The sequence below is a fragment of the Kosakonia sp. HypNH10 genome (assembly GCF_029850615.1).
Classification (GTDB): Bacteria; Pseudomonadota; Gammaproteobacteria; order Enterobacterales; family Enterobacteriaceae; genus Kosakonia; species Kosakonia cowanii.
This window is the reverse complement of sequence record NZ_JAOTIU010000002.1, coordinates 575,534-632,765: the sequence shown is the minus strand read 5'-3', so window position 1 is coordinate 632,765 and position 57,232 is coordinate 575,534. Positions and strand designations below refer to the sequence as shown.

Here is a 57,232-nt window from a genome sequence, read left to right as displayed (position 1 = left end):
GATACGGGTATCAGCAGGCACTTCTTCGTTGAAGACAACATAAGATTTGATCGAGGTGAGCTTCAGGCGCTCGCCAGCGATAAAAATATATTTGCTGTCCGGCACCACTTTTACCGCATAGGCCGAGAGGCCTTTATTGTTGGTGGTGGGTTCAAACGTCACCGCCGCATCTTTTTTAATCAGCTCTGGGTTGGCGACCTTGATCACATGGAAATAGCGGTTTTCACCGTTCTCATCTTTGATAAATCCAAAACCTTTCTCTTTAAACCAGGTTGTGATTTTTCCGTTCATCGCCTTACCGCCTGTTGACTCGTTGTTCTGTGCTAATTTTGCCGCGCGCAGTGTAAAGCACATTGCCCGCGCAGACCACGCTTTTGGCCCGATATTCTTCTGCGCGCCTTACCACATCAGATCGTCAGGCACTTTGAAGTCGGCATACGGATCGTCTTCATCCTGCGCTTCCTGGCTCAGTGCGCTGTTGAGCACAATGCTGTCAGCATCGCGCTGGGCGATTTTATCAGCAACACTTGCGGGAATAATCGCGTACTCCGGCTCGCTGCGGTTTTCCGTCATCAGACGGGCAATCGCCAGACGGCCGCTAATCAGCTGAGCCTGCGTTACCTTATCGACGACGATTTTTTTGATCAGGTTGTTATCGGTAAAGTTGAAGTTGATATCGCCCCGGCTGATGGTGATGCGGTTCATCTCAATCAGCTGCTTCACCTGCGCTTTATACTCTTTGGCGAGCGTCGCCTGCTTCTGCTGCTCGTTAAGCTGCTTATCGCGCTCAAGCTGCGCCTTTTTGTTCTCTTCTACCGCTTCTCTCGCCTCGCGCGCCTGCACGCGGGACTTCTTCGCCGTGCGCTGCACTTTGGCCATCTTTTTGCTGTTGACCAGCCCTGCCTGCAGCAGCTGCTCTTGTAAGGTTAGTTTTGCCATTTTCGCTTCTGAATCCGTTAACAAATTTCCCGGATTATAGCGGGAATTGTTAAGGATATACCAGGCGCAGGATCAGACCGCTTTACGCTGTCAGGTACGACATCTGTGTAAAAGGGTTTTCTCGCGCGGGCTGTCGCTGTAGTCTCAAGGGCGGCCTTAATTTTGCCGCATACGATGTGAGTAATCCTTTCCCTGGTTTTAATAATAAAAAATTGCAAGATGTAAGGAACAGACAGGACAGCTATGGACTCCACACTCATTCCCCCCCGGCCCGATGAGCAGACCCCATCCTCCCACCGCGCCCGCCGCGCTGCATGGGGCAGCTTTGCGGGTGCCGTGGTCGACTGGTTCGATTTTCTCCTCTATGGCATTACCGCCGCGCTGGTATTTAACAGCGAATTTTTCCCGCAGATCGACCCGGCAATGGGCACGCTTGCCGCTTTTGCTACCTTTGGCGTCGGCTTTCTGTTTCGCCCGCTCGGCGGCATCGTCTTTGGTCATTTCGGCGATCGCTTAGGGCGTAAACGGATGTTGATGATGACCGTCTGGATGATGGGCATCGCCACCGCCTGCATCGGTATTCTTCCCTCTTTCGCCACCATTGGCTGGTGGGCGCCGGTATTGCTGGTAACTCTGCGCGCCATTCAGGGCTTCGCCGTCGGCGGCGAATGGGGCGGGGCGGCGCTGCTGGCGGTCGAAAGCGCCCCGGCCGGTAAGAAAGCCTTTTACAGTAGCGGCATTCAGGTGGGCTACGGCGTCGGCCTGCTGCTCTCCACCGGGCTGGTGTCGCTGATCAGCACGCTGACTACCGATGAGCAGTTCCTGAGCTGGGGCTGGCGTCTGCCGTTCCTGTTCAGCATTGTGCTGGTGCTTGGCGCGCTGTGGGTGCGCAACGGCATGGAAGAGTCGGTCGAGTTCGAACGCGCGCAGGCACAAAAGCCCGCTGAAGCGAAAACCCGCCCGCCGGTGTTTGAAGCGCTGGTTCGGCATCCGGGCGCGTTTCTCAAGATTATCGCCCTGCGGCTGTGCGAACTGCTGACCATGTATATCGTCACCGCCTTTGCGCTTAACTACTCAACGCAAAACCTGGGCATGCCGCGCGAACTGTTCCTCAATATCGGGCTGCTGGTGGGCGGCGTCAGCTGCTTTACTATCCCGCTCTTCGCCTGGATGGCAGATCGCTTCGGGCGTCGGCGTATCTATATTACCGGTGCGCTGCTCGGAGCCATCAGCGCCTTCCCCTTCTTTATGGCGCTGGAAGCACGCTCTATTCTTGGCGTAGTTATCTTCTCCATTTTGCTGGCGAATATCGCCCACGATATGGTGGTCTGCGTTCAGCAACCGATGTTTACTGAGATGTTTGGCGCAGGTTACCGCTACAGCGGCGCGGGCGTCGGGTATCAGGTTGCAAGCGTGGTCGGCGGTGGCTTTACGCCGTTTATCGCCGCCGCACTGTTAACCTTCTCCGGCGGCGAGTGGCACAGCGTGGCGATCTACCTGATGGTGGGTTGCTTGCTCTCGGCGGTGACGGCGATATTTATCAGGCCGCAGCCGCATTAAGCCGATAAAAAAGCCTGCGTCTGCGCAGGCTTTTTTTGGCATTAAATCTGGTAATCAATCGCCGCTTCATCCGGCTCCATCACCTGGCGTTTGATCTCATCCACCGACAACCCGGCATTACAGAGTTCAATAAAGCGCCAGACATAGTTGCGCTGCAACTGCCCGCGCTTTAATCCCAGCCAGACGGTATTGGCATCGAAAAGGTGCCGGGTATCGAGGCGCACCAGTTTCCCCGCTTCATGCTCGCCGCTGGACTGCTCCGCCACCAGCCCGACGCCGAGACCCAGCTCGACATAGGTCATGATCACATCAGAGTCCTGCGCGCTCAGCACCACGTCGGGAATTAACCCTTTGCGTGCAAACGCTTCATCAATACGCGAGCGCCCGGTGATGCCCTGACGATAGGTGATAAGCGGCCAGCGGCAGATCTCCTCCAGCGTCAGCGGTGAAGCCTGCGCCAGCGGATGATCCTGCGGCACCAGCAGGCTGTGATGCCAGCGGAACCACGGGAAAGCGACCAGCGCGCTGTCATTGCTTAAACGCTCGCTGGCGATACCGATATCTGCGCCGCCGTTATGCAGCAGGGTTTCAATCTCCTGCGGCGTCCCCTGAATAAGCTCAAGGCGAACTTCAGGAAAGAGCGCGCGGAAGGATTTGATCACCGAAGGCAGGCTATAGCGCGCCTGCGTATGGGTGGTCGCGATGGTCAGAACGCCGGAGGTGTCATTGGTGAAGAGGTCGGCGAGCCTGCGGACGTTGCTCGCCTCGTTGAGAATACGCTCGGCAATCACCAGCAGCGCTTTGCCCGGCTCGGTCATGCCCAGCAATCGCTTACCGCGGCGAATGAAAATCTCAATCCCCAGCTCCTCTTCAAGCTCGCGGATATGTCGACTCACGCCGGACTGCGACGTATAGAGCATGTTGGCGACTTCCGTCAGGTTATAATCCCGCCGCGCCGCCTCACGGATAATTTTAAGTTGCTGGAAGTTCACCCTTCGCTCCTGGCCCATCAATCATGACGTTATTGTTAAAGTCTGCGGCCAGGCAGAACAAATAATAAAAACCAGCAACTTATACTTTTAAGGAATAAAGACTAGCTTGCCAGTTGCAGCTCGCGATTCTCCATCGTCGGGCGGCTGACCAGCGACAGCAGAATGTCTTTCACCGCCTGCGCCTGTGGCGACATGCTGCCGCGTGCTGAGACATTGAGCGACAACGGCAGGCTCATGGATGGCGTGGTGATGCGCGCCATCCAGCCGTTTGTGGCGCTACAGAGCGAGCGCGCGGCGGATTCCGGCAGCACCGTCACGCCCATTCCGCTGGCAATTGCCGCCGTCAGGGTGGCAATCGATTCAATCTCGCCGATGATTTTCGCCGTCAGGCGGCGCAGGGAGAAGGCTTCATCCACCCGTAAACGCACGGCGCTGTAGTCGCGCGGCAGGAAGAGGTTGAGTTCGGCAACCGCTGCCAGATCGACGCTCTGCCCCGGGCAATCCCGCGTGCCGACGAGGTAGAGATCCTCTTTCAGCAGCGGCAGGCTATTAATTCCGGCCCCCGGCGCGCGCTCGTAGAGCACCGCCATATCGAGCTGGCCGTTCAACAATTTGTCGTTCAGCACCGTGCCGCTGTTTTCATGCAGGTAGACGGTCACTTCCGGCAACTCAGCGCGCACCGCTTGCAGCAGCGGCATAGTCACGGAAGATGCGGCAGTGCCGGGCGCGAGGCCAATCGATACCTGGCCGCGCAGCGTCTGGCCAACGTTGTGCACCGCCAGCTGCGCTTGTTCACACTGGCGCAGAATGGTGCGCGCATGGGTATAGAGGATTTTGCCCGCTTCCGTCGGCGTAACCCCGCGCTTGGTGCGGATCAGCAACTGTTGATCCATCTCGCCTTCCAGCGTTGCGACCTGCTGGCTCAGCGCAGGCTGCGCAATATGTAACACTTCAGCGGCCTGCGTCAGGCTGCCAATATCGACGATTTTTACGAAGTACTTCAGGCGTCTTAAGTTCATTTTGCCTCCTGTAAGGATTACCCATGCCAACGCTAAGAGTGATGATGTTGGGAGAGTTGCAATATGCTTGCCACATTTCCTGGGATGAATAAAAGAAGGGTTAAGCGGCTGGATAATAAGCCTTTCTAATCGCTACGGGATAAATAGAGGATGAAACAGCAGTTTGCTTATGCCCCATAAGGGGTAATTTGCACCACCGCGGTGCAAAACGGCGTATAAAGCAGCACAAATGGGCGCGGGATGCGCAGATTGCCCAATTTGTCAGCAAACGGTCATCTCATTGCAATCCACCCTTTGACAAGGCCGATGGTCATCGATAATATGCGCCCCGTTCACACGATTCCTCTGTAGTTCAGTCGGTAGAACGGCGGACTGTTAATCCGTATGTCACTGGTTCGAGTCCAGTCAGAGGAGCCAGATTTAGAAAAGCCCGCTTTTAAGCGGGCTTTTTGCTTTTCTGCATTTCCCTCATTTGCTCAAGTGGCTTCAGGCCTGGCAGGCTCTTCATTTGCAGCATCATCCGGATGAGTTCAGTTGTTTGGACACAAAATCCTCTCGGTCAAACAATGAAATTCATTCGCTGCGGTAATTAATATTATATATCCACAAAATCCACCCCCATTGGCAGGGTTATAATATTTACCTCTGTGTTATCCTCTGCCCATTAAATTCAGGGAGATAATCAGGTTAAGGCTCGTATAGCATGATGCAAAAGTCGTCTAAAGATATCCTTTCAGCGTGGCATGATTATGTGAAATTCAGTGGCGCAGAAAAAAGTAAAATACCGGCCAGTAAGGTGCATGAGCACCAACAACTGATGCTCGGTATAAATAACTGTAAAGAAAACCAGAGCGGAGTAGTACTCCATGTTACGCCTGAAATGCGCGATAACTGGCGCAGGCGTTTCGTCAAATATGGCGAAAAGGGTGAAATTGTCCATATTGAGCCTGTTAACCTGCTATTTCCGGTACTGCGCTGTATCGAAAATGAGCGAGGAAAGGCCAATGTAAAATATCTCCCGCTGTTCTCTTTTCCCCTCCCGAAATCATTTTTCGAACCGAACGAAAACACTCTGCTAGTTCCCGTCAAAGATGGACAACTTGTTAGCGCATTCCCCTTCGCTTTTCGCGAAATGTTTGGTATTCAGCTGAATGAACTCGGTGAAAACCGCCATATGATGAGTATCGTCAGCGCCCTCACTGGATGTAAATATGAGACGTTCCTTGATGCATTCAAGGCGCTTCAGGAATGGGTCGATCAGCAATCAAATAGTAAATATCAGGGACTTGAAACCGCGTTTAACGCCCTGGTGGCCCCACTGCATAATGAGGATTACAACCTCAAGCGTGATGCGGAAGATTTCACCTGGCTTTGTGATAAGGCGGTGGGTGACTTCCCTTTGCTGGAGCAGTATCTCAGCCATGTTCATAGTGACGAGAATGCCCCAGATATTTACGAGGTGGTGACTGGCGGTTTGTTTGAAACGCAATATCCTCTGGGCCATGGACAGATGGCGGCAATACAGGCCATTAATCAGGATGAGCGCCTGATTGCCGTACAAGGTGCGCCGGGTACGGGTAAAACTACGCTGTTCAAGTCACTCATCGCACAACAACTGGTTGCCAGAGCACTGGCGATTGCTGATGGAAAGGACCAGAATTTCGGCATGCTGGTCACGTCTACCGCAATAAAAGCGGTGGAGAATATCATTGACGATCTGCGCAGTGATCCTGCCACCCAGGATCTAGACTGGTTATGGTTTCATAGTGGCTCGAACGAACAGGTTCAGCATGAGCTTAACCGACTTGAGAAACTGATCGGTCGTTGGCGACAGGAAAGTTATGACCAACAGAAGCAGGACGATTTTTTAGCCGTTTTACTCAAGCATCGCGACGAGATGAACTCTTGTTACCGGGCGTATCTGAATGAAAAGGCAGGCGCGATACAATCCGTGATGGATTGTGGTCTGGACACCCACCAGGCAAAAGAGCTACCGGCTCGTTTCATGGAAAAAATCCCCGCGCTCGCCGCTAATGCACAGGCGCTCGGCATTAATGTTTCGCTTCATCACCCCGATGACCTGAACACTTTAGCCTGTCAGTCAGAACAGCGCCTGCGAGAATTTAGCGAGCTAAAAGCGCAGCGTCTACAGGCCAGCAGAATTTACCAGACGTTGCAGGCGACGTGGCCGCAGCAGCATAGTCTGGAGCAGATACTTAGCTGGATGGATTCGCCGTTACGCCCGGCCCTGGAGCTGCATTACCGCGACTATCCGCGTGAAGGAATCAAGCGTTATCTGGCCCGTTTTTTCGAGAAAAAATATCCAGCAAGGTTGCAGCAAATGAGACTTGCTGCACCGGACGACTTTCACAATTTCGCTCTTTCCTCCCTTTCCCATCGCCAGCTGGCTGCACTGGCTGATGCGGGAGAAAAGCTTTCACAGCAGCAAGAGAACTTAGCGCTACTGGGGCTGCTCCTGCATGCGGAACCCGAAGCTCAAGAGGAAGTTGATCTGCTGGCCCTGAATACTGAAGTAGCAGAGTTGCAGGCACAATGGTGTCGGGTCATTCTGGCGCAACAGTTAACGGCACAGTATCAACAGCATTATCCGGAAGGTAACTGGTGCGACATTTTGCGTAAACGCTTTATCAGGCAACACCGGGAAATGTTCGAAGCCGCTATCGGCTACCTCTGGCAAGAGCAACTGAAGCGGAAAATTGAGCTGGAAGAGGTTCTGACTCACTGGCGGGCGTTAATGAGTAAGCGCCGCAGTGCGGGCTACTATATCTGGCTGGATAAGCTTGATGATTTCTATCGCGCACTGTCTCTTGTCTATCCGGTAATGGCGACCACTCTGGTTTCCGCGTGGAAAGTTGCTGGTTATCGTAAGCTCGATGAACTTAAGGGGCATAAACCGTGGCATCTGGCACTGTGCGACGAAGCGGGCATGATGTCGCTTGAATCCCTGGTGCCACTGTTGAGTCGCAGCGAAAAAGCGATGATTGTTGGCGATCCTCTGCAAATCGAACCCATCAGAAACCTGTCAGAAAACCTACAAACACGGTTGCGTGAGCGTCATTTCGCCAGCAACAATACGTTGTATGAACGTGTCTCGCCTGCAAGCGTCACCGCCTGGCACCGTGCCGCTGGTACGCTTTCCGGCAAGGTAGACGATACGGGTAATGGCATCATCCTCGATGAGCATCGCCGGTGCCAGCAACCTATTGCCGACCTTTTCATCCGGCTGGCGGGCTATCATGGCGTCAGCGTCGAAACGGCTCCTCCTTCCAGTCGTATTGCCAGCGCGTTTGAGAAATCAGGTGGACATCATTTGATGTTCTACAGCGTCGAAGGCCAGAAAGGCGGGATGGTTAACACTAATCTGGATGAAGTTGATGCTATTGAGCTGTTGCTGAACAAGCTGGAAGAAGCCGGTTACGATTTGACTGCTGATGTTGGCATCGTCACTCCCTACAGCAATCAGAAGTCATTGCTGATTAAACGTCTTGCGCAACGAATGAATCACTGGCAGAAAAACTGCATTGGTACCGTGCATCAGTTTCAGGGCGTAGGCTTTGAGGTCATCATTTATAGTCCGGTAATTTTTCATCCTCTTGATAATCCGAGTTTTCAAAACGACGCGCCAAACATGCTGAATGTTGTGGTTTCACGAGCAAAGCAGCAATTTATCGTCGTGGGTAACCATCATCGGTTAGGACAGGCAGGTGGATACCTGAAAATTCTTGCAGATAGCGTTGCCGAAAGCTTCCTTCTTGAACAAGGCAGCCAGCATCCGAATTTTGCCAGCCTAAGCCAGACACCCCGCTTACAGCGTTATTATCGCGATTGTGAACATATTGCTGCATTTAGCGCGCTGGCCAGCCAGTGTGAAAAGGAGTTGGTTATCATTGCTCCGTGGATCCGCCGGTCAGGTAAACAGTATCAAAGGCCGGAGCTGGCGCAGCTGGTAGCAACACAGCAGCGGGGCATCAAAGTTAAAGTTTATTACGGCTACTATCATCAGGGCCTGGATCGTGCGGATGATAATGACGAGACTCTGGTTGCCGAGTACCGTGAACAACTAGGAAAAGAGAATATTATCCGGTTGACGGAGGGGACACATGAAAAGGTAATGATGATCGATGGCCGTTACATCGTTCTCGGGAGCTGGAACTGGCTGTCTCATGGTTATCATCATAGTTGCGAGCGCAGTGAACAGTTCACTAATGCGATTCGTCATGAGATTAGTGCACAGCTGGATGATGCGTCACTGGTGAAGGAACTCAGGGATAGGCTGAGGCTGGAATAAGATCAGAATTCCTCGTTTAACATGCTTATTAGCCAGTTACTGGCAGAGGCGATCCTGGTCAGAGGAGCCAAATTTAGAAAAGCCCGCTTTTAAGCGGGCTTTTTGCTTTTCTGCATCAGCCGCCCTGCTCAATCGGCAGGTTCTGTCGGCTTCGGCTCCACGCTTTATAGCGCGCCGGGGACATACCGGTCACCGAGCTGAACGACCGTCTGAAGACCGTCTCATCCTGATATCCGCAGGCAAAGGCCACCTGGCTGACGCTGTTACCGGGCATCTCAAGCAGCGTAATCGCGCTCTCAATCCGCACCCGGGTGATAAACGCTTTTGGGCTCTCTTGTAATAGGTCGCGCATTTTCCGGTGCAGCGTGCGCGGCGTCATATTGAGCGCGGCGGCAAGTTGCTCAACGGTGATGGCTGGGTTCTGGTAGCGCACCAGATGCTCGGCTTTGGTTAATAGCGGATCGACGGAGTTGAGAAAGCCTTTAGGCGCATAGAGCTGTTGGGAGAGCGGCTGGCTGTCGGCAACGGCCATATCTGCCATCAGGCGGGCGATCTCTTTTCCTGCGTGGTTAGCGACAATATGCAGCGTTAAATCCACCCACGACAGCGGCCCACCGGTGGTGATGACATTGCGATCCTCGGCCAGCGCTTTTCCCCACACCGGTTTTGCACGCGGGTAGCGTTCGCGAAACGTATGAAACAGCCACCAGGTGGTGGTGCAGATCCTGTCGGTCAATAACCCCGCCTCGCCAAGCACAAAGCCGCCCGCACAGGCACCCGCCACCATGCTTCCCTTTGCATGGCAGGCTTTAACCCATTGCGCGGCTTGCTTAACTGCCTCTGCATCAATGGGGTGTTTATCCTCATTCAGCTTCATGCCGCTGGCGATAATCAGATCCGGGCGCTCATCAAACGCGCCGTCGCTCTCGATCATTCGCCCCTGCGCATCGGGCACGGCTTTGCCCCCGGCCGTCACGATCTGCGTTTCAAAACGCGCCGTGGCGTGATGATTTTGCCCGATAACCTGGTTTGCCAGCCAGAACATATCCGTTAACCCCGCCAGCGCTGAACGCATACTGCCGGGTAATGCCAGAAGCGCAACGCGCATACGTCACCTCATCACTCTGTCCGATTTTGCATTATAGATGTCAAATAAGACACTACTCGCCAGCCGCTGATTCTTTCACACTCTTCCCAACTTCTCCTCCACTGATTAAGGGCTGGCAATGTGGCGCAACTTCATGCTGTTAACCATGCGGGTTTTTACCCTGCTGCTGATGACCATTTTTTCCGCACAGGCAAAGGAACAGACCATGCCTGATATCGTTCTGGTACACGGCGCTTTTACGGATGGCTCCAGCTGGTCAGCGGTGATGGCACGGCTGCAGGCGATGGGCTACCACGTGACGGCGGTGCAAAACCCTCTTACCTCGCTAAAGGATGATGTCAACGCTACGCACGCAGTTATTGCCCGCCAGCATGGTGATGTTTTGCTGGTCGGCCACTCGTGGGCGGGCGCGGTGATTAGCGAAGCGGGTAACGATCCGCGTGTCAAAGGGCTGGTCTACCTCTCGGCGCTGGTGCCGGACAGCCACGAGTCTGTCGCCAACTTGCTGACGCGTTTACATGCGCCTATGACGGGCTTATCTGCCGACGAACAGGGGCTGATCTGGCTCGACGACCCGGCACTGTTTCATAAGGTGATGGCAAACGACCTCTCCCGCCAGCGGGCGCAGCTGCTTGCCGCCGCGCAGCAGCCAATTGCCGCACGTGCCTTTACCGACACCCTCACCCATGCTGCCTGGCACGATAAACCGTCGTGGTATCTGGTGACCGAAAATGACGCCGCCCTCAACCCAACCGTGCAGAACGCACTGGCAAAAGCGATCGGCGCGACGCGCGTTGCACTCTACTCCAGCCATCTGTCGATGATCTCCCATGCCGATCGCGTGGCTGACTTTATCGATCGGGCTGCCCGCACTCTTCCCTGAACCAGAGGCTATTGGTATGAACATCCTGCATATTGATTCAAGCTTTAATCACGCGCACTCCGTCTCGCGCCTGCTCTCCCGGGAGATTGTCGACCGGTTGATGCAAAGCGGGCGCTATGACGAGGTAGTTTATCGTGATGTTGTTGACGACGAGATAAGCCATCTGACCGCGCCCATCGCCGCTGGCTTCCGGCCGGTGGCAGAGAGCGATCTCTCGGCCGATGTCGCCGTTGAACACCGTCTCACCGAGGCGTTGGTCGCAGAGTTTCTGGCAAGCGATCTGATTGTTATCGGCGCGCCGATGTACAACTTTTCCATTCCGAGCCAGCTGAAAGCGTGGCTGGATCGCCTTGCCCAGCCGGGCAAAACCTTCAGTTACACCGCGCAGGGTCCGGTCGGGCTCGCCGGTGATAAGCGGGTGATTATCGCCTCTTCGCGCGGCGGCTTTTACCACGATACGCCACTGGCGGAGATGGATTTCCAGGAGCGCTACCTCAACGCCTTCTTTGGGTTCCTCGGCATTACCAACGTCGCGTTTGTGCGCGCCGAGGGGATCTCGAAAGGAGATGCAGTGAAAGAGCGTGAAATTCAGCGCGCCATCGCCTCGGTGGCCGATGTCATTAACCTGTAAGGAGTCGCAAATGTTATACGCAGTGACATTACGCTGGATAACCTCGCCTGAGCGGCTGGAGCCGTGGCGCGAGGGGCATAAAACATGGCTGGTGGAAGGCCTGAAGCAAGGCATTGTGATTTTCGCAGGCCCACTCAGCGACCATTCCGGCGGCTTTATCCTTATGCAGGCGCAGGATGAGAAGCAGATTGAGGTTTATCTTCAGCGCGATCCCTTTATTATCAACGCCCTCGTCTCGGTAGAGTGGGTCGCAGTTGAGCCGGGGCTGCGCTCAGTGGATTTCCCCGCGCAGTGGGCAGCCGCAGCGAAGGCGTTATAGCGGTCAGGCTTAGCATAAAGTTTTGCGCCTTTTTGCCGATAACAGAGTGCGGCGTTTATTTCGCCGTGCTGAGCGATGTTGCTCGACAACAAAAGGATGATCGACATGGATCCAATTCAGATCGCATCATTAGCCAGCAGCCTTGATTCTTATCAGCTCGATAACCAGGTGAACACCCTGGTGCTGAAAAAGGCGCTGGATTCGCAACAAGCTATTGCAACGGATCTGATCAAACAGATTCCGCAGTTGCCTTCTAATCCGGCTATCGGTCGTACCATTAATACGACTGCCTGACGGAGTTGCCCGCCTTGTGCGGGCATTTTTCTCTCCCCTTCTCCCTTGCCTCTTCTCCCCGTCCGGCGTAGCCTTAGGCTGATTAAAACCAATCGGTCTAAATTATGGATGGCGATAATACATTGACGCAAAAGCCGCGTCGTGGCCGCCCGCCGCAAAAGGCTCGCGACTTTACCGACACTCGTCAGGCGCTGATCCGCTCGGGTCTGGAGGTGCTGACAGAAACCGGCTATCTCTCCGCCGGGATCGATGCGGTAATCAAAAATATCGCCGTGCCTAAGGGTTCCTTTTACCACTGCTTTAAGAGCAAAGAGGCGTTTGGTATGGCGGTGCTTGAGGCCTACGGTACCTTCTTCGCCCATAAACTCGACACTTTTCTGCTCGATACGTCACGTACGCCTCTTCAACGGCTGGACGCCTTTGTCCATCACGCTGGTGAAGGAATGGCGAAGTATGATTTCCGCCGCGGATGCCTTGTCGGCAACCTGTTGCAGGAGACGCCGCTGCTACCCGATGCCTTTCCGAAGCAGCTTAAAACCATTCTGAGCGACTGGGAGCGCCGCGTGGCAGCATGCCTGCGCGAGGCGCAAGCCTGCGGCGAACTGCCGCAACAGGCGTCGCCCGAGGCGCTGGCCAGCCTCTTCTGGTCCGGCTGGGAGGGCGCGGTAATGCGCGCCAAACTCTTTCGCAGCGCAGAGCCGCTCGACCACTTCTGGGCCTTCTTCCGCCAACATATTCAAATAACACCTGCAGAGCCGGCATTACGCCGAAATCCACCCCTCATGACGAGGAAAACGCAGCTATGAAAGCATTAGTTCTGGAACAACATGAGAAACAGACCCTCGCCGCGGTGCAAGAGATCGCCCTGCCGGATCTTGCCGAGGGCGAGGTAAAAGTCGATATCGACTGGTCCTGCCTCAACTACAAAGATGCGCTGGCGATCACCGGCAAAGGTAAAATCGTGCGTCAGTTCCCGATGGTGCCGGGCATCGATTTCGCCGGTCGCGTCAGTGAAAGCCGCGATGCGCGCTACACGCCAGGCCAGGCGGTGATCCTTACCGGCTGGGGCGTGGGGGAAAACCACTGGGGCGGCCTGGCAACCCAGGCTTGCGTGAAAGGCGACTGGCTGGTGCCGCTGCCGCAGAGCCTGAGCGCGCGCAATGCGATGATCATCGGTACCGCCGGTTTTACCGCCATGCTCTGCGTTAACGCCCTGCAAGAGGCGGGCGTAAAACCGCAGGATGGCACGGTGCTGGTTACCGGTGCCAGCGGTGGCGTCGGCAGCACGGCGGTTGTCCTGCTGAAAACGCTCGGCTACAGCGTGGCGGCGGTGACGGGTCGCGAATCGACCCACGCGTTTCTGCGCCAGCTTGGCGCGGATCAGATCCTGCCAAGAAGTGAGTTTGATGAGACGCGCCCGCTGGAGAAGCAGCTCTGGGCAGGCGCGATCGATACGGTTGGCAGCAAGGTGCTGGCAAAAGTACTGGCGCAGACCAACTATGGCGGCTGCGTGGCTGCCTGCGGTCTGGCGGGCGGTTTCGATCTGCCGACCAGCGTGATGCCGTTTATTCTGCGCAATGTGCGTCTGCAAGGGGTTGACTCGGTGATGGTGCCTGCTGAAAAGCGCAGCGCCGTCTGGGAGAAGCTGGCGAGCACGCTGCCGGAGAGCTATTACCAGCAGGCGGCGACCGAGATCGCGCTCGAACAGGTCCCTGCCACCGCCGCCGAATTCCTCAACAACAATATTCATGGCCGTACGCTGGTCAACATCCACGCGTAACCCGTTTCCGGCGTGCGCTGGCGCGCCGGATCTTTTCTCCCCCCGTTTCTTCCGAATCACTGGCCGGCAACTTTCGTTTCACAAAGTCGTGACATATTATCGGTAGAGCCGTAACGCAGATAAGGAGATAAAAATGACCAACGAGGGTGCAAATCTGACCCCGGAACAGGCGCTGGATCAACTGGAAGCGCTGTATGACCGCTCCGTCAATGCCCTTCGCGAGGCGATTGGTGTCTATATTGAGAAAGGTGAGCTTCCGGACGTTGAAGCGCGTGAAAAAGGGCTGTTCGTCTACCCGCAGTTATCAGTGAGCTGGAACGGCAGTGCCAGCAAACCGTCGAAAACCCGCGCCTATGCGCGCTTTACCCATGCGGGCCGCTACTCCACCACGATTACCAGGCCGTCGCTGTTTCGCGCCTATCTTATCGAGCAGCTCACGCTGCTGTGCCAGGATTATGGCGCGCAGATCGAGGTTGGCCTCTCGGCCCACGAGATCCCTTATCCTTATGTGATAGATGGTTCAGAGCTGACGCTGGATCGCTCAATGAGCGCTGGCCTGACGCGCTTTTTCCCGACCACTGAACTGGCGCAGATTGGCGATGAGACGGCAGATGGCCTGTTCCATCCAACCGAGCTCTACCCGCTGTCGCACTTCGACGCCCGCCGTGTCGACTTCTCACTGGCGCGCCTTCGCCACTACACCGGTACGCAGGTCGAGCACTTCCAGCCGTTTGTGCTGTTTACCAACTACACCCGCTATGTCGATGAGTTTGTGCGCTGGGGTTGTAGCCAGATCCTCGATCCCGACAGCCCCTATATCGCCCTCTCCTGCGCGGGCGGACACTGGATCACCGCAGACACCGAAGCGCCAGAGCAGGCGATTTCCGATCTGGCGTGGAAGAAGCATCAAATGCCCGCCTGGCACTTAGTCACGGCGGACGGTCAGGGCATTACGCTTATCAATATTGGCGTTGGCCCGTCGAATGCGAAAACAATCTGCGATCACCTGGCGGTGTTGCGCCCGGATGTCTGGCTGATGATTGGTCACTGCGGCGGCCTGCGCGAGAGCCAGCAGATTGGTGATTATGTGCTGGCGCACGCCTACCTGCGTGATGATCATGTCCTTGATGCGGTTCTGCCGCCGGATATTCCAATCCCGAGCATCGCTGAAGTGCAGCGCGCGCTCTATGACGCCACCAAAGAGGTGAGCGAGATGCCCGGCGAAGAGGTGAAACAACGCCTGCGCACCGGCACGGTGGTTACCACCGACGATCGCAACTGGGAGCTACGCTACTCAGCTTCGGCGCTGCGCTTTAACCTGAGCCGCGCGGTGGCGATTGATATGGAGAGCGCGACCATTGCCGCGCAGGGTTATCGCTTCCGCGTGCCCTACGGCACTCTGCTCTGCGTCTCGGACAAGCCGCTGCACGGCGAGATCAAGCTCCCTGGCCAGGCGAACCGCTTCTACGAAGGAGCGATTTCCGAACACCTGCAAATCGGTATTCGTGCCATCGACCTGCTGCGCGCCGAAGGCGATCGTCTCCATTCGCGTAAGCTGCGCACCTTTAACGAACCCCCTTTCCGTTAAGCCTGCCTCTCACCGCCGGTTTCGGCTGGCGGTGAACGGCTCGTTTGTGAGAGTACGCAAGCCATTCGCCCGCGCGGAGCGCGACAAAAGGTTATATCGACAGTGAGCCTATAAAGCGGGTTGTGATTGGTGAAGGGCAAAAACTGAGACGGCGAGATGACCGAAATATGAAAAGCAAAAAGCCTGCTCGTAAGCAGGCTTCTTAAATTTGGCTCCTCTGACTGGACTCGAACCAGTGACATACGGATTAACAGTCCGCCGTTCTACCGACTGAACTACAGAGGAATCGTGTGAACGGGGCGAATATTAGCGGTGCCCCTGCGCCATGTCAAAGCCTGATTTCACATTTTGGCGCGTTTGCCGAATTATTCTCCATTCTGTGCGGAAATGGCCCGTTCCGCCGGGGTTTTCTGCGGCTTCGGATACTTCCACAGCCAGCGGCCACTGACCATTCGCCAGTAGAAGAGCGCGCCGCGCACCGCCCAGTCAAGGAACATCCCCAGCCAGACGCCGACCACGCCCATGCCTAACACGATACCAAGCGTATAACCTGCCACGACGCGACACCCCCACATGCCGAGCATTGACACCCACATCGCGAAACGCGCATCACGTGCGCCTTTCAGCCCGGCGGGCAGCACCCATGACGCCGCCCAGATTGGCATAAACGCGGCGTTAAGCCATAAAAGCACCTTAACGACCTCTTTTACATCCTCTTCATGGGTATAAAACGCGGCGAACCAACCGGCAAACGGCGCGGTTCCCCAGGCAATCGCTGTCAGTAACAGCGTCGAGAGCCAGAACACATGGCGCAGCTGCCGTTCAGCCTGGGCAATCTGCCCTTTACCGAGGCGTTTGCCGGTAATAATCGTCGAGGCTGAGCCCAGCGCGTTACCGGGCAGGTTAATCAATGCCGCCACGGAGAAGGCGATAAAGTTCCCGGCAATCACGTTGGTGCCCATTCCTGCGACGAACATCTGCGTCAACAGTTTACCGCCGTTAAACAGTACCGATTCGATACTGGCCGGAATGCCGATACCCATCACTTCCCAGATAATGTTGAAGTTCAGCTTCTCAACATAACTTTTAAGCGGGATGCGCAGCGACGGGTTAAAGCCAATCATCAGCACCCAGATAATCGCCACTGCGCCGATATAGCGCGAAATGGTCAACCCGAGCCCCGCACCAGCAAAGCCCATTCCCGGCCAGCCAAAAGCACCGTAGATCAGCGCGCTACTGATGATGATATTAAGAATGTTCATGCCGCCATTAATCAGCAGCGGGATTTTCGTGTTCCCTGCGCCACGCAACGCGCCGCTGCCAATCAGCGCAATCGCCGCCGCCGGGTAGCTCAGCACCGTTAACTCAAGATAGGTGAGCGCCAGATCTTTCACCGGCTGGGTTGCCGCCCCGGCAATAACATCGATAATTTCACGGCCGAAGTAGTGGATCACCGCCGCCAGCACAATGGCGAACAGCGTCATAATCATCAGCGATTGCCGCGTTGCCGACCTCGCCCGCTCGGCGTCGAGTTTGCCGAGGCTGAAGGCCACCACCACTGTGGTGCCGAGATCGATAGCGGCAAAAAAGGCCATTACCACCATGTTAAAGCTATCGGCAAGGCCCACGCCCGCCATCGCCTCTTTGCCCAGCCAGCTCACGAGGAAGGTACTGAGCACGCCCATCATCAGCACACAGGTGTTTTCGAGGAAGATCGGCACCGCAAGCGGGGTGATTTCCCGCCAGAAAAGTACACGATAGCTTTTACGCTTTCTATACCAGGGGGTACGCATGACGGCCTGGCGAAGGGGGGTGACGACGTTCAAAATAGTCCTTGCCGTAAAAGATGAAATTACATTTCAAATGATGGGGGAGAAATGGTGATCCTGCAAAGCAATTCAGCATAAATTGGTGTCAATACATGCAAATCGCTGATGGAATCAGCAGTTGACTCCCCTCCCCTGAAATGGGGTTTGACAAAAGATTTTTCGCCGCTAAGATAAGCCTCCACACGATTCCTCTGTAGTTCAGTCGGTAGAACGGCGGACTGTTAATCCGTATGTCACTGGTTCGAGTCCAGTCAGAGGAGCCACATTTAAGAAGCCCGCTCAGGGAAACCCGAGCGGGCTTTTTGCATTCTGCCTGCCTCAGTTAACGCAGTTGCCCATCCATATCGCCCAGTGCCGCAATCTGATCTTCACGGTAGCCCGCTGCGCGCAGCGGTTGCAGCACATCAGCCATCAGATCCGGCACATAGCCGATCAGCACTTCACCCGCATCACGCAGAGTGACCTCATCCAGCGCGGCGGGCAGCAGTAGCGATGCAGCCCTGCCAACCGGGACGCTGACGCCGTTTGCCTCAACGGTTAGCGGCGCACCGAGGTTAGTGAGAATACGCGCGCTGTTGAAATGAAAACGTTGCGTCTGGCTGAACGACCAGCGCTCCAGCGCAAAGTAGGGCCCGGCGCAGCAGAAGAGCCGCTTCAGGTCTGGCGTTTCGAGCACAAGGCCTGGCTGCGGCTCACAGCGCAGTTCCGGGCGCAGCTCCTGTAACAGTGCATCAATATTGCGCTCCCACTCCTGCTGGCTGAGGCGCGAGCCATCCTCCATCCGCCACGGCATAGCGTGCTGCTGGATATCCGAGGTCTGCTCGATTTCATAAATCAGCGTATCGGGACCGAAACTGTGCAGCATGCCGCCGGGTACGTAAAAAGTATCACCCGCTTTGACAGGCACCCGGTGCATCACCGCATCGTAATCCTCGGCGAGTAGCGCCGCTTTCAGCCGGGCATTATCGACGCCCTCACGCACGCCAAGCAGACAGGTCGCGTTTTCCGCCGCCCACAAAATGTACCAGGCTTCGGTTTTACCGTTCGGCTGCTGCTCAAGCGCCTGCGCGACTTTATCATTGGCATGCAGGTGCACCGGCAGCATTCCGCTGCCGTCGATAAACTTACTCAGCAGCGGGAAGTACGGGCCGCGCCATCCGGGCGCCACCATCTCATCGGGATAGCGCTCCACCAGTTCACGCAGGCTGCAACCTGCATATTCACCGTTGACTACCGAGGCGATCATGCCGTCAACGTCACTGATCTCCCAGGTTTCAGCGATGCGTGAATCGGGCAGATCCGCTTTGCCCAACTGCTGCTTAATGCGTTGCCCGCCGAAGATATGCGTGGCAACAGGCACACTGAGTGCCAGTGGATAAGCCTTCATCACGCCTCCTTGAGTGTCAGATAACCGCGACGCCACCAGTGACGGCAATGGTCGCACCAGAGATATAGCTCGCTTCATCGCTGGCTAACATCACATAGGACGAGGCGAGTTCTGCGGGTTGACCCATGCGCGCAAGCGGGACTTCACTGCCGAAGCTCTCAACTTGTTCAGGCGGCATGGTCGCCGGGATAAGCGGCGTCCAGATGGGGCCAGGCGCAACGGCGTTTGAACGAATGCCTTTTTCAGCCAGCAGCGCAGCGAGGCTACCGGAGAAATTGATAATCGCCGCTTTAGTCGCGGAGTAAGCAATCAGTTTCGGCTTCGGCTGATCGGCATTTACCGAGGCCGTGTTAATGATCGACCCGCCCGCCGGCATATGCGGCACCGCCGCCTTGCAGATATAGAACATGGCGTAGAGATTGGTTTTCATGGTGCGGTCGAATTCGTCATCGCTGATCTCATCAAGCGACTCGCGCGTCATCTGGTAGGCAGCGTTATTTACCACGATGTCGATCTTGCCGAATTGCTCCACCGTCTGCGCCACAATATTGCGGCAATGTTCAGCATTCGTGATGTCGCCCGCAATCAAGACGGCTTTCTGCCCTGCCTTTTCAACCCATTGTGCGGTGTCTTTCGCATCATCATGCTCATCGAGATAGGAGATCACCACGTCTGCGCCTTCGCGGGCATAGGCGATGGCAACAGCCCGGCCGATGCCGGAGTCGCCGCCAGTGATAATGGCAGTTTTGCCTTTCAGGCGACCCGAACCCTGATAATCCGCTTCACCGTGATCGGGTTTCGGTTCCATCTGTAAAAAACTGCCGGGCCACTGTTGTTGTTGCGCGTGCTGAGGATTTTGTGGACGGTCTGTCATACCTTATCTCCTTGTGTGGGGGCGAAACCGCCTGCAAAAACGAAGCGTTTCACCGCGCGGAAATGACGTTATGTCGTTACCGATAACGCCAATAAGTGTAGCAGCCGTCACAAAATCGCAAGGGAGATAACTCTGAGTAACAGTTTGAGTGGAAAGGATTTCAAGCGAAGCGGGGAGGAATATGGCGTCTTATACGAGACAAAACGCGTAATGCGCTACTTTTTAACTGACAGAAAAAGAGAAGAGCAAAAAGTAGTTATATTTATTTTTAAATCAATAACATGAAAAAGCGTTTACCGCTACTTTATCTTTCTGTCATGCGGTAAAAAAACGCCCTGCCGGCACGCGTGCGGCAAGGCGCGTTTACTTAGCTGCGCCAGCCCATCGCAGGCGCAACATGTTTCAAAATTGATTCAATAACGTGGGCGTTATAGTCAACGCCAAGCTGGTTCGGCACCGTCAGTAACAGGGTGTCCGCCTCGGCGATCGCTTCGTCTTGCTTAAGTTGTTCAACCAACTTGTCCGGCTCTGCGGCATAGCTACGACCGAAAATCGCACGTGTCTTCTCATCAAGAAAACCGATTTTATCATCATCGTCACGGCTGCCGCCAAAGTAGGCGCGGTCGCGATCGTTCATCAGGGCAAAGATGCTGCGGCTGACGGAGACGCGCGGTGTCCGCGTATGACCGGCGGCTTTCCACGCCTCCCGGTAGGCGCGGATCTGCTGCGCCTGCTGAATGTGGAACGGCTCGCCCGTTTCGTCATCTTTCAGCGTCGAACTTTGCAGATTCATCCCCAGTTTCGCCGCCCACACCGCGGTGGCATTGGAGCCTGCGCCCCACCAGATGCGCTCGCGCAAGCCTTCTGCGTAAGGCTCCAGGCGCAGTAAACCCGGCGGATTGGGGAACATCGGTTGCGGGTTGGGCTTAGCAAACCCTTCGCCGCGCAGCGCATCGAGCAGCACTTCGGTGTGACGTCGCGCCATATCGGACTCATTTTCGCCCTCGGCGGGCTGGTAGCCGAAATAGCGCCAGCCATCAATCACCTGCTCCGGCGAGCCGCGGCTGATGCCAAGCTGCAAACGACCACCGGCAATCAAATCCGCCGCGCTGGCGCTCTCCGCCATATAGAGCGGGTTTTCATAACGCATATCGATCACGCCAGTACCAATTTCAATGCGGCTGGTTTTCGCGCCTACGGCGGCGAGCAGCGGAAACGGCGAGGCGAGCTGGCGGGCGAAATGGTGCACCCGGAAGTAAGCACCGTCTGCGCCCAGCTCTTCTGCGGCGACCGCCAGATCGATTGATTGCAGCAGCGCGTCAGCCGCAGAGCGGGTGCCGGACTGCGGCGAGGGGGTCCAGTGACCAAATGATAAAAAACCGATCTTTTTCATGGCGTCGTCGTCCTTCGTTCAGAAAATCGTAAGTGCCCCTACTCTACGCTTAACGCCATAAGATGAAATAACATTGATTTAACAATAACATTCAAATTAATTGAGCAAGTGCCTGCCCGCTTTTACATCCGCTCAATGCCTCGCATTTCACTATTGTTCACAGCTGGCGCGCCGACTTTTACCGGCATGCCTGAACGTCTCTCCAGCGCCATCGTCACCTGGCTTGCATCCGCGCCCGCCTCTTTGACGATTCTGTTAAGTACCGGCGTGGCGGGCAGCGGCACTTTTGCCGTCGATTCAAACTCTGCGCGGTTGCGCGACAGCGGCTCGTGCACTTCGACCCAGCTGCTGCCGTCCGGCTCGCGGCTCACTTTCACCGGCTCATCGATAATCTGCACGCGGGTGCCGACCGGCACGTTATCAAACAGGTATTTAATGTCCTGATTGCGCAGGCGGATACAGCCCTGGCTGACGCGCAGGCCGATGCCAAAATCTGCATTGGTACCATGAATGGCATACAGCTTACCGATATAGATGGCGTACAGCCCCATCGGGTTATCCGGCCCGGCTGGCACAAAGGCCGGCAGGGTTTTGCCCTCATCGGCGTACGCTTTGCGGGTGTTGGCCGTTGGTGTCCAGGTAGGACCCGCCTGTTTACGCTCAACGGCCGTCACCCAGTTACGCGGCGTTTCACGTCCGGCCTGGCCAATACCAATCGGCAGGATCTCAACGGTATTGCTCTCTTTTGGGTAGTAATAGAGCCGCATTTCCGCGACGTTAACGACAATGCCTTCCCGCACGGTGGCTGGCAGGATGATCTGCTGCGGGATGACCAGCTGTGAACCGGCTTTTGGCAGATAAGGGTCAGCGTCGGGGTTGGCTTCCAGCATATTGCTTAGCCCCTGGCCATATTTCGCGGCAAAAGCTTCCAGCGGAAAGGTGTTGCCCTGCGGCACGGTGATGGTTTGCGGGCTACCCACCAGCCGGCTGCCTTCCGGCGGCAGCGGGTAAGTAACCGCCAGCGCAGGCTGGACCGAGAGTGACAGCAGAGAAGCGCAAAGCAGTGTGACAGGACGCAACATAACCTTTCCTCAGGCGAAGCGGATGTCTGCTAATGATAGTCGGCTTCCTGGGATCTGCTGTCAGAGCGCGAAACCATAATGGGAGCCGTCGGGTAACTCGATATCGATGCGCAGCTTGCTGCCCGTCGCTTCGACGTAGCGTTTCAGCGTCGATAACTTAATATCTCTCCCCTGCTTCTCCATCACGGCCACAGTGGGCTGCTTAAGCCCCAGCTCCTGCGCCATTTCGTTCTGCGTTTTTTGCACGCGCTCACGCAGCTCAGCAAGGTGAATATTAAGCAGCATCTCCTGCGCCAGGGTTTGCGCCTTCGCGACAACCTCAGGTGGCTGTTCGGCAATTAATTGCTCGAGTGTTTTACTCATTGCATTCGCTCCTTTTGTCGTTCTTCTGCAGATGCAGCGTAAACTCACGCCGACAATATAGATCTTTTACTATATAGACTCAAACCTATATCGAGATCTTGTCTTGATGAAATTGCTTTCACCTGCCCAAAAAAGCAGTCTGGAAGCGCGCTTCCAGACTTTTGGTGAAAAACAGCAGCGGGAAAAAAAGTTGCGAAGCCGCGCAAAGAACAACTGCGCTGCACAAAAATTGAGCATAAAAAACCCCGCCGAAGCGGGGTTTGAAGTGACGTGTTAAAACTTATCCTTTACTGCGGCTGGCGATAATCTCCTCGGCCACATTGCGCGGTGCTTCCGCGTAGTGATGGAACTCCATGCTGTAGGTTGCACGCCCCTGCGACATCGATCGCAGCGTGGTGGCATAGCCAAACATCTCCGACAGCGGTACGTCGGCGCGGATGATCTGGCTACCAAAACGCTCCTCCATACCCTGCACCATGCCGCGCCGCGAGGAGAGATCGCCCATAATATTCCCGGCGTACTCCTCCGGCGTCTCCACTTCAACGTGCATCACCGGCTCAAGGATCGCCGGATCCGCGCGGCGCGCGCCCTCTTTAAAGCCAAAGATCGCCGCCATGCGGAAGGCCATCTCCGAAGAGTCGACATCGTGATAGGAGCCGAAAGTCAGCGTCGCTTTCACATCCACCACCGGGTAGCCCGCCAGCACGCCGCTGTTCATTGCTTCGCGCACCCCTTTCTCAACGGAGGGGATATACTCGCGCGGCACCACGCCACCTTTGGTCGCATCTTCAAACACAAAGCCGCTTCCCGCCGCCAGCGGCTCCAGAGTCAGCACTACATGGCCATACTGCCCTTTACCACCGGACTGGCGCACAAACTTGCCTTCAATATCTTTAACGGTTTTGCGCAGCGTTTCGCGATAAGTAACCTGCGGGCGACCGATATTCGCTTCCACGCCAAATTCGCGTTTCATGCGGTCAACAATGATCTCCAGATGCAGCTCCCCCATCCCGGAGATGATGGTTTGCCCGGACTCCTCATCCGTATGCAGGCGGAATGACGGATCTTCCGCCGCCAGCCGCTGCAGCGCGATGCCCATTTTCTCCTGATCCGCTTTGGTCTTCGGCTCAATGGCGAGCGAGATCACCGGCTCCGGGAACTCCATGCGCTCAAGCGTAATCACCTTGTCCGGATCGCTGAGCGTGTCGCCGGTGGTGACATCTTTTAACCCGACACAGGCGGCGATATCCCCCGCGCGCAACTCATCCACTTCGTGACGATCGTTGGCATGCATCTGCACAATACGCCCGATGCGCTCTTTTTTGCCTTTCACCGGGTTATAGACCGCATCGCCTTTTTTCAGCACACCCGAGTAGACGCGGATAAACGTCAGTTGGCCGACGTAGGGGTCGGTCATCAGTTTGAAGGCGAGCGCCGAGAAGGGCTCGTCATCATTCGCATGACGTTCCGCCGGCTGGCCTTTTTCATCCACGCCCTGAATCGCCGGGATATCCAGCGGCGAGGGCATCAGCTCAACCACCGCGTCGAGCATGCGTTGCACGCCTTTGTTTTTGAATGCGCTACCGCAGAGCATCGGCTGGATTTCACCGGCGATGGTGCGCTGACGCAGACCGGCAATAATTTCAGCTTCGTCCAGCTCACCGGTTTCGAGGTATTTATCCATCAACGCCTCGTTCGCTTCTGCTGCCGCAGAGACCATTTTTTCGCGCCACTCTTGCGCGGTTGCCAGCAACGCTTCCGGCACCGGGGCATAGCTAAAGGACATGCCCTGCGTGGCATCATCCCAGATGATTTCGCGCATTTTGATCAGATCGATAACCCCCGTGAAGTGCTCTTCGGCACCAATCGGGATGACAATCGGCACCGGGTTGGCTTTCAGGCGGTCGATCATCATCTGCACCACGCGGAAGAAGTCTGCGCCGGGGCGGTCCATTTTGTTCACGAAGGCGAGGCGCGGAACGTGATATTTATTGGCCTGGCGCCAGACGGTTTCCGACTGCGGCTGCACGCCGCCCACCGAGTCATAGACCATCACCGCGCCGTCCAGCACGCGCATCGAGCGCTCCACTTCAATGGTGAAATCGACGTGGCCGGGGGTGTCGATAATATTGATGCGGTGCGGTTCAAAATTGCGATCCATACCGGGCCAGAAGCAGCTTACCGCTGCGGAGGTAATAGTAATGCCGCGCTCCTGCTCCTGTGCCATCCAGTCGGTGGTTGCCGCGCCATCGTGTACTTCCCCCAGCTTATGGCTCATCCCGGTGTAAAACAGAATGCGCTCGGTGGTGGTGGTTTTACCGGCATCGATATGCGCGGAGATACCGATGTTGCGATAACGTTCGAGAGGAATGGGTCGGGGCATGATGCGTCCTTAGTCTGTTGACTGTTATTTGGCGGCCCGAATGAGCCGCAGAGGTTTAACGGCGTTTAGCATAGTACAACTGTACGAGTATATTCGAACTATTTTCACTATTCTTTCGATTGGTGAATCCGGGGTAGCGGTCGTGGTGTTAAACAGGCAGTTTGCGTATAGTAGCGCCGCTGAGTCAGCCGCAGCCCCATCGTTAATACAGGAAAAGTATGATCGCTAACCACCCTGAACGTGAGCAGTTTCGCCTGGAAAATGTGCTTTTTGCGCTCGGCAACCCGCTGCGGCTGGCCATCATCAGGCGCCTGGCCGACGGCAGTGAAATGAGCTGCAACACGCTGCGTCCGCAGGAGGTGGCGAAATCGACCATGACCCATCACTGGCGCGTGCTGCGCGACAGCGGCGTGGTGTGGCAGCGCCCGCAGGGGCGGGAGAATATGATTTCACTGCGCCGTGAAGATCTGGATATCTGTTTTCCCGGCTTGCTGGATACGCTGTTGCAGGTAATGCAGCAGGCCGAGTAGTGGCGTTTTGCCGGATGGCGGCTTAACGGTATAGCGACCGGTCTGTTGCACTTTTACTGGTGCCGGATGGCGGCTAACGCCTTATCCGGCCTACGCAAACCGAATGCATGCTGTTTTGTAGGCCGGATAAGCGCAGCGCCATCCGGCAATCTTCACTGCGCCGGCAACACAATATTACTGCCCGCCAGCGTACCCATCTGGTTGTAAATCGCACAAGCGGCGTCCACCAGCGGCATTGCCAGCGCCGCACCGCTGCCCTCGCCTAAACGCATCTCCATCGAGATATAGGGTTCAAGACCGAGCGCTGCAAGAGCAATACGCGCCCCTTTTTCGGCGGAGAGATGCGAGGGGATCAGATAAGGTTTCACCTGCGGCGCTATCCGGCACGCCGCCAGCGCAGAGGCGTAAGAGAGAAAACCATCCAGCACCACCGGCAGCCCGCAGGAGGCAGCGCCGAGCATCACGCCGGTCATCCCGAGCAGATCGTAGCCACCCACTTTTGCCAGCACATCCAGCCCGTCGGTCGCATCCGGCTGATTAATGGCAAGCGCCCTGCTCACCACCTGCACTTTATGATCCCATAATGATTCCGGCAGATTGGCACCGAGACCGACCACTGCCTCCGGCGCACTCCCGGTTAGCACGCTGACGACCGCTGCGGCGGGCGTAGTGTTGGCCATTCCCAGCTCGCCAACGCCAAACAGTTTCACCCCCTGTACCGCAAGCTGGCGGGTGTAACGCACTGTCGAGAGCAATACCGCTTCCGCCTGTTCAGTGGTCATTGCCGGGCCGCTGGCGATATTCCCGCTGCCGCGCGCGACCTTCATAGTGATCAGCCCCGCAATTGGCTCCGCGTCAATGCCGACATCCAGCACATGCACCTTCGCCCTGGCCTGCGCCGCCAGCACGCACACGCCAGTGTTGGCCTGCACCATGTTCGCCGCCTGAATGGCGGTCACGGCCTTCGGCGAGACCGTCACGCCTTCCTGCCAGACGCCATGATCGGCGCACAGCACAATCAGCGCTTTTTCATCGACCCGCAGTTTACCCTGAAGGCCGGGCATGCCCGCTAATTGAGCCGCCAGTGACTCGAGCCGCCCGAGGCTGCCAACCGGCTTAAGTAAACCATCGAGGTGCTGCCGGGCGCGCACCATCGCCGCCTCGTCAGGAGCCGGAATGAGATCTAATATCGTCGCTAATGTCTGCATTACGTCTCTCGTTAAGGGATCAGAGCAGCGCTAACAGGAAGATAACCTCGCCAAGCTCAATCGCCGCGCCGAGGGTGTCGCCAGTCTGCCCGCCAAGGGTGCGCTTGAGCAACCAGCCGAGCAGGTAAATCGCCACCATGGTGACCAGCAGCGCCAGCACGCCCTGCGCGCCGAGCAACGCCGCGGCTAACAGCGTGGTGATGATTAAGGTGATAAGGGTATCTTTGCCGGACACTTTGCCAATAAACAGATTGCCCAGCCCTTCGTCGCGGGCGTAGCGGTGTCCGAACATAAGTAACACTGAGCAGCCGCGCCCGGCAGCGCAGGCCGCCGCCAGCGCTGCGATCATCGGCGTATCGCGCAACTGTAGCTCGCTAAGCAGGAGGATTTTTGCCACCAGCGCAAACACCAGTGCCAGCCCGCCGTGGGTGCCAAGACGGCTGTCGCGCATGATCTCCAGCATCCGCTCGCGTCGGCGGGCCGAGAAAACGCCATCGCAGGTGTCTGCCAGTCCATCGAGATGGAAACCGCCGGTCAGCAGCGCCAGCGCCAGCACACTCAACAGTGCCGCCAGCGGCGCACCGCACCAGGCGTGCAATACCATGAAAAGAAGACCGCTCAGGCCGCCGAGCAGCAGGCCGACCAGCGGAAAAGTGGTGATCCCACGCACATAATCCGCCCCATCCAGCCCCTGTACCCAACGGCCCGGCACCGGAATGCGGCTGATAAACGACAATGTGGCGAAGAACAACTTAATCATTTTATTTTCACTCCAATTCCCGAAACCACCAGCCAGACCTCATCGGCGGCCTGCGCCAGCCGCTGATTAACGCGCCCGGCAATATCACGAAAGTGCCGCGCCAGACGGTTTTCCGGCACGATCCCCATCCCAACTTCATTGGTTACCATCACCACCGGGGAGGGGCAGCCGTGGCAGGCAGCGATCAGGGCGTCGATCTCCTGCTGCACCTGCGCCTCCAGCGCGGCGTAATCCCAGCAATCGGCTTCGTCGCTGCCGCCAAAGGCGAAGAGCAGATTAGTCACCAGCGTGGTGATGCACTCCAGCACGATCGCCTCATCCGGATCGTTGTGCGCGGTGATGATATTGCTTAACTGTTGCCAGCGCTCCTCCGTGCGCCAGTGTGCCGGGCGGCTCTGGCGATGATGGGCAATGCGCGCGGCCATCTCTTCATCAAAAATTTGCGCGGTGGCGATATACAACACCCGCGGCGCGGGGCTGACTAACGATTCGGCGTGGCGGCTTTTGCCGCTGCGCGCGCCGCCGGTGACAAGCGTTAACATGCGGACTCCTGATGATATTTTGAATGTCCTGATGTGCGATCTGCGCGGCGCATTTTACCACTCTGCAAACAGAGAAAGGCCTGGTTTTTATGGGTGATAAAGAAAAAAGGAGGAAGAAAAGTGGAAGGGGTGGAGAAAAAAGAGGACGGTGAGAGGCGATGCTCTCACCGCGCAGGCGCTTACTCGGCTTTGTGTTCGACCGACTTCAGTTCGCCCATGGTTTTCAGTTTCTTAGAGATTTCGCGGCGCTCTTTCGACAGCTCGGCGTTTTTGATGATGTAGTCATCAACGCGATCTTCGTAGTCGGTACGCATGCTGGCGATAATGCCCTGAATGGCTTCAACGCTCATGCCCGGCTTGATGTAGTCGCTGAGGTTGTCCAGCAGCAGAACGCGTTTCTGGTTATCACGGATCTTTTTCTCAACGTCCTGAATTTCGCGCTGCAGTTTGTTTTTGCGACGGAACAGACGCACAAATTCCAGAACGTCCTGGAATGAAGGCTTGGTTGTTTCCATTTTGACACCCCTGATTAATTGAGATTCGGATTCGTTAAGGCCATCACCTGAGAGGCAAACCTACCCAAAGCAGTGGCATATGACAATAAGTTTTCCTGCTGGCTATCATAACCGCAAATATAGCTGAATCGAAACAACCTGACACCCCGAGGCGGTTATTAGCCGTTTATTTGCGCAGCGCCCGGCAGATCAAATGCGATAACAACTCCAGCTGGCGCGCCAGCTCCATGCTGAGCCAGACATAGCCGTGAATCGAGGTTTCCGTCACCGCATCGCCCTGATGTTCGCCAATCAACTGCCGCAGCTCGGCGACGATATCGTTAAGTTTTTCCGTATTCGCCAGGATCGGCTGCGGATTGCCCTCATAGAGCGCGTGAGCGATGGTGAGCAGCGTCTGCTGGGTCATCTGCTGCGTCTCTTGCAGCGTGCTGGCGTTAATCATCACGAAGTGGCTGGCGCGAGAACTCCAGTGGGCGTTGATTTGCAGCTCCAGCATGCAGACCATATTGCGGCTGACGGTCTGGATAGCCTCGAAGATCGCTTTCTGAATATGAGTCTCTTTGCAGGCGGGCGTAATCAGCCCGCGCATCTTTACCACGTCGTTGAGGATTTTTTGCAGATGTTTTTCCAGCCGTGGCCGCTCCACCAGGTTGCGCGAGAAACCGCCCTGATAGACGCGGTTGAAGGCCGTGACATAGTTCGCCATCTGAATGCGCCAGTGCAAAAAGGCGCGCTGCGGCCAGATGCCGGTAAAGAGCATGGCGAGGAGCGAACCGATAATCACATCGCCACCGCGCCACAGCGCCGTATGCATATCGCCGCTAGGCCCCCCCACGACGACCGCAAGGGTGATACCAATCAGCAGCGCCTGGTAAGGTTTTTTGCCGAGCGCCAGCCAGCCGCAGAGAAACATGGCGGCGGCACACCACAACAGCATCAGTGGCAGAGAGTAGAGCTCCAGCTTTAACGCCACCAGCCCCAGCACCGCGCCGAAAATGGTGCCGCCGATGCGCTCAAAGGCGCGCGGCACCACGTTGCCCCAGAAGGAGATTGGCCCCATCAGCACCACCAGCGTAATCAACGGCCAGGTACCCTCAGGCACATTGAGCAGGCGGATAAGCAAAAAGGTAAGGATAAACGCCAGCGCAATGCGCACGCCGTGCACCACGCGGTAGTGGCGATAGAGTCGAATTTCAAAGGGGCTGAGGGATTTGTCGCGACGCACAGCCAGGCTCCGGGTTAAAAAGAGAGGCGCAATTGTAGCGGTATTTTTTCGCACCGATGCCCTGTCAGGACAAAAAAAGAGGCCGCCAGCATCACTCTCACGGCCTTTTTTTACCCTGCCCTGCTTTAGTGGGGGTTCGGCTCGACGGGGATATACATTTCGATATCCCAGAAACCGTCGCCCTTGCCGTCGTTCTGGTAGATCTCAAAACAGGGTCCGGCACCAATCTGCACCGAGCTGTCACCCAACAGTTCGTCGAAAAAGAGGTTCCAGCTGCCTTCAAAATCTTCGTTGTAGACCCGCGCGCTCATCACCGCGTAGTGGCCGCCGGGAATGTCAGTGGTAATCACGCCCGCACTGTTAACAGGCACCTGAAAGTCGCGCTCAACGGTGATGGCGACATCGCAGCGCAGCTTTTCCGGTGGCACTTCATCGGGGTTATCGTAATAGACGCTGACCCACTCCAGCGGCTGGATCTGGTTATTCTCGACCCACAGCAGCAATTGCTGGAAGCCCTGCTTCACCTTCTCTTCCCACGGCCCCACCAGATGAAACCCGGCGATACGGCGCTGCTCTGATTGCTTAACGTTGTAGCCCATCGTGACCTCCTGCGCGTTACTGTTTGTCTGTACAGTATATCTACCCGGCGACCATCAGGCTTGCCGCACGCGTCAATTATGCGAGCAGACTCGCAAGCCTGCCACTCTGCCCGCACGATGGTCACCCTTTATGGTGCAGATAGTCGCTCAGTCGGGAGAAGAGCCCGCCTTTGCCGACGCTCTCCAGCGTCACCAGCGGCATTTTGGCAATCACCTTATCGCGGTCATAAAGCTGGATCTCACCCACACGCTGATGGGCGGCAAGCGGCGCTTCCAGCTCTTTGCTGTCCAGCACATATTTGGCTTTGATGTTTTGCAACTCCGCTTTCGGCAGCACCAGCCAGCGATCCTCATTGGTGCCGACAGCAATCTGCTCTTTATCGCCGTACCAGACGCGCTCGCTGCCCACTTTTTTGCCGTTACGCAGGATCTCTACCGTATCGAAGTTCTGCTGGCCCCAGTGCAACAACTTGCGCGCCTGCTCTTCGCGCCCTTTCGGGCTGTCTGCGCCCATGATCACCGCGATCAAACGGCGTTGACCATCAACGCTTGAGGCAATCAGGTTAAAGCCCGCGCCGGAAGTGTGGCCGGTCTTCAGCCCATCGACATTCAGGCTTTTATCCCACAGCAACCCGTTGCGGTTCTGCTGGGTGATGCCGTTCCACGTCAGGCTCTTTTCGCTGTACATATGATAGAAGTCCGGCTCGCCGTGAATAATAGCGCGCGATAACACCGCCAGATCGTAGGCCGAGCTGTGCTGTCCCGGCGCATCCAGGCCATGTACTGTTTCAAAATGGGTATCACGCAGGTTCAGCTTCTGCACATAGTCGTTCATCATCGCCACGAACTGCGGCTGCCCGCCGGCGACGTGATCCGCCAGCGCCACGCAGGCATCATTCCCGGAATCGACAATCAGCCCACGGCTCAGGTCACGCACCGTCAGGCGATCGCCAGGCTTAAGGAACATCAGTGACGAGCCGGCAAACACCGGGTTGCCCTGCGCCCAGGCATCTTTGCCAACTGTAACCACGTCGTCCGCACTGATGCGATGGCTATCAATGGCGCGATCGACGACATAGCCGGTCATCAATTTGGTGAGACTCGCCGGATTACGCTGCTGATGCTCTTGCCCCGCAGTTAAGATTTGCCCGGTCGTGTAGTCCATCAATACCCATGATCCGGCCTGCACCGCCGGGGGCTGAGGGGCAAATGGGAGGTCGTCGGCCTGAGCGCAATGGACGCTCACCGCCAACAATGAAGCAGCAAACAAACGGCGTTTCAATGAAATATCCTCAATACATCGGAAAGGGGCGTCCTTTGTACGGAACTTCGTGTGTCGTTACCTGGCAAAATTGCAAAGAAATGTGACATAAATCATTTTTAAGCCCCTGTTTTTGCGAGTTGCGCCGTAAGCTGGCACGGTTTTTCTTCGGCACACGGGCGACGATGGTTTACCATAGTCGGCATACTTTCTGACAGGATGAGCTTCTGGTGTCTGATTCCCCGGCAACCCCGACATTTCTTTTTCATGATTACGAGACCTTCGGAACCAGCCCCGCGCTGGATCGCCCGGCGCAGTTCGCCGCGCTGCGCACCGATGCCGATTTCACGACCATCGGCGAGCCGGAAGTCTTCTACTGCAAACCCGCCGATGACTATCTCCCACAGCCTGAAGCGGTGCTGATCACCGGCATTACCCCGCAGGTGGCGCGCGCTAAAGGTGACAACGAAGCGGCGTTTGCTAAACGCATTCACGACCTCTTCACCGTGCCAAATACCTGCGTGGTGGGTTACAACAACGTCCGTTTTGATGATGAAGTGACGCGCAATATTTTTTACCGCAACTTCTACGATCCCTACGCCTGGAGCTGGCAAAATCACAACTCCCGCTGGGATCTGCTGGATGTGATGCGCGCCTGCTACGCTTTGCGCCCGGAAGGGATCAACTGGCCGGAAAATGAGGAAGGTCTGCCGAGCTTCCGCCTTGAACACCTGACCAAAGCGAACGGCATTGAGCACAGCAACGCCCACGACGCGATGGCGGATGTCTATGCCACCATCGCCATGGCGCAGCTGGTGAAAGCGAAGCAGCCGAAGCTGTTTGCCTATCTCTATAGCCATCGCAGCAAGCAGAAGCTGGCGACCTTGATTGATGTGCCGCAGATGAAACCGCTGGTGCATGTCTCTGGCATGTTTGGCGCGGCGCGCGGCAACACCAGCTGGGTTGCGCCGCTGGCGTGGCACCCGGAAAACCGCAACGCGGTGATTATGGTCGATCTGGCGGGCGATATGTCGCCGCTGGTGGAGCTGGACGCCGATGCATTGCGTGAGCGCCTCTATACGCCGAAGAGCGAGCTGGGCGATGCCGCGGCGGTGCCGGTCAAGCTGGTGCATCTCAACAAGTGCCCGGTGCTGGCGCAGGCCAACACGCTGCGACCAGAGGATGCCGAGCGGCTCGGTATCGATCGCCAGCGCTGTCTCGATAATTTACAGATCCTGCGCGACCACCCGCAGGTGCGCGAAAAAGTGCTGGCGATCTTCGCCGAAGCGGAGCCATTTGTGCCGTCGGAGAATGTCGACGCGCAGATCTACAACGGCTTTTTCAGCGATGCAGACCGCGCGGCAATGAAAATCCTGCTCGAGACCGAGCCGCGCAACTTACCGGCGCTGGATATCACCTTTGCCGATGCGCGCATTGAGAAACTGCTGTTTAACTACCGGGCGCGTAACTTCCCCGGCACGCTCGATGAAGAGGAGCAGCAGCGCTGGCTGGCACACCGGCGCGAGATCTTTACCCCGGAGTTTTTGCAACGCTATGCCGAAGAGTTGCAGGCGCTGTTCCAGCAGTATGATGGGGACAGTGAGAAACAGGCGCTGTTGAAAGCGCTGTGGCAGTACGCCGAAGAGATTGTCTGAAAGTCGCCCTCCCGTGCGCGGGAGGGCCTGCGGCTTACGCCTTCTGGACGGTGATGCTCCAGGCAGCATCACCTACCTGCTGGTAATCCGTAATGGTGTGCCCCTCTTCTGCCGCCCACTGAGGAATCGCTTCCGTCGCCTGGGTGCAGTCGAACTCAATCACCAGTTCATCGCCGCTGTGCATCTCTGCCAGCGCCGCTTTTGCTTCAATCAGTGGGAACGGGCATACCTGCGTTACCACATCGAGTTTTTTAACTGCCATAACAGCTCCTGTTTATTTAGGCCACAGCCGCGGCAAGCTTCGCTTTGCGCTGCGGACGAACATATAAAAACCATGACGCGGTCCATACGCCAAGGATCATAAATACCAGACCGATCCACCCCTGCCAGGTCATCATCGCCGTCATCACCAGACCGTTACCGATAGAGCACCCGCCCGCCATACTGGCACCGACGCCCATCAACAACCCACCAAAGCCGCTGCGCAGCGTGGTTTGCGCATCCGCGGCGCGCACGCGGAACTCGCGGCTGGCTTTCGCGGCAATCAGCGATCCCAGAAAGATACCCAGCACCAGGAAGACGCCCCAGTTCAGCACCTTGCTCTGGCCTGCCACCAAAAATTGCAGAATGTTGGCAGTCGGCGAGGTGATGCCAAGACCAAACATACGCCCGGTGGCTTCGCTCAGCGGCCACGCCAGCAGCGCAATCAGGCCGATCAGTACGGCAGAGACAAACGGATGCCAGCGCTTCTCAAACAGAATGTGCGCAAGGCCGGTTCTGCGCGGCGGCAAAGAGGCCACTTTCAGCTTCGGTTTGCGCAGCTCTTTAGCTACCACCCACAGGGTCACCGCCACCAGCAGCACAACCAGCGGCCAGACGGAGAAGCCAAAGGTCTCGGCTATTGAGTTGTGCTCGGTGCTGTAGGTTTTCAACAGCTGGTTGAGGCCCGCGGCGTTCGGCGAGCGCATCACCGCGCTCATCACCATATAGGTAAAGAGCGCAATCCAGCTGCCGATCAGCCCTTCCCCGGCGCGATACCAGGTTCCGGTCGCACAACCGCCTGCGTAGACGATGCCAAGCCCAAAAATATAGCCACCCACCACGGTGCCAAGCCACGGGAAAGCGCCGGCGTCATACTGCACCACGCCCGCCTGAATCAGGGCGAAAACCCCCACGCTCTGGATCGCAATCGCGATCAGCAGGGCATAAAACATGCGGTTATTTTTCGCGATGTACATATCGCGAAAGCCGCCGGTGAGGCAGAAACGGCCCCGCTGCATCACAAAGCCGAGCAGCGCGCCGCAGATCAATCCACTTACAATCATTGAGAACATAACGGTAATAGCGTCCGGAAAAACAAGATCGCAAATTATTCACAAGCAGCCGGGCGGGAACCAATAACAAAATGGTCTAGCATAGGGTGTTTTGTTATTAGCGGCGGGTGGAAGAGTGAAGGCAAAAAAAACCGGAGGCGTGGCCTCCGGTTCTCTTATCTGTCTGAGCAGATATTACTGGGTGATATCTTCGTACTGCGGCACCGGGTTACGGAAGCTGCGGGTCACGCAGGCCAGGTAAACCAGACCAATCGCGCCCCAGATAAGACCCAGCACCATCGAGCTCTCTTCGAGGTTAACCCACAGCGCACCGACCGTCAGCGCGCCGCAGACCGGCAGCACCAGGTAGTTGAAGTGGTCTTTCAGCGTTTTGTTACGCTTCTCGCGGATCCAGAACTGGGAGATCACCGACAGGTTAACGAAGGTGAAGGCCACCAGCGCACCGAAGTTGATCAGCGCCGTGGCGGTGACCAGATCGAAGTTAATCGCCAGCAGCGCAATCGCGCCAACCAGCAGCACGTTCCATGCCGGAGTGCGCCATTTCGGATGCACATAGCCGAAGAAGCGGGTCGGGAAGACGCCGTCGCGGCCCATTACGTACATCAGACGGGAAACGCCCGCGTGTGCCGCCATACCGGATGCCAGTACGGTAACGCTTGAGAAAATCAGCACGCCCCACTGGAAGGTTTTACCCGCAACGTAGAGCATGATTTCCGGCTGCGACGCGTCCGGATCTTTAAAGCGCGAGATATCCGGGAAGTAGAGCTGCAGGAAGTAAGAGGCCACGATAAAGACCACGCCGCCCAGCAGTGCGGTGAGGAAGATCGCGCGCGGAATTACGCGCTCGGCGTCTTTAGTCTCTTCAGAAAGAGAAGAGATGCCGTCGAAGCCGAGGAACGAGAAGCAGAGGATCGTCGCACCGGTGATCATCGGCACCACATGCGCCCCTTCGGACCAGAACGGACGGGTGCTGGTCAGCGTGCCTGCGCCTTCGCCGTGCGACACACCGTAGATGATAAGCCCGACGATGACGGCAACGATGCCCATCTGCAGGATCACGATCAGGGTGTTGAAGTTCGCCACGGTCTTGATGCTGCGCAGGTTGGAGATGGTCATAAAGGCCACCAGCGCCACCACGAACAGCCACGACGGAACAGAAGGCACCAGAGCTTCAAAGTAAATTTTCGCCAGCAGGATGTTGATCATCGGCATGAACAGGTAGTCCAGCAGCGATGACCAGCCCACCATAAAGCCCACGGCCGGGGAGATGGATTTCTGCGCATAGGTATAAGCGGAGCCTGCCGACGGGAAGCGGCGCACCAGTTTACCGTAGCTCAGGGCAGTAAAGAGAATCGCGACCAGGGCAAACGCGTAGGCGGTTGCCACATGACCATCGGTCAGGCCGGAGACGATACCAAACGTATCGAACAGCGTCATCGGCTGCATATAGGCAAGGCCCATCATTACAACCGGAATCAGCGTAAGGGTCTTACGCAATTCCACGCGAGAGGTTTTTGGAGTAACGTTATGCGACATGGCTAACCCCCATAACGGCGGTGGCCGTCGCAAAAGCAAAATATTGCCCCATTTGTGTTTTTTCCTCAGCGACAACGACTGTCGGTTTTTAAATGTGTATCTATCCGGTACGAAGCCCGGCCTCTTTTATTGAATGACGTTTTGCTTGCAAAAAAATAACCGACGCGTTGAACGTCGGTTAATCTTCTCATTTTTTGCAGCGGCATATTCTGCACCATGTTGAAGCACAATGACAATACAATGCAGGCCGCCGCAGAAATTAATGATGTCTAACCGTTTGATTTTTAAGCGGCAGCTCGATCATTAATCCTGCTAATCGCATTTTTTGCTAAAAAATCCTACTCCAGAGGCATCTGCATAGGATCGGGATAGAGATATTCAAAGCCTAGCTCATAACAGATGCGGCTGCCATCCACCACTTTGCCGCGCTTTTCCGCCAGCGAATCGGTAAAGGTTGGCGCTTCCAGTCCCAGTTTACGTGCCATAGCCGGATAAAACGTTTCGCGCGTCGGATGCGCGGGCGCACAGATATTATAGATGTGCCCCCCTTTCGGCGCCTGCAGCAGCAGCGTGATGGCTGCAATCACATCTTCGAGATGCACCAGATTAACGCCAAGTTGGCCGTCCGGCGCGGTTTTACCGGCGAAGAAGCGCCCCGGATGGCGGGCTGGCCCCACTAATCCTGCCAGACGCAGGATGTCGACCTGAGTGCCCGGTAAATTGTGCAGCCAGTCCTCAAGCTCCTTAAGCACGCGCCCGCTGGCGGTCACCGGCTGGCGCAGCGTGGTCTCTTTAACCGTGCCGGGGGCGTCACCGTACACTGAGGTCGAACTGGTAAAGATAATGCGCGGAATGCGGTGCGCCAGCGCGCTGTCGACAATCTCCTGCATCGCCTGCAGATAGAACTCCTCGCCGGGGCCGCTACGCCGGGCGGGTAGCGTGATCACCAGCGCGTCAACATTCATTAGCGCATCGAGATCGTCCGGGTCACAGACCAGTTCAGGTTCGAGCTTGAGAAGATAGCTTTCAATACCGCACATGCGCGCCGCCTCGACGCCATCTTCCGTGGTCTTACTGCCGGTCACGTGCCAGCCTCGCGCCATTAATGAGAGCGCCAGCGGCATCCCCAACCAACCTAACCCGACAATTGCGACTTTTTTCATGCCTCTCCCCTGCGAACAGCCTGTTAATACCATTAGGCTACGCCAGCGCTCTGTCAGTGACAATTCATAGAACGAATATGAAATGATTTAATCATAAAAAAAAGCCCTTGCCTTCAACGACCAAACTGGTTTACGGTAATTGCCAACATATGAATAAGCATTCATCGAGAATTTTATGAACCGCGTTCCATCTAAACACCACCATCATCACCATCACCCTGACTAGTCTTTCAGGCGATGTGTGCTGGAAGAGAGTCAGATCTTCCAGTGGTGCATGAACGCAAAGAGAGCCCCCGGAAGATCATCTTCCGGGGGCTTTTTTTTGGACAATTTTTAGCAGGATTACAGAGGACAACAGAATGTTAGATAACTCGCGTTTACGCATAGCTATTCAGAAATCCGGCCGTCTTAGTGACGATTCACGCGAACTGCTGGCCCGCTGCGGTATCAAGATCAACCTGCACACCCAGCGCTTAATCGCCCTCGCGGAAAATATGCCGATCGATATTCTGCGTGTGCGCGATGACGATATTCCGGGTCTGGTGATGGATGGCGTGGTCGACCTCGGCATTATTGGCGAGAACGTTTTAGAAGAAGAGCTACTGACCCGCCGCGCGCAGGGCGAAGATCCGCGCTACTTCACCCTGCGCCGCCTCGATTTCGGCGGCTGCCGCCTGTCGCTGGCAACCGCGGTGGATGAAGCCTGGAACGGCCCGCTGTCCCTCAACGGCAAGCGCATCGCCACCTCCTACCCTCACCTGCTGAAACGCTACCTCGATCAGAAAGGCGTCTCCTTTAAATCCTGTCTGCTGAATGGCTCGGTCGAAGTCGCCCCGCGCGCCGGTCTGGCAGATGCGATTTGCGATCTCGTCTCCACCGGCGCAACGCTGGAAGCGAACGGCCTGCGCGAAGTCGAAGTGATCTACCGCTCGAAAGCCTGCCTGATCCAGCGCGACGGCGAAATGCCGGAGGCCAAACAGCAGCTGATCGACAAACTGCTGACCCGTATTCAGGGCGTGATTCAGGCGCGCGAGTCGAAATACATCATGATGCACGCGCCGAGCGAGCGTCTGGACGAAGTTATCGCCCTGCTGCCGGGCGCTGAGCGCCCGACCATTCTGCCGCTGGCGGGCGATCAGCAGCGTGTGGCGATGCACATGGTCAGCAGCGAAACGCTCTTCTGGGAGACCATGGAGAAGCTGAAAGCGCTGGGCGCCAGCTCCATCCTGGTGCTGCCGATTGAGAAGATGATGGAGTAAGGCCTCGCTGTGTGCGGCCTGCGGTCACGTTTGCCAGATAAGGAAAAGAGTATGAGCTTTAACACCATCATCGACTGGAACAGCTGTAGTGAAGAGGAGCAGCGCGCCCTCTTGCTGCGCCCGGCGATCTCCGCCTCCGAAAGCATTACCCGTACGGTCGCAGAGATTATTGAAGAAGTTCGCGCGCGCGGCGATGACGCCCTGCGCGCCTTCAGCGCGAAGTTCGACAAAACCCAGGTCGACGCGCTGAAAGTGACCACGCAACAGATTGAAGAAGCCAGCGCCCGCCTGGGCGACGAGATCAAACAGGCGATGGCGGTGGCGGTAAAGAACATCGACACCTTCCACACCGCGCAAATTCTGCCAACCGTGGATGTGGAAACGCTGCCTGGCGTGCGTTGCCAGCAGGTAACCCGCCCGATTGACTCGGTGGGTCTCTATATTCCCGGCGGCTCCGCGCCGCTCTTCTCGACGGTATTAATGCTGGCAACTCCGGCGCGCATCGCAGGCTGCCGCAAAGTGGTGCTCTGCTCACCGCCGCCCATCGCCGATGAAATCCTCTACGCCGCGCAGCTGTGTGGTGTGCAGGCGGTTTACCAGGTCGGCGGCGCGCAGGCGATTGCCGCTCTCGCCCTCGGCACCGAATCAGTGCCGAAAGTGGATAAGATTTTCGGCCCAGGCAACGCCTTCGTCACCGAAGCTAAACGCCAGGTGAGCCAGCGCCTTGATGGCGCGGCAATCGATATGCCGGCCGGTCCCTCCGAAGTGCTGGTGATTGCCGACAGTGGCGCGACACCGGATTTCGTCGCCTCCGATCTGCTGTCGCAGGCGGAGCACGGCCCCGATTCACAGGTGATCCTGCTGACCCCCGATAGCGAGATGGCATCACGCGTGGCGCAGGCCGTTGAACGCCAGCTCTCCGACCTGCCGCGCGCGGAGACGGCCCGTCAGGCGCTTGCCGCCAGCCGGCTGATTGTGGCGCGCGATCTGGCGCAGTGCGTGCAGATCTCAAACCAGTACGGCCCGGAGCACCTGATTATTCAGACCCGCGACGCGCGGTCGCTGGTGGAGAGCATTACCAACGCCGGTTCGGTGTTCCTTGGTGACTGGTCGCCGGAGTCGGCGGGCGATTACGCTTCCGGCACTAACCACGTGCTGCCGACCTATGGCTACACCGCAACCTGCTCCAGCCTCGGGCTGGCAGATTTCCAGAAACGCATGACGGTGCAGGAGCTTTCGCGCGAAGGGTTTGCGCAGCTTGCCAGCACCATCGAAACGCTGGCGGCGGCTGAACGCCTGGCCGCGCACAAAAACGCCGTTACCCTGCGCGTCAAGGCGCTGAAGGAGCAAGCATGAGCATTGAAGAGCTGGCGCGTAAAAATGTCCGCGAACTGACCCCTTACCAGTCTGCGCGCCGCCTTGGCGGCAAAGGTGATGTCTGGCTGAACGCCAACGAATTCCCGACCGCAGTCCCGTTTGATTTGACGCAAAACGCGCTCAACCGCTACCCGGAGTGCCAGCCGAAAGCGGTGATCGATAACTACGCCCAGTACGCAGGCGTGAAACCGGAGCAGGTGCTGGTGAGCCGCGGCGCTGATGAGGGGATTGAGTTGCTGATCCGCGCCTTCTGCGAGCCGGGCCAGGATGCGGTGCTCTTCTGCCCGCCGACCTACGGCATGTACAGCGTCAGTGCTGAAACCTTTGGCGTCGAGTACCGCACCGTGCTGGCCCGCGAAAACTGGCAGCTGGATCTGCAGGGCATCGCCGATAAACTGGATGGCGTGAAACTGGTCTATGTGTGCAGCCCCAACAACCCAACCGGGCAGATAATCAACCCGCAGGATCTGCGCAGCCTACTGGAGATGACCCGCGGTAAAGCGCTGGTCATCGCCGATGAAGCCTATATTGAGTTCTGCCCGCAGGCGACCCTCGCCGGCTGGCTGAGCGAGTATCCACACCTGGTTATTTTGCGCACCCTATCCAAAGCCTTTGCGCTGGCGGGGCTGCGCTGCGGCTTTACTTTAGCCAATGAAGAGGTGATCGCCCTGCTGATGAAAGTGATTGCCCCCTACCCGCTCTCCACGCCGGTGGCCGATATTGCTGCGCAGGCGCTCAGCCCGCAGGGCATTGCGGCAATGCGTGAGCGCGTGGCACAGATCGTCGCCGAACGGGCGTTCTTAGTGAATGCATTGCGTGATACTCCCTGCGTTGAGCAGGTGTTCGACTCCGAAACCAACTATATTCTTGTGCGCATGACCGCCTCGAGCGCGGTGTTTAAATCGCTGTGGGATCAGGGCATTATCCTGAGAGACCAGAACAAGCAACCCTCTTTAAGCGGCTGTCTGCGTATCACTATTGGTACCCGTGAAGAGAGCCAGCGCGTCATTGACGCTTTACGTGCGGAGCAAGTATGAGCCAGAAGTACCTGTTTATTGATCGTGACGGAACACTGATTTCCGAGCCGCCCACCGATTTTCAGGTGGACCGATTTGACAAGCTGGCCTTCGAGCCGCAGGCGATCCCGGTGCTGCTCAAGCTGCAGGCGGCGGGCTATAAACTGGTGATGATCACCAATCAGGATGGTCTTGGCACCAGCAGCTTGCCGCAGGCGGATTTTGACGGCCCGCACAACCTGATGATGCAGATTTTCCAGTCCCAGGGCGTAGAGTTCGAAGAGGTGCTGATCTGCCCGCACCTGCCGTCCGATAACTGCGACTGCCGCAAACCGAAAGTGAAACTGGTCGAGCGCTGGCTGGAAGAAGGCGCGCTGGATCGCGCCAACAGCTACGTGATTGGCGATCGCGCCACCGACATTGAGCTGGCGGGCAACATGGCGATTGGCGGCCTGCGTTATAACCGTGAAACCCTGAACTGGGCGATGATTGGCGAGCAGCTGACCCGCCGCGACCGCTATGCGCACGTTGTGCGTAACACCAAAGAGACGCAGATTGAGGTCAAGGTGTGGCTTGACCGCGAAGGCGGTAGCAAGATCAATACCGGCGTCGGCTTCTTCGACCATATGCTCGATCAGATCGCCACCCATGGCGGTTTTCGCATGGAGATTGCGGTGAAAGGCGATCTCTATATCGACGATCACCACACCGTTGAAGATACCGGCCTGGCGCTGGGCGAAGCGCTGAAGCTGGCACTCGGCGATAAGCGCGGCATTAACCGTTTCGGCTTTGTGCTGCCGATGGATGAGTGCCTGGCCCGCTGCGCGATGGATATCTCCGGTCGCCCGCATCTGGAATATAAAGCGGAGTTCACCTATCAGCGCGTCGGCGATCTGAGCACCGAAATGGTGGAGCACTTCTTCCGCTCGCTCTCCTACACCATGGCGCTGACCCTGCACCTGAAGACCAAAGGCAAAAACGATCACCACCGCGTCGAGAGCCTGTTTAAAGCCTTTGGCCGTACGCTGCGCCAGGCGATCCGCGTTGAGGGCGAAACCCTTCCCTCTTCAAAAGGAGTGCTGTGATGAATGTGGTGATCCTCGATACCGGCTGCGCCAACCTGCACTCGGTGCAGTCCGCCATTATGCGCCACGGCTATGAGCCGCTGGTCAGCCGCGATCCCGACGTGGTGCTGCGCGCCGACAAACTCTTTCTGCCGGGCGTCGGTACTGCGCAGGCGGCAATGGATCAGCTGCGCGAGCGCGAGCTGATTGAGCTGGTCAAAGCCTGCACGCAGCCGGTGCTGGGCATCTGCCTCGGTATGCAACTGCTCGGGCGTTTCAGCGAAGAGAATGGCGGCGTCGACCTGCTGGGCATTATTGATGAAGCGGTGCCGAAAATGAACGATGTCGGGCTGCCGCTGCCGCATATGGGCTGGAACCAGGTCTACCCGAAAGCGGGCCATCGCCTCTTCCAGGGCATTGAGGATGGCGCGTACTTCTACTTTGTTCACAGCTACGCAATGCCGGTGAATGCCAGCACCATCGCCCGTTGTGATTATGGCGAGCCGTTTACCGCCGCCGTTCAGAGCGACAACTTCTACGGCGTGCAGTTTCACCCGGAGCGCTCCGGGCGCGCGGGTGCGCAGCTGCTGAAAAACTTCCTGGAGATGTGATGATCATTCCCGCTTTAGATTTGATTGATGGTAGCGTGGTGCGCCTGCATCAGGGCGATTACGCCCAGCAGCGCGACTATGGCAGCGATCCGCTGCCTCGCTTGCAGGAGTACGCCGCTCAGGGCGCGCAGCTGTTACACCTCGTCGATTTGACCGGTGCGAAAGATCCGGCGCGTCGCCAGATCCCGTTACTGAAAACGCTGGTGGCGGGCGTTACTGTGCCGGTGCAGGTTGGCGGCGGCGTGCGCAGCGAAGAGGATGTTGCCGCTCTGCTCGACGCGGGCGTGGCGCGGGTGGTAATTGGCTCGACGGCGGTGAAATCGCCCGAGACGGTCAAAGGCTGGTTTAGCCGTTTCGGCGCCGACAAGCTGGTGCTGGCGCTGGATGTGCGCATTGATGAGCAAGGCACAAAACAGGTTGCCATCAGCGGCTGGCAGGAGAACTCCGGCGTGACGCTGGAAGCGCTGGTCGAGACCTATCTTGCCGTCGGCCTGCGCCATGTGCTGTGCACGGATATCTCCCGCGACGGCACGCTGGCAGGCTCGAATGTGTCGCTGTATCAAGAGATCTGTGCCCGCTGGCCGCAGGTGGCGTTTCAATCCTCCGGCGGCATTGGCGACATTAACGATGTCGCCGCGCTGCGCGGAACAGGCGTAGGCGGCGTGATTGTTGGCCGCGCGCTGCTGGAAGGTAAATTTACGGTGAAGGAGGCCATTCAATGCTGGCAAAACGGATAATTCCTTGTCTCGATGTGCGTGATGGCCAGGTGGTGAAAGGCGTGCAGTTTCGCAACCACGAAATCATCGGCGACATTGTGCCGCTGGCAAAACGCTACGCCGAGGAGGGCGCAGATGAGCTGGTGTTTTACGATATCACCGCCTCCAGCGATGGCCGCGTGGTGGATAAGAGCTGGGTGACGCGCGTGGCGGAGGTGATTGATATCCCCTTCTGCGTGGCAGGCGGCATCAAGTCGATTGAGGATGCGGCACAGATCCTCTCCTTCGGCGCGGACAAAATCTCGATTAACTCGCCGGCGCTGGCGGATCCTGAACTGATTACCCGGCTGGCCGATCGCTTTGGCGTGCAGTGCATTGTGGTCGGGATTGATACCTGGTTTGATGCCGAAACCGGCAAGTATCACGTGAATCAATATACCGGCGATGAGAGCCGCACGCGTGTGACGCAGTGGGAAACCCTCGACTGGGTACAGGAAGTGCAGAAGCGCGGTGCCGGTGAAATTGTGCTGAATATGATGAACCAGGATGGCGTGCGTAATGGTTACGACCTGGAGCAACTGAAAAAAGTGCGCGAGGTGTGTAACGTGCCGCTGATCGCATCCGGCGGTGCCGGCACGATGGAACACTTCCTTGAAGCCTTCCGCGATGCGGATGTCGATGGCGCGCTGGCGGCCTCGGTGTTCCACAAACAGATTATCAATATTGGTGAATTAAAAGCGTACCTGGCAGGCCAGGGCGTGGAGATCAGGGTATGTTAACAGAGCAACAACTCTCCCAACTGGACTGGGAAAAAACCGACGGACTGCTGCCCGCCGTGGTGCAACATGCAGTCTCCGGCGAAGTGCTGATGCTGGGCTATATGAACAAAGAGGCACTGGCGAAAACGCTGGAGAGCGGCAAAGTGACCTTCTTCTCCCGCACCAAAGGCCGCCTGTGGACCAAAGGCGAAACCTCCGGACACTTCCTCAATGTGGTGAAGATTGCTCCTGATTGCGACAACGATACGCTGCTGGTGCTGGTTAATCCGATTGGCCCCACCTGCCATAAAGGCACTTCAAGCTGCTTTGGCGACACCAGCCACCAGTGGCTGTTCCTCTATCAGCTGGAAACGCTGCTGGCCGAGCGTAAGAGCGCCGATCCGGCAAGTTCCTATACCGCCAAACTTTATGCCAGCGGCACGAAGCGTATTGCGCAGAAGGTTGGCGAAGAAGGCGTAGAGACGGCGCTGGCGGCAACGGTGAACGACCGCGAAGAGCTGACTAATGAGGCATCGGATTTGATGTATCACCTGCTGGTGCTGTTGCAGGATCAAAATCTCGATTTGACCACCGTGATTGAGAACCTGCGGGCACGGCACCAGTAGATTGCGGGCATAAAAAAACCGGGCACTGCCCGGTTTTTCTTTTTTACGCTTTCGGTTGATAAGACCGGACAGCATTTCTCATTAGAACCACGCCGGAGCCAATCATTGTGCCCAGTAATAGCGCGAGTATCATTACAAGCGCCATACGCGGGCTATCGCGATGAATGGGTAAAGAAGGTTTCATCACGTAACGATAGCTGTGGATGGCGTCCGGCTTGACTTCAATCGTCTGCAAATCGAGGAGGTTCTTACGCGTTTTGTAGTAATCCTCAGAGAAAACCAGTGGCCTAGATGATTCGTTTTTGATCATCGATTCCAGCGCAGAGCTGCCGAGAAGGAACATTGTGTCTTGCGAGACATTTTCCGTCTGTTGGATCTGCGGGGCTTCAACCTTCGACTCTTTAGCAACGGCAAGCGCCTGCATAATCTGGCGGATGCGCAAATCTTTTTGCTCCTGCGCCACCCTCTCTTGCGTGGTCAATGACTCAAGTAAATTGTCGGCACGGGCTTTAATATTAATATCTAAGTCACTCACCAGCTCTTTAGCGATGAGCTGATCGATCTGCTCAATATACTCTGCCAGTTTCTGCTGCGCGTATTTTGCCGATGCGCCCTGGTAGGTCACTTTTAACGGTAGTGATTGGCCTTGCACGGCGGTATCGATAGTCAACTTTTCTGGAGCATCCTGATTATCAAGTGCTTCCGACAAGGCAGAAAACGCCGAGTTGAATCGCCCGATAACACGCTCCTGAATGCCGGTGATATCAAAACGGTTGTCATTGCTGACGATGCTCATGGCGCTGGTATAGTTTACGATTTGACCGGCATCTGGCGCACTAATGACAGCAACTGAAGTCCATTTCTCTTTTGCAAAAGCCAAATAAATGCCAGCTATAATTAAGCTCAATACAACGAAGAGGGCAACAACCATTTTGCCTCGCCAGATTTGCAATAAAATATCAATCAAATCAATATTCTCAGCTTCGTTGCTCTGCCGGTAAGGCAGTTTGTTTCTTTCGTCAGTCATAGCCACCCTAAATAATAAGAGCGAAAAAAGAGTCGTAAAACGCGAGTTTAGCGGTTCGCTATCTTTTTGCTATAGGATTACGTGTAAATAAATGTTAGCGAGTACACTTTAAGCAATCATACGAACTTATTACTATTATTCCTGGCGTAAATAAGGCATTAATGCAAACTGAACAAAAAACGGCCCATCAGGGCCGTTTGTTTTTACGGTTTACGATTAATCGTTGTTGAATAAGTCACGGGTATAGACTTTATCTTCTACGTCTGCCAGTTCACGTGCCATGCGGTTGGAGACGATAACATCTGCTTCTTGTTTAAAGGCCTCAAGATCGCGCACCACGCGCGAGTGGAAGAACTCATCTTCCTGCATCACCGGCTCATAGACGATTACCTGCACGCCTTTCGCTTTAATGCGCTTCATGATGCCCTGAATTGACGAGGCGCGGAAATTGTCTGAACCGCTCTTCATCACCAGACGGTAGATGCCCACCACTTTCGGTTTGCGCGCGAGAATGGAGTCGGCGATAAAGTCCTTGCGCGTGCGGTTAGCGTCAACAATGGCCGAAATAATGTTATTCGGCACCGACTGATAGTTCGCCAGCAACTGCTTGGTATCTTTCGGCAGGCAGTAGCCGCCGTAACCAAATGAAGGGTTGTTGTAGTGATTGCCAATACGCGGATCGAGGCATACACCTTCGATAATCTGACGACTATTCAGCCCGAGGCTCTCAGCATAGCTATCCAACTCGTTAAAATACGCTACTCGCATTGCCAGGTAGGTGTTGGCAAACAGTTTGATCGCTTCTGCTTCGGTAGAGTCGGTAAACAGCACCGGAATATCTTCTTTGATAGCGCCTTCCTGCAGCAGCGCCGCAAAGCGCTCGGCGCGTTCTGAGCGCTCGCCAATCACGATACGTGAAGGATGCAGGTTGTCATACAGCGCTCGGCCTTCGCGCAGGAACTCTGGCGAGAAAATGACATTATCAATGCCCAGCTTCTCTTTAATCGACTGGGTAAAGCCCACCGGAATGGTCGATTTGATAATCATCACCGCCTGGGGATTGATGGCGTGAACATCGCGGATCACTGACTCTACGCTGCTGGTATTAAAGTAGTTAGTTTTGGGATCGTAATCCGTCGGCGTGGCGATAATGACGTAATCAGCGTTGCGGTAGGCGTCATGCTTGTCCGTCGTGGCGCGGAAATTGAGCGGCTTAGTCTGCAAATACTCCTCAATCTCTTTATCCACGATCGGAGAAATTTTCTCATTAAGCATATCCACTTTGGACTGCACAATATCGAGCGCGACGACCTCATGGTTCTGCGCGATAAGGATCCCGTTTGATAACCCAACGTAACCTGTTCCGGAGATTGTTATTTTCATTCGATAAGCAACTTTTGTCAGTGTATGAAACCGGAGGTGGCGATCCCATCGCCACCGCTTTATATCAATAACTGTTGGGGTTTTTACCTCTTCCGTTGAGAGAGTGTCAATAAGACAAACAGCGGCTACAAAGCCCGCCCTGCCTGAGTTTGCCTGGCTTTATTCCTAAAAATAAATGCCCGATCCCCGTAATTATCGCGGTTTCGATGAAAAAAAAGCCCGGTTTTAATGACCGGGCTTGTATTCAACTAATGGATGATTATCAGATTAATCCAGCCATTCCGTATGGAATACGCCGTCTTTATCAGTGCGCTTGTAAGTATGCGCACCGAAGTAGTCACGCTGCGCCTGAATCAGGTTCGCTGGCAGCACCGCAGAGCGGTAGCTGTCGTAATAAGCGACGGCTGCGGAGAAAGTCGGTACCGGAATACCGTTCTGTACCGCATAGGCGACAACATCACGCAGTGCCTGCTGGTAATCATCAGCGATCTGCTTGAAGTAAGGGGCCAGCAGCAGGTTAGCGATAGCCGGGTTTTCTGCATAGGCGTCGGTAATTTTCTGCAGGAACTGCGCACGAATGATGCAGCCTGCGCGGAAGATCTTCGCGATTTCGCCGTAGTTCAGATCCCAGTTGTGCTCGTCGGAGGCGGCACGCAGCTGAGAGAAGCCCTGCGCGTAGGAGACGATTTTGCCCAGATAGAGTGCGCGACGCACTTTCTCAATGAACTCCGCTTTATCACCGGCCGGTTTAGCCTGCGGGCCAGAAAGAACTTTGGAAGCCGCAACGCGCTGCTCTTTCAGAGAGGAGATGTAACGAGCGAATACTGATTCAGTGATCAGCGACAGCGGCTCGCCGAGATCCAGCGAGCTCTGGCTGGTCCATTTACCGGTACCTTTGTTAGCCGCTTCATCAAGGATCACATCAACCAGGTAAGTGCCCTCTTCATCTTTCTTAGTGAAGATATCTTTGGTGATGTCGATCAGATAGCTGCTCAGCTCGCCCGCATTCCACTCGCTGAAGGTTTTCGCCAGCTCGTCGTTGGAGAGGTTCAGGCCGCCTTTCAGCAGGGCATACGCCTCTGCAATAAGCTGCATATCGCCATATTCGATACCGTTGTGCACCATTTTGACATAGTGCCCGGCGCCGTCAGGACCGATATAGGTGACGCACGGTTCGCCATCTTCAGCTACCGCAGCAATTTTGGTCAGGATCGGCGCAACCAGCTCGTAAGCCTCTTTCTGGCCGCCAGGCATGATAGAAGGCCCTTTCAACGCGCCCTCTTCACCGCCGGAAACGCCGGTGCCGATAAAGTTGAAGCCTTCCGCAGAGAGTTCACGGTTACGGCGAATGGTGTCGTGGAAGAATGTATTACCACCATCAATGATGATGTCGCCTTTATCCAGGTACGGCTTCAGGGAGTCAATCGCGGCATCGGTACCCGCGCCGGCTTTCACCATCAGCAGAATGCGGCGGGGAGTTTCCAGAGATTCGACAAATTCTTGTACGGTGTAGTAAGGAACCAGCTTTTTGCCTGGGTTCTCGGCAACAACTTCTTCGGTTTTTTCGCGCGAGCGGTTGAAGATAGAAACGGTATAGCCACGGCTTTCGATGTTCAGCGCCAGGTTGCGCCCCATCACGGCCATACCAACAACGCCGATCTGTTGCTTGGACATTACATACTCCTGTCAGGTGTTTGATGCTGATAATTATACATGAGGATTATTTATATGGCATAGCGCATGTCGTGGCATTATCACAATTGCCTCATATTTAACCACGTAATATTTTGTAATATTGTTCTCTAACTTTATCCCATGTATATCTACGTTTAGCTATTTCAGCCATCGTTGGGTTTTCATGACCAGATGTGTCGTGCAGCAATAACTCTATAATTTGATTTTTATCGGAAAAATAGTCCGCCCGGTTTTCTGTCGAGGCACGGTTATAGTTGCAATCAAAGCAATATATTTTTTTACCGAAATGCATCAATTCAACCAAGGATGGATTGGTGCCCCCCGCAGAGTGCCCATGAACATATAACGAGCAACCCGCTCTGAGTTCAGCTAATTGATTAAGATCGTATATAGGATCGAGAAGCGTGATATTGGGGTAAGAGGAGTATTGCCGAAACAGACTCTGACCAAAGGCACTGTTTTTCCAGTTGCCTACAAAGATAAGCTTTTTATCTACTTCAGAAAAAGCTTGTAATATCATCGCAACATTATTTTCTGGTTCGATACGGCACAGGGCAAACGCATAGCCTTTGTCAGTAATTAGCATATTCTCAGGAAAAGCATGATCTCCGCCGTATGCAATAACTTCACTCTCAATGTTGTATTCAGTCTTTACATAATCAGCAATAGCTTGGTTATCCGAGATAATAACATCGGAAAACTTAACCGCCATTTTCTCAGAAAATCTCAGGAACGCGCGCGCAGCTCTACCCCATTTGTCGCGCTTCCATTCCAGCCCATCTATATTAGTGACAATCCTGGCCCTGGAGAAGATTTTGAAAATCGGTAGAATTAAGCAACCTGAAACACCCAGAACAAGTACAGAATCTGCTTTTTTAAAAGCCGAATCGAAAAGAGAAACGATATCATAAACAACGCTATGCAACCCATTGGCCTTGAAGGGTAAGTAAACCAGGCGGGCATTTTTATAAGTACTTCTTCTACTTTGTTGGTTGTAAGTTTTTCCTGAGCAATACACTGTAATATCAGCATTTTTCTCCGCTGCCAGATATTCAACCAGAGTTTCAAAACCACCATAGCAGGCCGGGATACCGACAGTACCAATAATATGAACACTTTTCATTTAACACCAATGCACTAAGTATTTTAGTCGTTATTTTGAACGAAACGTTTAAAAACGGATTCAAAACGCTCCTGGAATTTTTTAATCGTGAAGTTTAGTTCATAAGTGAGTCTTGCCTGACTCTGAATATTTTTTATTTCTTCATGATTAAGCTTAATTAATGAGCTCAGTACATAGGTGAAATTTTCGACATCACCATGTTTAATGAGAAAGCCATTAACTTTATCTTTAATGATTTCGGATGCACCACCATTATCGGTGGTTAACACCACTTTGGCAGCCCTCAACCCTTCTATCACGGTGGTAGGAAAAGGGTCAACCATCATTGAGGGGATAACACAAACATCCAGCGTTGCCGCCTTTTGTGAGGCCTGAGAGTCGAAACCGTGTAGCACAAAAACTTCGCTCAGTTTGTTTTGCACGACAAGTTCGCGAAACTCAGCGAAAAGATGCGGACGCGTCGGCGGCGCATCGCCATATACATGAATTTTTACGTTGCGTAACAGCTCATGCGGGATCGCTTTGACGGCATCGCAAAGAAACCATTGTCCCTTTTCAGGCATTACCCGACCAACCATGGCGAAATTCATATGACCGTCAATATAGTCACTTACAATCGGTAAATGGTGATGCTCAATATCGGGGATACCATTGTGAACCACGTCAACTTTTCGGCTTGCACCAATATAGCTGGCAACCTTGTTCGAAACACAAATTATTCTGTCAGCGCTAAATAAAACCACCTTACGAATAACCTCACCATAAACCGAGCCCTTGAGGTATTCATGACAGTGTACAATATTGCGGATACTCAACAATTTACAAATCAACGCAATACTGAAAAGCGCAACGGTGTTGATATAAACAGCGGAGTATTTTTTGCGATTCTTTTTCAGAAAGGTGTAGGTCTGGACATTCTGTTTGCCCCAGTTAATCAGCCCTTTAAGTGAATACATTCCCCTGTGAACAAGCGGCGCGCAGGGAAATTCGATAAAATTGACCTTATCGTTGTTTTCTGAAAGTTCACGTAAAGTGAAGTCTATCTCATGTGTAAGCTTAGGGATATAAACATCGCATTGATATTCCTGAGATAAAAAAGATAAAACATAAGCTAATATCTTACTTGCTCCATATCTATCATCAACCGGATGAAATATAGCAATCTTTTTCATTTACCTACCAACTTTCAATGATGGAAGCACTCGCACATGCAAGTATAAAAATTTTTTAATGGGTTCTGATAACTTGCTGTCTTGCGGACGTATGGGTATAGCTAAGTATCAGGAACATAACCTGTGGGAAGACAAAACTCACAAATTCGTTAGTAAAATTCTGCACCACGAAAAGATAAAAAACCACATACAATCCAGGCACAAAATGTTTTTTGAAAGCATTCACCGAAAGCGCAGCACCAATAACGATATAGGCGATCAAACCCACAACGCCAAAATATTTAAAAAGAAACAGGAATCCATTCTCCACATAGTCTATGTCAACCTGATATTGCGGAATATAGAAATGTATCGTTGAAAAATCCCCAAACAATACTGAAACGAATGAATTAAAATTAATTTCCGAAAGAACACCATTCAGCAAAAACATTCTACTCTGTAAAGTCTGTAAGTTTATTTGCGTATAATCAATCAATTGCAGAGAAATAAGAACAAGAGAAACGGTGATTAACGGGGAGAGCAGCTTGATAAATTGCCAGGTCAACTTCCCCTTGAAATTAAAGTTTGCTTTAAACAAGGCCAATATAAACAGGAATATGAAATTTATCCTGTTTATTGTAAACACAAGCATGATCGCAGAAAGGAATTTCCCAACCAACTGAGTACGGTTGCCAATCACTATTCTGGACGATGAAAGGAACAACATCGCAAGACAGATTGAAGCCATTAATTGCGGTGTGGAGAATATTCCTCTTAACGCCAGCATGCCTTCGAAACCTTTAGCATGACCTGCATCAATGAACATAGAATGTTCATTGAACAGGATGCCAAATATTGCCAGTGTAGCAGACAGAAATATCTGCAACTGTAATGCCCGAATAAACACATACCTCAGCACTATACTCGAATAATCCAGGGTCAAAAGAAATATCAATTGCAGAAGGAAATTATAAACAACCATATCAACTTTCTTACCATCTATGAAAATCCTCACGGTGTTGAATAAAACCAGTGACAATGTCATAAACAATAATAAAAGCGCACCTGAATTTAATCTATTAGTAAACAAACTAATAAGTATAAGTATTAATATTGCGGCATAAGAAACCGTCCCTAAATAGGAGGCATTCGCTGCAACAACAAGGATAAATATGTATATATAGGAGCTGGGTTTATTCATTTTTGTTTCATTTTCATTTTAACGATCTTCCATAAGATCAATGCTGAAATTTTAACAAACATGTAAAAAACAGATTTAGCCAAACCAAATTTATTACCTGAGCCAGCCCATTGATAATCGCAATCCAGTTTATCATTAAGCTTTTTTGCTTTAATAAACATGCGGTAAACAAAAGAATCTCCGACAGATGAAAATATCCTTTTTCTCATCTCTACGTTCTTGTTAATGAATCCTTGAATCACTTCGGCGCGCAAACTTTCATTCTTCTGAATCCGGTACAAACCAACAACATCCGGTTTAATTGTAATATCGCCGAATAGCGTTACCCATCTGACCCAAAAATCATAATCAGAAATTGGATACATCGTCTCATCAAACCCACCCATTATGATTGCATTATCTCTGAGCATTACAACGCCGAGGGTGCCCTGGAATACATTACTGAAAAGTAGATCGTCGAGACCAATCGTCCTGGTAGCGTTGGTTTTTGTGCGTCTTGCGAACGCTTTGAACCGCTGTAACAAACCGTTTGAGCGGACCTGGTCCGAACTGTGCCGTTGATCGAGGATCCCTACGTTGAAACCAACCAGTGTTTTCGCTTGTAACTCACCACTACTGACCAACCCATTCATAGCGCGACTAAATGCACTGTTGAGGACATCGTCGTCATGTAAAAGCGTAACGTATTTGCCTCTTGCAAGATTCAAACACTGATTCCAGTTACCGAACATGCCATAGTTCTCGCTATTCTTGTAATAGCGGAAGTCAGCAATATTTTGTCTTTCAATAAGTTCATGAGCATGTGAAAGGTTTTCAGGATCGTTGTCGACAACGATAATTTCTATAGGGAAGGTGAACTCACATTGTGATAGAGTTTTCAGACACTCGTTTAAAAGATCAAATCTTTTATAGGTTGGAATCGCAACAGTTAAAAGAAAATCATTTTGTGTGGTGTTATCAAAAATGCATTGTACAGGTAAAGCAGAAATCATCGAATATAATCCTTATAAACGCACAACGGCCATTTCCAGTTATTGTAAAGTAACTGAATTATGCCCTGTGCGAGTATCAACCCCATAACGCCGTAATCTGTATATTTCATCAAGAAATAGGAGACAAGCACAATCATTACGCCGGATAACAATGCAGGCTTAACAAAAGGCACTTTATTTGCTGTAGTAAGTATAGTCGCACTGATGGTATGTATTAGCTCCAAAAAATAGACGACAGCAAGCAGCAACAAATAATTACTATCGAGAAAACCCACTTTCGCATGAAATATCTCAATGATATACGATTGAACAAAATAAAATACAGCGAAGCCCAATATATATAAGCCCAATGAAAAACTTAATATTTGTAGAATGAGGTGCTTTGCTCGCTCTTTATCCCCAACCAAAACAAGTTGTGAAAGAACCGGAACTTTAACCGTAACAAAGACGTTCCCTACGGCTAGTAGAGCCATATAGACCTGTAGCGAGAATGTGTACTGCCCAGCGACGATTAGTGGCAGTGAAGCCCCAGCAATCAAAACAGTTGAGCGACTAATAAGGAAACTGCCAAGACTCACCGTGCCGAGTTTAACCGCATTATGTGCTATAAAAGATATTGTCGACTCTTGTTGAGGCCTGTTAGCTCTCACCTGGCTGGCGTACTTGTTACGCTGATAAAGAAATTTTATAAATACGCGATTGATAACAATTGAAAAAAGGAACGCCAGGGAAAACGTTAAAATGCTGGGTGAATATATGATCGCCAATAATGTTAAAAATAACCAAGCGATTCTGCCAATAATGTTCGCAATATATGCGTCCTGTATGACGCCATAACCACATAGTAAAGGTGTGTAATAGAGATAATACAGGCTCATTAATAAGCCAACGGAAAATACACCCCACGAGATAAATACTTCCTCCTGAAGATGCGATGGCGTTATGTAATAGAAATAACAGCTACCAAAACCAACGATGATAAGCAGACCTATCAATGTTAATACCCGATAAATTTTCTTGATATCCTGAACTAGTCTCGCTAACAGGTTAAAATCAATCGTATTCTCGAAATAGATATTTTCTACGCCATCTTTTGCAAGCGTTCTGGCGCCACGAATAACGTAACTTACATTTCTAATGATTGTTGGTGATAAACCAAAATCTAAAAGATTTATCAGCACTACCATCGATAAAAAAATTAACCAGATGCTTCCAGAGGAAGCATCGATATATTTCAACCCAATAATAGTAACAATAAATGGTATCAGAATATTAAAACATTGGTTAATTAAACCAATCAGTAGTTGGCCGTGCCGTTTTAGCATAATTATCTGTCACATATATCGCGAGTTATTTGTTTCTTGCAGCTCGATTTAAGCCCTTTGCCAAATCGACCTTTGGTTCCCAGCCGGGTAATCTAATGAGATTGTTGGCTGGCTTCATTACTTCACGGCTGCGATATTCCCGGCCGCCCCAATTGATATTGAGCTTACAGTCATTGGCTTTTTCATATACGCGTGCCAACTCTTTCAGAGAGTAGCTCTTATCAGAGTAAAGACCATATTCCGCATACAGTTGGCCATCCTTTTTAGCTATCATCTCAAGAGCAATAGCGTAGGCTTCGCAAATATCTGAAATATGAATCAAATCGATCTCTTGTTCACCGGGAGACATATCGAGCTGTTCCTGGGTTACCGCCAGTCTATCCAGTAACGCCACCAGTTTACCGCGTGTATCACCAGGCCCGTACGAGTCGAAAATTTTGAGCGTTAAGCAGCTAAAACCTCTCGCTTCAACATAGTATTTAACGATATCGTCAAAGGCTTGCTTCGTCGCTGAATAGAGGTTTACCGGGCTATAAGCTTTGGACTCATAATTTTGCCAGGAGGTGCCGGTATTAATGAAGCGTGTCACGCCAGCTTCCGCCATTGCTTCGAGCAGTTTGGTTGGGAAGGTAATGTTGCTATTGATTAAGTTATCAATATCATCAAAAGAGTGGGCGGCTAAAAACAGTGATGCAATGTGAACAACAACATCGGGTTTCACTGCGCTGAGGATTTCCTTAAGGTTATCACCTTTTAATACATGGTAATTTATGCCGTCATGAGCAGGTTCAACGTCACGCCTTACCAAGCAATGGATCTCATTCGCTTTGCATGCAAAATGCTCCATAACCGCATTGCCAATATAGCCAGTAACACCTGTTAGTAAAATCTTCATATATCTACTCAGAATGGACTATTAAACTCAGAAAAGGCGGCATGCTTGGTATCTCTGTCAGAAATAATCGGCTCACTAACAGGCCAAGAATAGTTGAAGCTGTTCCAACGGATGCCGCAGTCTTTAATAGGATCGTGCACGGTGCTGGTTTTATAAACCATCACGCTTTCATCTTCTAAAGAGAGAAAACCATGCGCAATGCCCTGCGGTAAGAAAAGCGTGCGACCGTTTTCACCACTTAACTCTAAACCCAGTGATTTACCGAATGTCGGCGAGTCATTTCTGATATCAAGAAATACGTCAAGAACTGAGCCATTCAGACAATAAACTAATTTATCATGGGCAGATGGTGGCAGTTGAAAATGCATTCCACGGAGGACATTTTTCTTCGACACGGAATAAAACTCTTCAGCGAAGTGCATATGTATGCCATTCTCTTCAAATATGCGCTGATGATAAGTTTTTACAAAACTGCCGCGAGCATCGGTAAACTTAGCAGCCTCGATAAGAAAACATCCGGAAATTTGTAGTTCTGTAATTTTCATTTGGTTTAACACAATAAGAGAGCATTCGCTCTCTTATTTCCAGTTATTTATTAATTAAAAATTGAGTCCGAAGAACTCTTCAAATTTCGAGATCACATAATCCAGATGCTCTTTAGTCAGGCCCGGATAAATACCAATCCAGAACGTCTGGTTCATAATGCGGTCAGTGTTGGTCAACTCGCCTACAACCCGATATTTCACATTGGCGAAATAGGGTTGGCGCGTCAGGTTACCGGCGAATAACAAGCGGGTACCAATTTTGGCGTCATCAAGGAATTTAACAAGATCAACACGCGTTACGCCGCTACTCTCTTTGAGCGTAATCGGGAAGCCAAACCATGACGGATCGGCTTTTTCGGTTGCCTCAGGCAGTTCCAGGAACTCAGCACATGACGTCAGACCCTGCTTAAGATAGGTAAAATTTTCTTTACGTAGACGAACGAATTCTTCAACACTCTCCAACTGTGCCAGGCCGCATGCAGCCTGCATGTCGGTAATCTTCAGGTTATAGCCCAGGTGAGAGTAGGTATATTTATGATCGTAACCAAACGGCAGTGAACCAAGCTGTTGGCCAAAGCGTTTGCCACAAGTATTGTCACAACCCGGCGCGCAGTAGCAGTCACGGCCCCAATCGCGGAACGACTCGATCAATTTTTTCAGCTCAGCTGATTTGGTAAACACCGCCCCGCCCTCACCCATGGTGATGTGATGCGCCGGGTAGAAACTGACTGTACCGATGTCACCAAAGGTTCCGACCATTTTTCCATCATAGGTGGTACCAAGTGCATCACAGCAGTCTTCAATAAGCCATAAATTATATTTATCAGCAATACGACGCACTTCAGTAAGGTCAAATGCATTACCCAGCGTGTGGGCAATCATAATAGCTTTAGATTTCTCTGATACAGCAGCCTCGATCAGAGAGGGAGCAATGTTGTAGGTTGGGATATCAACATCAACAAAAACAGGAATCAGGCCATTCTGGATTGCCGGATTGACTGTGGTGGGGAAGCCCGCCGCGACGGTAATCACTTCATCACCCGGTTTTAATGCGCGCTCCCCTAACTTAGGAGAAGTCAATGCGGTTAGCGCCAGAAGGTTTGCAGATGAACCTGAAGTGGTGGTCAGGACATGTGGCACACCGATAAAATCACCTAATTTCTTTTCAAAAGCGTCATTAAAACGGCCCGTGGTTAACCATCCATCGAGGGAAGCTTCGACCATCAGTTGAAGTTCTTTAGCACCGATGACCTTTCCTGAAGGTGGCACAACGCTGCTACCAGCAACGAAGGATTTCGGCGCTAACGCTTCATCAGCATATTGTGCGACTAATTGAGAGATTTGCTCACGCAGGGTGTTTGCGCTCATTGCTATTTTCCTGTTAATAAATTATTTCGAAGAGTTATT

General features: G+C 54.0%; 56 protein-coding genes, 3 tRNA genes and 1 other annotated feature (2 of these 60 cut by a window edge). Of the genes, 23 read left to right on the top strand and 36 right to left on the bottom strand.

Annotated elements, in window-relative coordinates; translation table 11 throughout:
• Together N7V53_RS09140 and N7V53_RS09135 are read right to left on the bottom strand one after the other, a co-directional pair.
• Nucleotides 1-291, bottom strand: partial view of a cold shock domain-containing protein gene (locus N7V53_RS09140; RefSeq protein ID WP_023479132.1) — the 5' portion only. It extends 186 nt beyond the left edge of the window; 291 of the gene's 477 nt are visible here — the first part of the coding sequence; its start codon is at nt 289-291; its stop codon lies beyond the left edge, outside the window.
• Nucleotides 292-399: 108 nt separating this feature from the next.
• Nucleotides 400-939 (bottom strand): DUF2058 domain-containing protein, encoded by a 540-nt coding sequence (locus N7V53_RS09135; protein ID WP_054803188.1) that lies wholly within the window; start codon nt 937-939, stop codon nt 400-402.
• A 243-nt stretch (nt 940-1,182) separates the two neighbouring features.
• On the opposite strand from N7V53_RS09135, the gene shiA reads away from it, so the two are divergent.
• On the top strand, nt 1,183-2,499 hold the full coding sequence (gene shiA / locus N7V53_RS09130) for a shikimate transporter (RefSeq protein WP_279793135.1): 1,317 nt from the start codon (nt 1,183-1,185) through the stop codon (nt 2,497-2,499).
• 41 nt (nt 2,500-2,540) lie between these two features.
• Here shiA and cbl read toward each other — a convergent pair whose 3' ends face one another.
• Nucleotides 2,541-3,491 (bottom strand): HTH-type transcriptional regulator Cbl, encoded by a 951-nt coding sequence (cbl, locus tag N7V53_RS09125; RefSeq protein WP_279793134.1) that lies wholly within the window; start codon nt 3,489-3,491, stop codon nt 2,541-2,543.
• A gap of 101 nt (nt 3,492-3,592) precedes the next feature.
• Nucleotides 3,593-4,510, bottom strand: a complete 918-nt coding sequence (gene nac, locus N7V53_RS09120) for a nitrogen assimilation transcriptional regulator NAC (protein WP_054803190.1) — start codon at nt 4,508-4,510, stop codon at nt 3,593-3,595.
• A 341-nt stretch (nt 4,511-4,851) separates the two neighbouring features.
• On the opposite strand from nac, the gene N7V53_RS09115 reads away from it, so the two are divergent.
• Nucleotides 4,852-4,927, top strand: a tRNA-Asn gene (locus N7V53_RS09115).
• 286 nt (nt 4,928-5,213) lie between these two features.
• Nucleotides 5,214-8,819, top strand: coding sequence for an AAA domain-containing protein (locus tag N7V53_RS09110; protein ID WP_279793132.1), 3,606 nt, complete (start codon nt 5,214-5,216; stop codon nt 8,817-8,819).
• A 115-nt stretch (nt 8,820-8,934) separates the two neighbouring features.
• Here the strand turns inward: N7V53_RS09110 and N7V53_RS09105 are convergent, their stop codons facing one another.
• Nucleotides 8,935-9,927, bottom strand: a complete 993-nt coding sequence (locus tag N7V53_RS09105; RefSeq protein WP_279793131.1) for a helix-turn-helix domain-containing protein — start codon at nt 9,925-9,927, stop codon at nt 8,935-8,937.
• A 145-nt stretch (nt 9,928-10,072) separates the two neighbouring features.
• Here N7V53_RS09105 and N7V53_RS09100 point away from each other — a divergent pair, with 145 nt between their 5' ends.
• From N7V53_RS09100 to N7V53_RS09070, 7 genes are all read left to right on the top strand, one after another.
• The gene (locus N7V53_RS09100) at nt 10,073-10,810 is read left to right on the top strand and encodes an alpha/beta hydrolase (RefSeq protein ID WP_279793188.1); all 738 of its coding nucleotides are present in this window, start codon (nt 10,073-10,075) and stop codon (nt 10,808-10,810) included.
• A gap of 16 nt (nt 10,811-10,826) precedes the next feature.
• Nucleotides 10,827-11,441: an FMN-dependent NADH-azoreductase gene (locus tag N7V53_RS09095; protein WP_279793129.1), complete on the top strand. Its 615-nt coding sequence runs from the start codon at nt 10,827-10,829 to the stop codon at nt 11,439-11,441.
• Nucleotides 11,442-11,451: 10 nt separating this feature from the next.
• Nucleotides 11,452-11,760, top strand: a complete 309-nt coding sequence (locus N7V53_RS09090; protein WP_279793128.1) for a YciI family protein — start codon at nt 11,452-11,454, stop codon at nt 11,758-11,760.
• Nucleotides 11,761-11,865: 105 nt separating this feature from the next.
• The gene (locus N7V53_RS09085; protein ID WP_023479145.1) at nt 11,866-12,054 is read left to right on the top strand and encodes a YjfB family protein; all 189 of its coding nucleotides are present in this window, start codon (nt 11,866-11,868) and stop codon (nt 12,052-12,054) included.
• A gap of 104 nt (nt 12,055-12,158) precedes the next feature.
• Nucleotides 12,159-12,860: a TetR/AcrR family transcriptional regulator gene (locus N7V53_RS09080; protein WP_279793126.1), complete on the top strand. Its 702-nt coding sequence runs from the start codon at nt 12,159-12,161 to the stop codon at nt 12,858-12,860.
• Nucleotides 12,857-13,834 (top strand): MDR family oxidoreductase, encoded by a 978-nt coding sequence (locus N7V53_RS09075; RefSeq protein WP_023479235.1) that lies wholly within the window; start codon nt 12,857-12,859, stop codon nt 13,832-13,834. Before N7V53_RS09080 ends, N7V53_RS09075 begins: the two co-directional genes overlap by 4 nt.
• A gap of 133 nt (nt 13,835-13,967) precedes the next feature.
• Nucleotides 13,968-15,422, top strand: a complete 1,455-nt coding sequence (locus N7V53_RS09070; protein ID WP_023479170.1) for an AMP nucleosidase — start codon at nt 13,968-13,970, stop codon at nt 15,420-15,422.
• A 209-nt stretch (nt 15,423-15,631) separates the two neighbouring features.
• Here N7V53_RS09070 and N7V53_RS09065 read toward each other — a convergent pair.
• Together N7V53_RS09065 and N7V53_RS09060 are read right to left on the bottom strand one after the other, a co-directional pair.
• Nucleotides 15,632-15,707 (bottom strand) — tRNA-Asn (locus N7V53_RS09065).
• 80 nt (nt 15,708-15,787) lie between these two features.
• On the bottom strand, nt 15,788-17,275 hold the full coding sequence (locus N7V53_RS09060) for an EmmdR/YeeO family multidrug/toxin efflux MATE transporter (protein ID WP_279793187.1): 1,488 nt from the start codon (nt 17,273-17,275) through the stop codon (nt 15,788-15,790).
• Between the two features lie 163 nt (nt 17,276-17,438).
• Here N7V53_RS09060 and N7V53_RS09055 point away from each other — a divergent pair.
• Nucleotides 17,439-17,514 (top strand) — tRNA-Asn (locus N7V53_RS09055).
• Nucleotides 17,515-17,573: 59 nt separating this feature from the next.
• Here the strand turns inward: N7V53_RS09055 and N7V53_RS09050 are convergent.
• From N7V53_RS09050 to N7V53_RS09030, 5 genes are all read right to left on the bottom strand, one after another.
• Complete coding sequence (locus N7V53_RS09050; RefSeq protein ID WP_279793124.1) at nt 17,574-18,638, bottom strand: class I mannose-6-phosphate isomerase; 1,065 nt, start codon at nt 18,636-18,638, stop codon at nt 17,574-17,576.
• A gap of 16 nt (nt 18,639-18,654) precedes the next feature.
• The gene (locus N7V53_RS09045) at nt 18,655-19,512 is read right to left on the bottom strand and encodes a glucose 1-dehydrogenase (RefSeq protein ID WP_279793123.1); all 858 of its coding nucleotides are present in this window, start codon (nt 19,510-19,512) and stop codon (nt 18,655-18,657) included.
• A 367-nt stretch (nt 19,513-19,879) separates the two neighbouring features.
• Nucleotides 19,880-20,905, bottom strand: coding sequence for an LLM class flavin-dependent oxidoreductase (locus N7V53_RS09040; RefSeq protein ID WP_279793122.1), 1,026 nt, complete (start codon nt 20,903-20,905; stop codon nt 19,880-19,882).
• Nucleotides 20,906-21,027: 122 nt separating this feature from the next.
• Entirely contained in the window at nt 21,028-21,984 is a 957-nt protein-coding gene (gene ldtA / locus N7V53_RS09035; protein WP_279793186.1) for a L,D-transpeptidase, read from the bottom strand.
• 63 nt (nt 21,985-22,047) lie between these two features.
• Entirely contained in the window at nt 22,048-22,350 is a 303-nt protein-coding gene (locus tag N7V53_RS09030) for a helix-turn-helix domain-containing protein (protein WP_279793121.1), read from the bottom strand.
• A 103-nt stretch (nt 22,351-22,453) separates the two neighbouring features.
• Here N7V53_RS09030 and N7V53_RS09025 point away from each other — a divergent pair, with 103 nt between their 5' ends.
• A complete protein-coding gene (locus tag N7V53_RS09025) occupies nt 22,454-22,627 on the top strand; it encodes a hypothetical protein (RefSeq protein WP_279793120.1) in 174 nt (57 codons plus the stop codon).
• A 3-nt stretch (nt 22,628-22,630) separates the two neighbouring features.
• Here N7V53_RS09025 and fusA read toward each other — a convergent pair whose 3' ends face one another.
• On the bottom strand, nt 22,631-24,733 hold the full coding sequence (gene fusA, locus N7V53_RS09020) for an elongation factor G (protein ID WP_279793119.1): 2,103 nt from the start codon (nt 24,731-24,733) through the stop codon (nt 22,631-22,633).
• Between the two features lie 218 nt (nt 24,734-24,951).
• On the opposite strand from fusA, the gene N7V53_RS09015 reads away from it, so the two are divergent.
• Nucleotides 24,952-25,263 (top strand): helix-turn-helix domain-containing protein, encoded by a 312-nt coding sequence (locus tag N7V53_RS09015; protein WP_023479098.1) that lies wholly within the window; start codon nt 24,952-24,954, stop codon nt 25,261-25,263.
• Between the two features lie 152 nt (nt 25,264-25,415).
• Here N7V53_RS09015 and cobT read toward each other — a convergent pair whose 3' ends face one another.
• From cobT to dacD, 7 genes are all read right to left on the bottom strand, one after another.
• The gene (cobT, locus tag N7V53_RS09010) at nt 25,416-26,471 is read right to left on the bottom strand and encodes a nicotinate-nucleotide--dimethylbenzimidazole phosphoribosyltransferase (protein ID WP_279793117.1); all 1,056 of its coding nucleotides are present in this window, start codon (nt 26,469-26,471) and stop codon (nt 25,416-25,418) included.
• 19 nt (nt 26,472-26,490) lie between these two features.
• The gene (gene cobS / locus N7V53_RS09005; RefSeq protein ID WP_279793116.1) at nt 26,491-27,231 is read right to left on the bottom strand and encodes an adenosylcobinamide-GDP ribazoletransferase; all 741 of its coding nucleotides are present in this window, start codon (nt 27,229-27,231) and stop codon (nt 26,491-26,493) included.
• Nucleotides 27,228-27,773 carry a bifunctional adenosylcobinamide kinase/adenosylcobinamide-phosphate guanylyltransferase gene (cobU, locus tag N7V53_RS09000; protein WP_279793114.1) on the bottom strand — a complete coding sequence of 182 codons (546 nt, stop codon included), beginning with the start codon at nt 27,771-27,773 and terminating at the stop codon, nt 27,228-27,230. The genes cobS and cobU overlap by 4 nt, the downstream gene beginning before the upstream one ends.
• Before the next feature lie 179 nt (nt 27,774-27,952).
• On the bottom strand, nt 27,953-28,288 hold the full coding sequence (locus N7V53_RS08995; protein WP_023479096.1) for a DUF496 family protein: 336 nt from the start codon (nt 28,286-28,288) through the stop codon (nt 27,953-27,955).
• Nucleotides 28,289-28,454: 166 nt separating this feature from the next.
• Nucleotides 28,455-29,513 (bottom strand): FUSC family protein, encoded by a 1,059-nt coding sequence (locus N7V53_RS08990; protein WP_023479166.1) that lies wholly within the window; start codon nt 29,511-29,513, stop codon nt 28,455-28,457.
• Nucleotides 29,514-29,638: 125 nt separating this feature from the next.
• A complete protein-coding gene (gene sbmC / locus N7V53_RS08985; protein WP_279793113.1) occupies nt 29,639-30,112 on the bottom strand; it encodes a DNA gyrase inhibitor SbmC in 474 nt (157 codons plus the stop codon).
• Between the two features lie 121 nt (nt 30,113-30,233).
• Entirely contained in the window at nt 30,234-31,394 is a 1,161-nt protein-coding gene (dacD, locus tag N7V53_RS08980; protein ID WP_034812474.1) for a serine-type D-Ala-D-Ala carboxypeptidase DacD, read from the bottom strand.
• Between the two features lie 209 nt (nt 31,395-31,603).
• Between dacD and sbcB the strand changes: the two genes are divergently transcribed.
• Nucleotides 31,604-33,028: an exodeoxyribonuclease I gene (gene sbcB / locus N7V53_RS08975; protein ID WP_279793111.1), complete on the top strand. Its 1,425-nt coding sequence runs from the start codon at nt 31,604-31,606 to the stop codon at nt 33,026-33,028.
• A gap of 34 nt (nt 33,029-33,062) precedes the next feature.
• On the opposite strand, the gene tsuB is transcribed toward sbcB, so the two are convergent.
• From tsuB to N7V53_RS08955, 4 genes are all read right to left on the bottom strand, one after another.
• Nucleotides 33,063-33,290 carry a thiosulfate utilization sulfurtransferase TsuB/YeeD gene (gene tsuB, locus N7V53_RS08970; protein WP_023479141.1) on the bottom strand — a complete coding sequence of 76 codons (228 nt, stop codon included), beginning with the start codon at nt 33,288-33,290 and terminating at the stop codon, nt 33,063-33,065.
• Nucleotides 33,291-33,306: 16 nt separating this feature from the next.
• Nucleotides 33,307-34,362, bottom strand: coding sequence for a thiosulfate utilization transporter TsuA/YeeE (gene tsuA, locus N7V53_RS08965; RefSeq protein ID WP_279793110.1), 1,056 nt, complete (start codon nt 34,360-34,362; stop codon nt 33,307-33,309).
• Between the two features lie 174 nt (nt 34,363-34,536).
• On the bottom strand, nt 34,537-35,898 hold the full coding sequence (locus N7V53_RS08960) for an APC family permease (RefSeq protein ID WP_124967893.1): 1,362 nt from the start codon (nt 35,896-35,898) through the stop codon (nt 34,537-34,539).
• A 338-nt stretch (nt 35,899-36,236) separates the two neighbouring features.
• Nucleotides 36,237-37,061 carry an SDR family oxidoreductase gene (locus N7V53_RS08955; protein ID WP_279793108.1) on the bottom strand — a complete coding sequence of 275 codons (825 nt, stop codon included), beginning with the start codon at nt 37,059-37,061 and terminating at the stop codon, nt 36,237-36,239.
• A 175-nt stretch (nt 37,062-37,236) separates the two neighbouring features.
• Here N7V53_RS08955 and hisL point away from each other — a divergent pair, with 175 nt between their 5' ends.
• From hisL to hisIE, 9 genes are all read left to right on the top strand, one after another.
• Nucleotides 37,237-37,287 (top strand): his operon leader peptide, encoded by a 51-nt coding sequence (gene hisL / locus N7V53_RS08950; RefSeq protein WP_124971351.1) that lies wholly within the window; start codon nt 37,237-37,239, stop codon nt 37,285-37,287.
• Nucleotides 37,263-37,385, top strand: a sequence feature (His leader region). Its footprint overlaps the gene before it by 25 nt.
• Nucleotides 37,386-37,420: 35 nt before the next feature.
• A complete protein-coding gene (gene hisG, locus N7V53_RS08945) occupies nt 37,421-38,320 on the top strand; it encodes an ATP phosphoribosyltransferase (protein WP_279793107.1) in 900 nt (299 codons plus the stop codon).
• Nucleotides 38,321-38,371: 51 nt separating this feature from the next.
• Nucleotides 38,372-39,676: a histidinol dehydrogenase gene (hisD, locus tag N7V53_RS08940; protein ID WP_279793106.1), complete on the top strand. Its 1,305-nt coding sequence runs from the start codon at nt 38,372-38,374 to the stop codon at nt 39,674-39,676.
• The gene (gene hisC / locus N7V53_RS08935) at nt 39,673-40,734 is read left to right on the top strand and encodes a histidinol-phosphate transaminase (RefSeq protein WP_279793105.1); all 1,062 of its coding nucleotides are present in this window, start codon (nt 39,673-39,675) and stop codon (nt 40,732-40,734) included. Before hisD ends, hisC begins: the two co-directional genes overlap by 4 nt.
• The gene (gene hisB / locus N7V53_RS08930; RefSeq protein ID WP_279793104.1) at nt 40,731-41,798 is read left to right on the top strand and encodes a bifunctional histidinol-phosphatase/imidazoleglycerol-phosphate dehydratase HisB; all 1,068 of its coding nucleotides are present in this window, start codon (nt 40,731-40,733) and stop codon (nt 41,796-41,798) included. The genes hisC and hisB overlap by 4 nt, the downstream gene beginning before the upstream one ends.
• Entirely contained in the window at nt 41,798-42,388 is a 591-nt protein-coding gene (gene hisH / locus N7V53_RS08925; protein ID WP_023479202.1) for an imidazole glycerol phosphate synthase subunit HisH, read from the top strand. The genes hisB and hisH overlap by 1 nt, the downstream gene beginning before the upstream one ends.
• Nucleotides 42,388-43,125: a 1-(5-phosphoribosyl)-5-[(5-phosphoribosylamino)methylideneamino]imidazole-4-carboxamide isomerase gene (gene hisA, locus N7V53_RS08920; protein WP_279793103.1), complete on the top strand. Its 738-nt coding sequence runs from the start codon at nt 42,388-42,390 to the stop codon at nt 43,123-43,125. Before hisH ends, hisA begins: the two co-directional genes overlap by 1 nt.
• Nucleotides 43,107-43,883, top strand: coding sequence for an imidazole glycerol phosphate synthase subunit HisF (gene hisF, locus N7V53_RS08915; RefSeq protein WP_279793102.1), 777 nt, complete (start codon nt 43,107-43,109; stop codon nt 43,881-43,883). The genes hisA and hisF overlap by 19 nt, the downstream gene beginning before the upstream one ends.
• Nucleotides 43,877-44,488: a bifunctional phosphoribosyl-AMP cyclohydrolase/phosphoribosyl-ATP diphosphatase HisIE gene (gene hisIE / locus N7V53_RS08910; protein ID WP_279793101.1), complete on the top strand. Its 612-nt coding sequence runs from the start codon at nt 43,877-43,879 to the stop codon at nt 44,486-44,488. The genes hisF and hisIE overlap by 7 nt, the downstream gene beginning before the upstream one ends.
• Nucleotides 44,489-44,531: 43 nt before the next feature.
• Here the strand turns inward: hisIE and wzzB are convergent, their stop codons facing one another.
• The 12 genes from wzzB to rfbG form a co-directional block, all read right to left on the bottom strand.
• Nucleotides 44,532-45,515: an LPS O-antigen chain length determinant protein WzzB gene (gene wzzB / locus N7V53_RS08905; protein ID WP_279793099.1), complete on the bottom strand. Its 984-nt coding sequence runs from the start codon at nt 45,513-45,515 to the stop codon at nt 44,532-44,534.
• A 216-nt stretch (nt 45,516-45,731) separates the two neighbouring features.
• A complete protein-coding gene (gene ugd, locus N7V53_RS08900) occupies nt 45,732-46,898 on the bottom strand; it encodes a UDP-glucose 6-dehydrogenase (RefSeq protein WP_023479118.1) in 1,167 nt (388 codons plus the stop codon).
• A 267-nt stretch (nt 46,899-47,165) separates the two neighbouring features.
• Nucleotides 47,166-48,572, bottom strand: coding sequence for an NADP-dependent phosphogluconate dehydrogenase (gene gndA, locus N7V53_RS08895; RefSeq protein WP_023479125.1), 1,407 nt, complete (start codon nt 48,570-48,572; stop codon nt 47,166-47,168).
• 97 nt (nt 48,573-48,669) lie between these two features.
• Nucleotides 48,670-49,716 (bottom strand): DUF1972 domain-containing protein, encoded by a 1,047-nt coding sequence (locus tag N7V53_RS08890; RefSeq protein WP_279793097.1) that lies wholly within the window; start codon nt 49,714-49,716, stop codon nt 48,670-48,672.
• 23 nt (nt 49,717-49,739) lie between these two features.
• Nucleotides 49,740-50,888 carry a glycosyltransferase family 4 protein gene (locus N7V53_RS08885; RefSeq protein ID WP_279793096.1) on the bottom strand — a complete coding sequence of 383 codons (1,149 nt, stop codon included), beginning with the start codon at nt 50,886-50,888 and terminating at the stop codon, nt 49,740-49,742.
• Nucleotides 50,889-50,943: 55 nt separating this feature from the next.
• Entirely contained in the window at nt 50,944-52,068 is a 1,125-nt protein-coding gene (locus tag N7V53_RS08880; RefSeq protein ID WP_279793095.1) for a hypothetical protein, read from the bottom strand.
• A complete protein-coding gene (locus N7V53_RS08875) occupies nt 52,065-53,060 on the bottom strand; it encodes a glycosyltransferase family 2 protein (protein ID WP_279793094.1) in 996 nt (331 codons plus the stop codon). Before N7V53_RS08875 ends, N7V53_RS08880 begins: the two co-directional genes overlap by 4 nt.
• Nucleotides 53,057-54,385 carry an O-unit flippase-like protein gene (gene wzx, locus N7V53_RS08870; protein ID WP_279793093.1) on the bottom strand — a complete coding sequence of 443 codons (1,329 nt, stop codon included), beginning with the start codon at nt 54,383-54,385 and terminating at the stop codon, nt 53,057-53,059. Before wzx ends, N7V53_RS08875 begins: the two co-directional genes overlap by 4 nt.
• Nucleotides 54,386-54,410: 25 nt before the next feature.
• The gene (locus tag N7V53_RS08865; protein WP_279793092.1) at nt 54,411-55,280 is read right to left on the bottom strand and encodes an NAD-dependent epimerase/dehydratase family protein; all 870 of its coding nucleotides are present in this window, start codon (nt 55,278-55,280) and stop codon (nt 54,411-54,413) included.
• An 8-nt stretch (nt 55,281-55,288) separates the two neighbouring features.
• A complete protein-coding gene (gene rfbC / locus N7V53_RS08860) occupies nt 55,289-55,825 on the bottom strand; it encodes a dTDP-4-dehydrorhamnose 3,5-epimerase (protein WP_279793091.1) in 537 nt (178 codons plus the stop codon).
• Nucleotides 55,826-55,879: 54 nt separating this feature from the next.
• Nucleotides 55,880-57,193 carry a lipopolysaccharide biosynthesis protein RfbH gene (gene rfbH / locus N7V53_RS08855; protein ID WP_279793090.1) on the bottom strand — a complete coding sequence of 438 codons (1,314 nt, stop codon included), beginning with the start codon at nt 57,191-57,193 and terminating at the stop codon, nt 55,880-55,882.
• A gap of 21 nt (nt 57,194-57,214) precedes the next feature.
• Nucleotides 57,215-57,232, bottom strand: the final stretch of a protein-coding gene (gene rfbG / locus N7V53_RS08850; RefSeq protein WP_279793089.1) for a CDP-glucose 4,6-dehydratase. 1,062 nt of this gene lie beyond the right edge of the window; only the last 18 of its 1,080 coding nucleotides appear in the window; its start codon lies off the right edge, out of view; it ends in the stop codon at nt 57,215-57,217.

Coding starts and splice junctions, on each gene's coding strand:
- hisA (WP_279793103.1), top strand. CDS start 42,388: ATGATCATTCCCGCTTTAGATTTGATTGATGGTAGCGTGGTGCGCCTG.
- tsuA (WP_279793110.1), bottom strand. CDS start 34,362: ATGTTCTCAATGATTGTAAGTGGATTGATCTGCGGCGCGCTGCTCGGC.
- N7V53_RS09085 (WP_023479145.1), top strand. CDS start 11,866: ATGGATCCAATTCAGATCGCATCATTAGCCAGCAGCCTTGATTCTTAT.
- wzx (WP_279793093.1), bottom strand. CDS start 54,385: ATGCTAAAACGGCACGGCCAACTACTGATTGGTTTAATTAACCAATGT.
- N7V53_RS09095 (WP_279793129.1), top strand. CDS start 10,827: ATGAACATCCTGCATATTGATTCAAGCTTTAATCACGCGCACTCCGTC.
- N7V53_RS08995 (WP_023479096.1), bottom strand. CDS start 28,288: ATGGAAACAACCAAGCCTTCATTCCAGGACGTTCTGGAATTTGTGCGT.
- ugd (WP_023479118.1), bottom strand. CDS start 46,898: ATGAAAATAACAATCTCCGGAACAGGTTACGTTGGGTTATCAAACGGG.
- N7V53_RS09080 (WP_279793126.1), top strand. CDS start 12,159: ATGGATGGCGATAATACATTGACGCAAAAGCCGCGTCGTGGCCGCCCG.
- N7V53_RS08960 (WP_124967893.1), bottom strand. CDS start 35,898: ATGTCGCATAACGTTACTCCAAAAACCTCTCGCGTGGAATTGCGTAAG.
- wzzB (WP_279793099.1), bottom strand. CDS start 45,515: ATGACTGACGAAAGAAACAAACTGCCTTACCGGCAGAGCAACGAAGCT.
- N7V53_RS09100 (WP_279793188.1), top strand. CDS start 10,073: ATGCGGGTTTTTACCCTGCTGCTGATGACCATTTTTTCCGCACAGGCA.
- rfbC (WP_279793091.1), bottom strand. CDS start 55,825: ATGAAAATTACAGAACTACAAATTTCCGGATGTTTTCTTATCGAGGCT.
- N7V53_RS08955 (WP_279793108.1), bottom strand. CDS start 37,061: ATGAAAAAAGTCGCAATTGTCGGGTTAGGTTGGTTGGGGATGCCGCTG.
- gndA (WP_023479125.1), bottom strand. CDS start 48,572: ATGTCCAAGCAACAGATCGGCGTTGTTGGTATGGCCGTGATGGGGCGC.
- shiA (WP_279793135.1), top strand. CDS start 1,183: ATGGACTCCACACTCATTCCCCCCCGGCCCGATGAGCAGACCCCATCC.
- N7V53_RS09050 (WP_279793124.1), bottom strand. CDS start 18,638: ATGAAGGCTTATCCACTGGCACTCAGTGTGCCTGTTGCCACGCATATC.
- N7V53_RS09015 (WP_023479098.1), top strand. CDS start 24,952: ATGATCGCTAACCACCCTGAACGTGAGCAGTTTCGCCTGGAAAATGTG.
- hisH (WP_023479202.1), top strand. CDS start 41,798: ATGAATGTGGTGATCCTCGATACCGGCTGCGCCAACCTGCACTCGGTG.
- cobS (WP_279793116.1), bottom strand. CDS start 27,231: ATGATTAAGTTGTTCTTCGCCACATTGTCGTTTATCAGCCGCATTCCG.
- N7V53_RS08865 (WP_279793092.1), bottom strand. CDS start 55,280: ATGAAGATTTTACTAACAGGTGTTACTGGCTATATTGGCAATGCGGTT.
- cobT (WP_279793117.1), bottom strand. CDS start 26,471: ATGCAGACATTAGCGACGATATTAGATCTCATTCCGGCTCCTGACGAG.
- N7V53_RS09040 (WP_279793122.1), bottom strand. CDS start 20,905: ATGAAAAAGATCGGTTTTTTATCATTTGGTCACTGGACCCCCTCGCCG.
- N7V53_RS09110 (WP_279793132.1), top strand. CDS start 5,214: ATGATGCAAAAGTCGTCTAAAGATATCCTTTCAGCGTGGCATGATTAT.
- cobU (WP_279793114.1), bottom strand. CDS start 27,773: ATGTTAACGCTTGTCACCGGCGGCGCGCGCAGCGGCAAAAGCCGCCAC.
- fusA (WP_279793119.1), bottom strand. CDS start 24,733: ATGCCCCGACCCATTCCTCTCGAACGTTATCGCAACATCGGTATCTCC.
- tsuB (WP_023479141.1), bottom strand. CDS start 33,290: ATGGCAGTTAAAAAACTCGATGTGGTAACGCAGGTATGCCCGTTCCCA.
- sbmC (WP_279793113.1), bottom strand. CDS start 30,112: ATGGGCTACAACGTTAAGCAATCAGAGCAGCGCCGTATCGCCGGGTTT.
- hisF (WP_279793102.1), top strand. CDS start 43,107: ATGCTGGCAAAACGGATAATTCCTTGTCTCGATGTGCGTGATGGCCAG.
- hisC (WP_279793105.1), top strand. CDS start 39,673: ATGAGCATTGAAGAGCTGGCGCGTAAAAATGTCCGCGAACTGACCCCT.
- N7V53_RS09075 (WP_023479235.1), top strand. CDS start 12,857: ATGAAAGCATTAGTTCTGGAACAACATGAGAAACAGACCCTCGCCGCG.
- hisD (WP_279793106.1), top strand. CDS start 38,372: ATGAGCTTTAACACCATCATCGACTGGAACAGCTGTAGTGAAGAGGAG.
- N7V53_RS08880 (WP_279793095.1), bottom strand. CDS start 52,068: ATGAATAAACCCAGCTCCTATATATACATATTTATCCTTGTTGTTGCA.
- N7V53_RS09045 (WP_279793123.1), bottom strand. CDS start 19,512: ATGACAGACCGTCCACAAAATCCTCAGCACGCGCAACAACAACAGTGG.
- N7V53_RS09090 (WP_279793128.1), top strand. CDS start 11,452: ATGTTATACGCAGTGACATTACGCTGGATAACCTCGCCTGAGCGGCTG.
- nac (WP_054803190.1), bottom strand. CDS start 4,510: ATGAACTTAAGACGCCTGAAGTACTTCGTAAAAATCGTCGATATTGGC.
- N7V53_RS08885 (WP_279793096.1), bottom strand. CDS start 50,888: ATGAAAAAGATTGCTATATTTCATCCGGTTGATGATAGATATGGAGCA.
- N7V53_RS08875 (WP_279793094.1), bottom strand. CDS start 53,060: ATGATTTCTGCTTTACCTGTACAATGCATTTTTGATAACACCACACAA.
- N7V53_RS09070 (WP_023479170.1), top strand. CDS start 13,968: ATGACCAACGAGGGTGCAAATCTGACCCCGGAACAGGCGCTGGATCAA.
- N7V53_RS08890 (WP_279793097.1), bottom strand. CDS start 49,716: ATGAAAAGTGTTCATATTATTGGTACTGTCGGTATCCCGGCCTGCTAT.
- N7V53_RS09030 (WP_279793121.1), bottom strand. CDS start 22,350: ATGAGTAAAACACTCGAGCAATTAATTGCCGAACAGCCACCTGAGGTT.
- rfbH (WP_279793090.1), bottom strand. CDS start 57,193: ATGAGCGCAAACACCCTGCGTGAGCAAATCTCTCAATTAGTCGCACAA.
- hisIE (WP_279793101.1), top strand. CDS start 43,877: ATGTTAACAGAGCAACAACTCTCCCAACTGGACTGGGAAAAAACCGAC.
- N7V53_RS09105 (WP_279793131.1), bottom strand. CDS start 9,927: ATGCGCGTTGCGCTTCTGGCATTACCCGGCAGTATGCGTTCAGCGCTG.
- hisB (WP_279793104.1), top strand. CDS start 40,731: ATGAGCCAGAAGTACCTGTTTATTGATCGTGACGGAACACTGATTTCC.
- N7V53_RS09135 (WP_054803188.1), bottom strand. CDS start 939: ATGGCAAAACTAACCTTACAAGAGCAGCTGCTGCAGGCAGGGCTGGTC.
- hisG (WP_279793107.1), top strand. CDS start 37,421: ATGTTAGATAACTCGCGTTTACGCATAGCTATTCAGAAATCCGGCCGT.